The organism is Janibacter terrae NBRC 107853 (genome assembly GCF_001591405.1).
GTDB lineage: Bacteria > Actinomycetota > Actinomycetes > Actinomycetales > Dermatophilaceae > Janibacter > Janibacter terrae.
Window position 1 is genome coordinate 336,378 of the sequence record NZ_BCUV01000002.1, and the last position, 56,489, is coordinate 392,866.

Consider the following 56,489-nt stretch of genomic DNA (forward strand, 5'->3'; position numbering starts at 1 on the left):
GTCGTGGCCCCGCGGGCCTCCGAGCTGATCTTCCCGGTCGCCATCGCGGTGCACAACCGCCTGTCGGTCGACCAGGTCGCCTCGACCTTCACCGTCTACCCCTCGCTCACGGGGACGCTCGCGGAGGCCGCGCGTCGTCTGCACCCCCGTCGCGAGGACTGATCCGCCGCTAGGGTCGAAGGGGGCCGACCGGCGGCTCCGTGACGAAGGAGCCGACCATGGGCAACACCCCGCAGCAGTTCAACGGTGGCGAGTACGTCGACAAGGCGCGGGATGCGGCGCGTGACCACCCGGACCAGGCGCGCAGCGCGATCGACAAGGTCCAGGACGCCGTGGACCAGCGCACCGGTGGCAGGTTCACGTCGATCATCGACACGGCCGGCGACTTCCTCGAGGACAGGATCGGGCTGCCGACCGAGCAGGAGACCGGGCCCGAGGGTCAGACCGACCCCAAGGGTCAGACCGACCCCGAGGGTCAGTCCGACCCGACGGGCTGCGGCAAGCTGCCCGGCTGAGCCGCCGCGACCAGCTGCAGGTCGAGGGTGATGGAGCGTCCTCCGACGGCGATGAGCCGGCTCGCGGTGGCGCCCGACGCGCGGTCGACCGCGGTCAGGTCGTAGCCCCCTTCGCGCGGCAGGGGGAGCGCGTAGCTGCCGTCCGCGTCCGTGCGCACCCACGAGACCGAGCCACCCGTGCGACGGGTGATGACCACCGACGCGTCCGCGGCCGCGTGCCCCTGCTCGTCGGTGACCCGCCCGGAGACGGTGAGCCGTTCCCCGACGACGAAGGGGGCGAGCGTCCGGTCCTCGGAGAGGTCCGGGTACGCCGAGACGGGCGCCCACCCGATGGCCGAGACGACGAAGAGGTGGCGCATCCGGCCGCCGGTGGCGACGCTGAAGTCGCCCGCCGAGTCCGTGTGCGCCCAGTCCATGTGGCTGCCGCGCCCCCCGAGGACGGTGACGATCGCGCCGGGCACCCCACGGCCCTGCGGGTCCACGACCCGGCCCCGGACGACGTGGTCGACGGTGAGCCGCTCGGTCGACTGGGTCTCGCCCTCCGCGACCCGCCGGCGCAGGAAGGGGACGATGACGCCCGTCGAGACGGCCGCGGCGCTGGCGGCGAGGACGAACATCAGCTGCAGCGCGCCGAAGCTCGGGTGCCCCTGCGTCGCCGCCGAGACGCTCGCGGCGAGCACGGCGGCGGTGACCGCGCTGGCGCTCGAGGTGCCCACGGAGCGGAGCAGGGTGTTCAGGCCGTTGGCCGCCGCCGTCTCGGTGACGGGGACCGAGCGCATGATGAGCGTCGGCAGCGCCGAGTAGGCCAGGGCGGTGCCGATGGTCACCGTGATCGTGCCGAGGACGACGAGGGTGACCGTGCCGCTCAGCGGGATGCGGGCGAGGTAGGAGATCGTCATGATCGCGCCGCCGAGGCCGATGGCCAGCTCGGGGCCGAAGCGGCGGGTGACCCACCCCGACAGCGGCGCGAGGAGTCCGAAGGCCGCGGCCGACGGGGCCATCCACAGCCCGGCGTGGAGTGCGTCCAGGCCCAGGCCGTACCCGGTGCTCGTGGGGGTCTGCAGCAGCTGCGTCGAGACGAGCATGTTGACGAACATCGCGAACCCCATGAAGACCGAGATGGCGTTGGCCGCCATGACGACCGGCTGCGCGGCGGTGCGGATGTCGACGAGGGGGTTCGGGATGCGCAGCTCGAGCGGTACGAAGACCGCGAGCAGCGCGACCCCCGCGGCGACGGACGTGAGGGTTCGGGCGTCGGTCCAGCCCCAGTCCGAGCCCTTGGAGACCGCGAGGAGCAGCAGGACGAGGGCGAGGCTGAGCAGCACGGCGCCCCGGTGGTCGAAGGCGCCGGCGGTGCGCACGCTCGACTCCGTGACGGTGACGAGCACCAGCGCCAGCATGACGAGCGCGAGCACGCCCGGCAGCCACAGCACGACGTGCCAGTCGAAGGCCTCGGCGAGGTAGCCGCCGAGGGGCAGGCCGACGCCGGCACCGATGGCCAGGGTCGCGCTCATCAGGGCCACGGCCAGGGGCACGCGGTCGGGGTCGAGCTCGTCGCGCATCGTCGCGATCCCGACCGGCACGAGTGCCATGCCCATGCCCTGCAGGGCACGGGCGAGGAGCAGGAGCGGGAGGGTGGTGGCGAAGGCGCCCACGAGCGCCCCGAGGGCGACGATCGCCAGGGTCACGAGGATCATCCGCCGCTTGCCGTACATGTCGGCCATGCGGGAGATGACCGGGGTCGCGACGGCGCCGGCGACGAGGGTCGCGGTCACCATCCACGAGGCATTGCCGGTGCTGGTGCCGATGAGGGCGGGCAGCTCGGGGACGAGCGGCAGCACCATCGTCTGCTGGAGCGAGACGACGGTGCCGCACAGCGCGAGGACGGCGATGACGAGGCCGCCCCCGGTACGCCGCGAGGGCGTGCCGGGGGCGGCGTCGAGGCTCGTGGGGGAGGCGCTCATCAGTCCTTGATCTCGGCGATGACCGCGCCGTTGCTGACCGTGGCCCCGACCTCGGCGGCCAGGCCGGTGATGGTGCCGGCCCGGTGCGCGGTGATCGGCTGCTCCATCTTCATCGCCTCGAGGACGACGACCAGGTCGCCCTCGGCCACCTGCTGGCCCTCCTCGACGGCGATCTTGACGATGGTGCCCTGCATCGGCGCGGTGAGGCTGTCGCCGGAGGCCGCGGCGCCGCCGCCACCCCCGCCGGAGCGCTTCGGGGCCTTCTTCTTGGCCGCGGCACCTCCGCCACCACCGAGCGAGAGTCCACCGGGCAGGACGACCTCGAGGCGCTGGCCGCCGACCTCGACGGTGATCTTCTGGCGCTCGCCCTCGTCCGCTGCCTCGCCGACCTCGCCGCCGTAGGGGGCGATCTGGTTGTCGAACTCGGTCTCGATCCAGCGGGTGTGGACGCTGAAGGGGGCGTCACCCTCCGGCGCGAAGGCCGGGTCGGAGACGATCGCCCGGTGGAAGGGGACCACCGTCGGCATGCCGTCGACGACGAGCTCGGCCAGGGCGCGGCGCGAGCGCTCGAGGGCCTGCTGGCGCGTCGCGCCGGAGACGATGAGCTTGGCGATCATCGAGTCGAAGGCGCCGGCGACGGTGTCGCCCTCCTCGATGCCGGCGTCCCAGCGGACACCCGGGCCGTGGGGCACGCGCATCTTGGTGACGGTGCCGGGGGCCGGCATGAAGTTGCGGCCGGCGTCCTCGCCGTTGATGCGGAACTCGAAGGAGTGACCGCGGGCGACCGGGTCGTCGTAGCCGAGCTCCTCGCCGTCGGCGATGCGCAGCATCTCGCGGACGAGGTCGATGCCGGTGACCTCCTCGGTCACGGGGTGCTCGACCTGCAGGCGGGTGTTGACCTCGAGGAAGGAGATCGTGCCGTCCTGGGCGACGAGGTACTCGCAGGTGCCGGCGCCGACGTACCCGGCCTCCTTGAGGATCGCCTTGGACGCGCGGACGAGCTCGGCGTGCTGCTCCTCGGTGAGGAAGGGGGCGGGTGCCTCCTCGACGAGCTTTTGGTTGCGGCGCTGCAGGGAGCAGTCACGCGTGGAGACGACGACGACGTTGCCGTGCTGGTCGGCGAGGCACTGGGTCTCGACGTGGCGGGGCTTGTCGAGGAACTTCTCCACGAGGCACTCGCCGCGGCCGAAGGCCGTGACGGCCTCGCGGACGGCGGAGTCGTAGAGCTCGGGGATCTCCTCCATGGTGTGGGCAACCTTGAGGCCGCGGCCGCCGCCGCCGTAGACGGCCTTGATGGCGATCGGCAGGCCGAACTCCTGCGCCAGGGCGATGACCTCGTCGGCGTCCTTGACCGGGTCGTTGGTGCCGGGGGCCAGCGGGGCGTGGGCCTTGACGGCGATGTGCTTGGCCTTGGCCTTGTCGCCGAGCGCGTCGATGGCCTGCGGGCTCGGCCCGATCCAGACCAGCCCGGCGTCGAGGACGGCCTGGGCGAAGTCGGCGTTCTCCGCGAGGAAGCCGTAGCCCGGGTGGACCGCGTCGGCACCGGCGTCCTTGGCGACCTGGAGGAGCTTGTCCTGGAGCAGGTAGCTGTCGGCGGGGGTCTGCCCACCGAGGGCGTACGCCTCGTCGGCGACCTTGACGTGCAAGGCGTCACGGTCGGGCTCGGCGTAGACGGCGACGGAGCCGATGCCTGCGTCGGCGCAGGCACGGGCGATGCGGACGGCGATCTCGCCGCGGTTCGCGATGAGGACTTTGCTGATGGCCATGCGTCGCAGACTACTGCGTGCCCCAGCCCCTCGATGACCCGACCGCATCGTGGCCCGCGCCACCTTTTCCCTCCGCCGCGAGGCCGTGACGGAGGGTGCGTGGCTCACCTCGTCGACGAGCCGCGGCCCGGCGCGCAGGCGGTCGGCACGGGGTAGAGCGCCCGGATCTCCTCGGCGCGGGAGCGGGCGAGGTTCCAGCCCGGCAGGCTCTGCTCGTCGCCCGCGCCGTGGACCTGGTGCTGCGAGAGGATGCAGGTCTTCAGCTGCGCCGGGAGCGAGCTGGTGTGGATGGCCGGCACGGCGTCGCCCGGCAGGCTGCTCAGGTACTCGGTGTCGAGCCTGCCGGTCTCCTCCCACCGCTGGATGTTGTGCTCGGCCACCCGGGCACTGGTGTTGCCGACCGTGCCGACGATCGTCAGGGCCGCGGCCGTGACGAGCACCGCCCGACCGACCCATCGGCGGGACGGCGTGAAGAGCGAGACGAGGACCGCGAGCACGACGAGCCCGAGCCAGATCTCGAAGAGGTCGGCGTTGACGCGCAGCGTCGTGTACCCGTACGCGTCCTGGTAGAGCGCCATCCGGCGCAGGGCGGAGGCGACGACGAGCAGCGTGAGGACGCACAGCGCCGCGTTCATCGCCCGCATGACCGTGCGGTCGCGGTCTGTGCTCGTGCGTCCCAGGGTGCGCACCCCCGCGACGAGGAGCAGGACGAGCGCGGTGGCGAGCGTCAGCTGCCCGAAGCCCTGGCGGGCCGACTCGGCGTAGGTCACCCCTGCGGTTCGCAGGACGTAGTCGTGCCCGCCGACGACCGCGGCGGCCTGCGCGACGACGAAGGCGACGAAGATCGCGATGACGACACCGAGGGGGACCTGCCACTCGCGCTCTGGGATGCGCGGCGAGGGCCTCGCGCCGTCGACGACGGGCGGGTTGATCGCGAGGTAGAGGCCCGCGAGGGTCACCCCGGCGAAGAAGACGAGCACGAAGACGCGCAGGACGGCCATGTCGCTGATCTCGGGGACGAGCGCCGAGGTCCAGGACCCGAGGACGGCGTCGGCGGAGGCGAGCAGCCCACCGAAGACGAGGAGCAGGACGAGGCTCACGGCGCCGGTACGCAGGATCGACCACGCGCTGCCCCGGCGGGCCAGGATCCGAATCGTCCGGTCGAGCAGCGGCAGACCGCGCAGCGCGGAGAGCGGCCAGGCGATGACCGAGGCCGCGATGCCCGCGACGGTGCGTGCGTCGGTGCACGCGGTGGCGGCGAGCACGCCGGCGACGGCGACCGCGAAGAAGCTCGTCGCCGGGTCGTCGCGCAGCACCGTCGTGAGGCCGAGCGGCAGCGCGAGCGCCGCCGTGCACCACGACCAGGGCGCGGCGCGACGCGGCGAGGCGAACCACAGCGCCGCGCCGCCGGCGGTGAGCACGACGAGCAGGCCGAGCCCGATCGCGTTGCCCGGCAGGAGGACCGCGGCGAGCAGCCCGACGGCGAGCGCGGCGAGCAGCAGCCGGGGCCGACCCTCGCTCGTGCGCTCCGGCCACCACCGCGCCAGCGAGAGGGAAGGGGGTGCCGCACCCGCCCCCTGCCCTTCGAGACGCTCGCCCGCTGCGCGGACTCCCTCCTCAGGAACCGGAGGCGCGCTCGCGCCGTCTCGAAGGGGCGTGGTGGGCACGGGCTGGGCGGTCATGGCGGTCTCCTGGGTGGTGAGCGGGGCGGGCGAGGGGGAGGGACGTGGCGGGACGAGCGGGAGCGTCATCTGGATCCGCGCTCCGGCACCCGTGCCGACCGTGCGGATGCTGCCTCCGTGCATCGACGCGACCCACGCGGCGATGGCCAGGCCGAGGCCGGTGCCACCCCCTTCGTCCCCGCCGGGACCGAAGCGGTGGAAGAGGCGCTCGGCGCGCTCGGGCGAGAGCCCCGGACCCTCGTCGGCGACGGTGAGCTGCCAGCGCTCGGCGTCGGCGCGGGCGGTGAGGGTGACGGTGCCGCCGGCGGGGCTGTGCCGGACGGCGTTGTCGAGGAGGTTGGCGGTCACCTGGGCGAGCCGGGCACGGTCGCCGGTGACGGTGAGGTCGGAGGGCTCGACGTCGGCGACGAGCGTGAGCTCGCGGCCCTGGAGGCGGGCCTCGTCCATGGCCTCGTCGAGGAGCTCGAGGACGCGAATACGGCTGGGGGACAACGGGATCCCGCGGCCGTCGGGGCGGGAGAGGTCGAGCAGGTCGGTGACGAGGGCACCGAGCCGCTCGGACTGCGCGAGCGCTGCGCCGAGGGTCGTGTCGTCGGGGGCGACGACGCCGTCGACGAGGTTCTCCAGCAGGGCCTGCTGGGCGCTGAGGGGCGTGCGCAGCTCGTGGGCGACCGTCGCGACGAGGCGTCGCCGGTGCTCCTCGGCCTCGCGCAGCTCGCCCGCCATCGAGCTGAAGGCCCGCGCGAGGCTCCCCACCTCGTCCTGCCCGCTCGTCGTGATCTGTGCGTCGTAGTCGCCGCGCGCCATCCGCTGCGCGGCCTCGGTCATCTGGAGCAGCGGCGTCGTCATCCCGGTGGCGAGCCAGCGGGTGATGACGAGCGCCACGCCGATCGTCGCCGGCAGGCCGAGCCAGAGCGGGACCCCGGCGTCGGTCCCGATCGTGCCGACGACGGCCGCGACGACGATGCTGGCGCCGACGAGCACGGCGAGGCGGGTCCGGATCGAGGTCAGCTCCAGCAGGGGAGCGGAGCGGCTCATCGACCCGTCCCGTCGTCGAGGGCGTAGCCGACGCCGTGGACGGTACGGATGCGGTGGCTGCCGACCTTGGCGCGCAGCGACTTGACGTGGCTGTCCAGGCTGCCGCGACCCAGGCTCTCGTCCCAGCCCCACAGGTCGGCGACGATCCGCTCGCGGCGCGCGACCGAGCCGGGTTCGCGGGCGAGGAGGGCGAGGAGGTCGAATTCGGTCGGTGTCAGGTGCACGGCGAGCCCCTCGACGGTGCAGCGCCGGGTGCGTGCGTCGAGCACGAGGCCGTCGAGGGTCACCGGCCCGGCGTCGCGCGAGAGCTCCGCGGCACGCTCGATGCGGCGCAGCAGCGCGCGGACCCGGGCGACGACCTCGCGCATGCGGAAGGGCTTGGTGAGGTAGTCGTCGGCGCCGACACCGAGCCCGACGAGGATGTCGCTCTCGTCGTCGCGGGCGGTGAGCATCAGCACCGGCACCGGGCGCTCGGCCTGGATCCGGCGGCACACCTCCAGCCCGTCGAAGCCCGGCAGCATGAGGTCGAGGACGACCACCTCGGGGTGGTGCTCGGCGTGGGCCGCCACCGCCCCCGGCCCGTCGTGGGCCTGCGACACCTCGAAGCCCTCCGCGACGAACCGGTCGGTCAGCGCCTGGTTGATCGTCGGGTCGTCCTCGACGACGAGGACCCGTCGCGGCGCGTGGGTGGAGGTCATGGGTTCAGGCTAGGCAGCCCGATTGGTGGATCCCGGGGACGACGTGTGGAGATTGTCTGCAGATCCGGGAGTCCGCATTCCCCTAGGGCAATGCGGGTTCAGGGCGAAGGGGGGGGGGGAGGGTCAGGTCACCGGCAGACGGGAGATGAACTGCCGCAGCTGCTCGATGTTGCGCACCTCGTGCATGTCGACGACCTCGGCGTAGCGGCTCGCGACGGAGTCGCCGGTGTCCCACATGCGGGCCGGCTCGGGGTTGAGCCAGGCGGCGTGCTTGGCCTGCCGCACGAGGGTCCGCAGCGCCTCGACCCGTGGGTCGGTGCCGTTGGTGCGGGCGTCGCCGAGGACGAGCACCGTCGAGCGGGGACCGATGGCGTCGAGGTGGTGCTCGACCGCGTCCTCGAAGGCGGCACCGTAGTCGCTGGACCCGTGCCACCGCGTCATCTGCGCCTCGCGGGCCACGCGCTCGCTGATGTCCTCGCCGACCCGCGACTCGCGCACGAGGTCGGTGATGTCGTCGCAGGTGTTGACGAACCCGATGAACCGCACCCGGCGGAAGACGCCGGCGAGCGACTGGAGCAGCAGCATCGTGAAGCGGGAGAAGCCCGCGACCGAGCCCGACATGTCGCACAGCAGCACGATGTCGGCGCGGCTGCGGTGACGCCGCTTGTACTCCGGCCGCACCGGCACGCCACCCGTCGACATCGCCGAGCGGAGGGTGCGTCGGATGTCGATGCTGCCGCGCGCATGGCGCCGCTGGCGGGCGGCGAGCTTGGCCGCGAGCTTGCGCGACAGCGGGCCGATGACGGCCTGCAGCTCGGCCGCCTCGGTCGTGCCGGTGAGCAGGAAGTCCTTGCGCTCCAAGGGGTCCCGCACGCCGAAGCACGAGATGCGCTCGCGGCCGCGGACCTCCGCGTTGCGCCGCGCGGCCTCGGTCTCGACGGCCCGGCGGAAGGCGGCGACGCGCCCGCGGATCTCGTCGCGGTCGTAGCGGTTGCTGAGCCGCTCGGGCCGCCACGGGCTCCCGGCGCCGCCACCGCCCGAGGCGCCGGACCCCGAGCCGGTGCCCCCACCCCCTTCGCCCGCTCCGCCCGGCACGTCGCCGGCGTCCCGGGCGCGTTGCAGCGCAGCGGCGATCGCCGTCTGCGGCGCGAGCCGGTCGAGCGTCTGGCTCGCGGACCACCCGCCCGTCGTCGCCTCGTTGGCCAGGCGGCCGAGCTCGCTGAGCGCCCGCGCGGCGAGCTCCTCGAGGCCGCGCTCGTCGTCCCGGGCGAGGGCGTCCACGAGGTCCTCGCGGATGGCGGCGGCACGCGCGCGGGCGCCGGCGGTGTCGGTCGGCACCGGGTCGCCGGCCGCCCCCGTGCGACCGCCGACGGCCGGCGGGAAGTGGATGTCGAAGAGCTGGTCGAAGACGGCGCGGTCGGCCGAGCGGCGCATCATCGCCGCGGCCGTGCCGGCCCGCAGCCGTTCGCGGTCGTCGAGCCCGAGGACGGTGGCGACCGCGGCCGCGTCGGCGACCTCGGACGTCCCGACGGTCACGCCGTGCAGCCGCAGCGAGCGCGCGAGGTCGACGAGGCGCTCGCCGAGCGGGTCACGCGAGGGCACGGTCCAGGTCCAGCTGCGCGATCGCCATGTCGATGTCCTCGCGGTGCTTGAGCACGACACCGAGGGTGGCGCGCAGGAGCTGCGGGTCGGGCTCGTCGCCGGCTCCGAGGCTGACGAGGGTGCGGGCCCAGTCGATCGTCTCGGCGACCGAGGGCGACTTGCGCAGCCGCATCCGGCGCAGCGCACCCACGAGCCGCACGATCGAGTCGGCGAGGGCGTCCTCGAGGCCGGGCACGGAGAGCGCGACGATCCGGCGCTCGAGCTCGGCCTCCGGGTAGTCGATGTGCAGGTAGAGGCAGCGGCGGCGCAGGGCCTCCGAGAGCTCCCTCGTGGCATTGGAGGTCAGGACGACGAAGGGGGTCTGGCTCGCCCGGATCGTCCCGAGCTCGGGGACCGTGACCTGGAAGTCCGAGAGCACCTCGAGCAGCAGCCCCTCGATCTCGACGTCGGCCTTGTCGAGCTCGTCGATGAGCAGCACGGTCGGGTGCTCGTTGCGGATCGCGGTGAGCAGCGGGCGGGAGAGGAGGAACTCGTCGGTGAAGATGTCCTCCTTGACCGACGTCCAGTCGGCCTCGTCGGCGCCCCGGGAGTCGTGGTGGGCACCGGCGGCGGTGATGCGCAGCAGCTGCTTGGCGTGGTTCCACTCGTAGAGGGCGCGGGCCTCGTCGACGCCCTCGTAGCACTGGAGGCGCACGAGCTCGCCGTCCGTCGCGGCCGAGACGGCAGCCGAGAGGGCGGTCTTGCCCACACCGGCCGGCCCCTCGATGAGCAGCGGCTTGCCGAGCTGGTCGGCGAGGTAGACCGTCGTCGCGATCGCGTCGGAGGCGAGGTAGCCGTGGGCCGCGAGCCGCTCACGGACGTCGTCGACGGAGGCGAAGCGGGGGGTGTGCGTCATGGGCGCCAGTCTGCCGGAGGGCTCGGGGCGCGTCCGCTCCGGTCCGCGGGGTCGATGGGTACGGTGGGCGCCACGCCCTTCGCCACCTCCCAGGACGGACCCCACGTGAGCGACGACCAGATCCGGCGCCTGAAGAGCCGGAACCAGGCCCTGACCGCGGAGCTCGACCTGCTGCGCGGCTTCAGCAGGCACCCCTTCGACGACATCGACCTGCCCCCGCGGGTCGCGGACGTGGTGACGGGCGTGCGCGAGGAGTCCCTGACCTACCTCAAGGAGGCGGACCTGCGCCTGCTCGCCGAGCTCGTCGCCGAGGCCGACCGCGCCGGTCGCGAGGGCCTGGTCCTCGAGTGCGGCACCGCGCTCGGCGGGTCCGCGATCGTCATGGGTGCGGCCAAGGCCGCAGGTCGCCCCATGCGGGTCTTCGACGTCTTCGGGATGATCCCGCCACCCACCGAGGAGGACGGGGCCGACGTCCACGAGCGGTACGAGACGATCCGGCGCGGTGAGTCCGGGGGTCTCGGCGGCCAGACGTACTACGGCTACCGCGAGGACCTGCTCGGCGAGGTGACCGCCTCCTTCGCCCGCCACGGGGTCCCGGTGGCGGACAACGACATCGAGCTGGTGCGCGGACTCTTCGAGGACACCGTGCACGTCGACGGCCCGGTCGCCCTGGCGCACCTCGACGGCGACTGGTACGCATCGACGAAGGTCTGCCTCGAGCGGATCGCCCCACATGTCGTGCCGGGCGGCCGCATCGTCCTCGACGACTACTACCACTGGTCCGGGGCGCGCACGGCGACCGACGAGTACTTCGACGGGCGGCCGGGCTGGCGCGTCGAGCACCGGGCCAAGGTGCACGTGGTGCGGGAGGGCTGAGGTGGCGCCCCGCGTCATCCACACCGCCCAGGCGCTCGTCGACGTCGTCGTCGAGGTGCCCGGCCTGCCGCGTCGCGGCGGCAACGCCATGGCGACGGACGCCACCCGGTACGCCGGGGGAGCGGTGACGACCCTCCTCGCGGCGGCCCGCTCGGGCGCCGAGGCGGTCCACGCCGGTGCCCACGGTCGGGGACCCAACGGCGACCTCGTGCGCGAGACCCTTGCGGCAGAAGGGGTCTCGTTGTCCGCGCCTGTCGTCGAGGAGCTCGACACCGGCATCTGCGTCGTCATGGTCGAGCCGTCCGCGGAGCGCACCTTCGTCACGACCCAGGACGCCGAGCGGCGGATCAGCGTCGAGTCCCTGCAGACGAGCGCACCCGTCGCGGGCGACCTCGTGTGCGTCAGCGGCTACAGCCTCGTGGGTCGCACCAGGGACCCGATCGTCGCCTGGCTCGAGTTACTTCCCGCCGGGGTCCTCGTCGTGCTCGACCCAGGTGCCGTCTTCGCCGAGCTGGACCCCTCCCTTCGCTCCCGGGTCGTCGCGCTCACCGACGTCTGGACGGGCAATGCGGAGGAGTCCGAGGACTTCGGCGGGGCGCCGGGGATGGGTCCGGCCGCCGAGGCCGTCGCCGCCCACCTCCGCCACGGGGCCGTGGCGGTCGTCCGGGACGGCGACCGGGGGTGCGCGGTGCACGCCGACGGTAAGACCTTCGTCGTGCCCGGGTTCCCCGAGACCCCGGTCGACACCAACGGCGCGGGCGACACGCACACCGGCGTCCTCCTCGCCGAGCGGGCGAAGGGGGCCACCTGGCCGGATGCCTGCCGCCGGGCCAACGCCGCCGGCGCGATCAAGGTGACCCGCAAGGGGCCGACGAGCGCGCCCACCGCCGCGGAGATCGACGCCTACCTGGCGGCTGCCCGCTCGTCGACCAGCTCGGCGTAGACCACCACGTTGTCGACGTGGTGCCCCGTCTCCCCGTCGAAGTGGCCACCGCAGGTGATCAGCCGCAGCGCGGCGTGGTCGACCTCGCCGTAGACGTCGTCGGTGGGGAACTTCGTCTTGGGGTACTGCCCGATGTCGCTCACCTCGAACACGGCGGTCGAGCCGTCCGCCCGCTCGACCTCGACCCGCTGGCCCTCGCGCATCGAGCCGAGCTCGAAGAAGACGGCAGGCTCCTTGTCCCAGGTGACGTGCGCGGCCAGGACGGATGGTCCGAGCTCGCCCGGGGTGGGGCTCCCGGTGAACCAGCCCGTGCTCGTGCCGTCCTGCGGGACCTCCATCGTCCGGTCGGCCTGCAGGCCGAGGTCGGTGATCGAGCTGCTCACCCCGAGCGACGGGATCGAGATCGACGTGGGGCGCGACCGAGACATCCGCTGGGCGGTGGGCTCGGGCGCGGGATCGGACGACGGGGACGGGCTCGTCGGGGCCGGGTCCATGTGGTGACCGGCGTGCCCGCCCTCCGACACCGCCGCGGGGGGCGGCGTCCGGGTCTCCTGCTGCGAGAGGCCGTAGGCGGTCAGGCCGCTGCCGGCGACGGCGAGGGCGAGGACCGCGACCGCCACGCCCTTCGCGCGGCGGTCGCGGCCCTGGGTGTCGTGCGGCACGACCTGCTCAGCTCTCCTGCGTCAGGCGACGACGCATGACGAGCAGGCCGGCCGCGCCCGCCATGGCGAGGGCGCCGGCGCCCAGCGCACCCTTGGCCTCGAGGCCCTCGGTCGTGCCGCCACCGGTCTGGACGCCACCGGTGGGTGCCGCTGCGACCGCGGCCCCCGTCACGGTGCCGCAGGTCGCCGGGTTGGTGGCCTCCTCCGGGATGCCCTTGACGCCGAGGGACTTCGCCAGGCTGGACTCGCCGAGCGCGTCCATGTCGTACTTGCCGTTGCCGTTGGCGTCGAGGCCGTGCTGGACGACGTGCAGGTTCTTCAGCTTGGGCCCGGCCCCCTCGGGGAGGGTGATCGTCCGCGAGTACTTCAGGTTGCCGTCGGCGTCCGCGACGGGCATGCGGTCCACGGCCAGGCCGCTCTTCGGGCTCGTGTCCCCCTTCGTCGTCAGCGAGATCATGATGTCGCCGTAGGTCGGCAGGCCCTCCTCGGTGTCGACCTGGCCGTCGCCGTCCTTGTCGGCCGCGGGCGTGGGGCACGTGAAGTCCTTGTTCTCGTCGAACGAGCCGTGGAAGTGCTGGGCGTGCGGCGAGCTCGGGGTGAACCCGGTGCCCGTGATGTCGACCGTCATCTGGTCGCCCGCCACGGTGACCGTGGCGGTGGACGTCGACCCGCTGTCGTTGCCCATCGTGTCGGTGAGGTTCATCGTCCACGTCTCGTCGGCGCTCGCGCCGGTGGCTCCCGCGAAGAGGATCGCGCACGCGGCCGGGGTGGCGAGAGCGGCCTTGGTGAAGGTGTGCATACCTGACTCCTGTGTCGTTGGCCGGGCCGATCTCGGGTGACCGGTGGGGCCTCGTGCCGGGACTTCGGAGCGAAGGGGGAGGACGGATTGGTCAGCGGGCGTCGAGCTCGTCGCGGCAGCGCTGCTCGAAGGTGTCGAGCTCGGCGAGGGCGTCGTCGATGTCGCGCCGCCGGCGCTGCAGGTCCTCGCGCCGCTCGTCGATCTGCCCGAGCACGTACTCGAGCTGGCTGGCATGCCCCCGGGGCGCGTCGTAGAGGTCGATGATCGTGGCGATCTCGTCGAGGGGGAAGCCCAGGCGCCGCCCCCGCAGCACGAGGGCCAGGCGGGTGCGGTCGCGGCGGTGGAAGATCCGGGTCGTCCCTCGCCGCTCCGGGGAGATCAGGCCGAGGGCCTCGTAGTGGCGGATCGTGCGCGTCGTCACGCCGAACTCGTCCGCCATCTCGCGGATCGTCCAGGTCGCGCTTGTCATGGACGGGAGCATGCTTTACGTTGACGTCAACGTCAAGCGCCCTTCGTCTCGGAAGACACGACATGTTCGAGCTCTCGCAGGACCACGAGGACTTCCGCGCCAGCGTGCGCGACTTCGCCGACAAGGAGGTCGAGCCGCACGTCGCCCGGTGGGACAAGGACCACCACCTGCCCCTCGAGGTCGTGCGCCGGATGGGCGACCTGGGGCTCTTCGGCCTCGTCGTCCCCGAGCGCTGGGGCGGCTCCGCCGAGACCGTCGACGGCGTGGTGCAGTCCGACTTCACCGCCCTGTGCGTCGCGATCGAGGAGCTCGGCCGGGTCGACCAGTCGATCGGCATCACCCTGTCGGCGGGCGTCGGCCTGGGCATCAACCCGATCCTCACCTACGGCACGGACGAGCAGCGCGACACCTGGCTGCCCGACCTCGTCGCCGGGCGCGCGCTCGCCGGCTTCGGCCTCACCGAGCCCGATGCCGGCTCCGACGCCGGTGGCACCCGGACGACCGCCCGGCGCGACGGCGACGAGTGGGTCATCGACGGCGCCAAGTCCTTCATCACCAACTCGGGCACCGACATCACCTCGCTCGTCACCGTGACGGTCCGCACCGGCACGAGCGCCGAGGGCCGCCCGCAGATCTCGGCGATCATCGTGCCGAGCGGCACCCCCGGCTTCACCGTCGAGGAGCCCTACGACAAGCTCGGCTGGCACATCTCCGACACCCACGGGCTGTCCTTCGCCGGCTGCCGCGTGCCCGCCGACCACCTCGTCGGCGAGGAGGGGCAGGGCTTCCGTCAGTTCCTCAAGACCCTCGACGACGGGCGGATCGCGATCTCCGCGCTCGCCACCGGCCTGACCCAGCGGATGCTCGAGCTGTCGACGGAGTATGCCCAGACGCGCACCTCCTTCGGGCGCCCGATCGGGGCCAACCAGGGCGTGAGCTTCCAGGTCTCCGACCTCGCGGTCATGGCCGAGACCTCCCGCGTGCTCACCTACAAGGCCGCGTGGCTCAAGGACGAGGCCGACCGCGGCCGCCGCTCCGCCAAGGAGGTCGCCAGGGCGGCCTCGATCGCCAAGCTCTACACCTCCGAGGCGGCCGTGAGCGCCACCCGCATCGCGACCCAGGTCTTCGGGGGCAACGGCTTCATGGAGGAGTACCCGGTCGCACGCTTCTACCGCGACGCCAAGATCCTCGAGATCGGCGAGGGCACCTCCGAGGTCCAGCGCATGGTCATCGCCCGCCACCTCGGCCTGCCGGTCTGAGCGAGCGACGAGCGAAGGGAGCACCACCCGTGAGCACCTACCCTCTCGATCCCAAGGTCGAGGACGTCCGTCGCCGCATCCGCGAGGCCCACGAGGCCTCCGAGCGCCCGAGCGAGCAGGCCGCCGCCAAGCTCGAGGCGCAGGGCAAGCTCTACGTCCGCGACCGGATCGCCCTGCTCGTCGACGAGGGCTCCTTCGTCGAGGACGGCCGCTACGCCAACGCCCTCGCCCCGGGGCTCCCGGCCGACGGCGTCGTCACCGGCCGTGGCCTCGTCGACGACCGGCCGGTCATCGTCATCGCCAACGACCCGACGGTCAAGGCCGGCTCGTGGGGCGCCCGCACGGTGGAGAAGATCGTGCGCGCCACCGAGACCGCGCTGCGCGAGGAGCTGCCGGTCTTCTGGCTGGTCGACTCCGCCGGTGCGCGGATCACCGACCAGGTCGAGATGTTCCCCGGCCGCCGCGGCGCCGGCCACATCTTCCACAACCAGGTCGCGCTGTCGGGCCGGGTCCCGCAGATCTGCTGCCTCTTCGGCCCGAGCGCCGCGGGCGGCGCGTACATCCCCTCCTTCACCGACCTCGTGATCATGGTCGAGGGCAACGCGTCGATGTACCTCGGTAGCCCGCGCATGGCCGAGATGGTCGTGGGGGAGCGGGTCTCCCTGGAGGAGATGGGTGGCGCCCGCATGCACTGCACCGTGAGCGGCGTCGGTGACGTGCTCGTCGGTGACGACGCCGAGGCGATCGAGACGGCGCGGCTGTGGCTGAGCTATCTCCCGCTCAGCTGGCGGAGCGACCTGCCCACCTACCTCCCGGAGGAGCCGGCGGTACCCCTCACGGCCGCGACGATCCCGGAGCGCGAGTCGCAGCCCTTCGACGTCCACGACGTCATCGACGGCCTCGTCGACGACGACTCCTTCTTCGAGGTCAAGCAGCTCTTCGCGCCCGAGCTCGTCGTGGGCCTGGGCCGGATGGCGGGCGAGACCGTCGGCATCGTCGCCAACAACTCGATGGCCAAGGGTGGCGTGCTCTTCACCGACAGTGCCGACAAGGCCGCGCGCTTCATCTGGCTCTGCGACGCCTACTCGATCCCGCTCGTCTACCTCGCGGACGTCCCCGGGTTCATGATCGGCGCCGAGGTCGAGCGGGGTGGCATCATCCGCCACGGCGCCAAGATGGTCTCCGCGGTGGCCTCGGCGACGGTGCCGCAGTTCTGCGTCATCGTCCGCAAGGCCTACGGTGCCGGGCTCTACGCGATGGGCGGGCCGGGCTTCGCGCCCGACGCGACGATCGCGCTGCCGACCGCCCGCATCGCCGTCATGGGCCCCGAGGCCGCGGTCAACGCGGTCTACGCCAACAAGATCGCCCAGGTCGAGGCCGACGAAGGGGAGGCCGCCCGCGACGATTTCATCGCCGCCCGTCGCGCCGAGTACGAGGAGGACGTCGACCTCGAGCGCCTCGCCGCCGACCTCGTCCTCGACCAGGTCATCGAGCCGGAGGAGCTGCGGGGCGAGCTGCTCGCCCGACTGCGACACGCGCGGGGTCGCGACCGCCGGTTCACCGAGCGCCGTCGGGGGATCCCGCCCGTCTGACCTGGGGCGGCGACCGGGGTCCTGCCGTTCGCGCTGCGAGATCGCTCGCTCTTCCTTACCGTTGGGTAGCCACGTCCCCTGACGAAGGAAACACCCTGATGACGCGCTGGACAGCCCCCTTCGCCGCCGCAGCCTGTGCGATCGGCCTCGTCGCCACCGCCGGCTCCGCCGGCGCCGCCACCAACGACCCGCTCCGCCCCGACCTGTGGGGGCTCGACCAGGTGCACGCCGAGCAGGCCTGGTCCTCCGGCCGCGGTGCGGGCGTCGTCGTCGCCGTCGTCGACACCGGCGTCGACCTCGGTCACCCGGACCTGCAGGGTCGTCTCGTGCCCGGGGCCGACTTCGTCTGCGGCGAGGCCACCGGGTCCTGCGGCGACGGCAGCTGGCAGGGGCAGGACGGTGTGGGCCAGGACCCCGACGTCCACGGCACCCACGTGGCCGGCACGATCGTCGGCACGGCGGACAACGGCATCGGCGTCGCCGGCGTCGCGCCCGACGCCCAGGTCATGCCGATCAAGGTCCTCGAGGACGGCTCCGGCACCAACGAGGACATCGCCGAGGGCATCCGCTACGCGGCCGACCACGATGCCGACGTCGTCAACCTCAGCCTCGGCGGCCTGCCCGGCACGCAGATCTTCTCCATCCTCGGTCTCGACACGACGATGATGGACGCGATCCAGTACGCCCGCGACAAGGGCACGTTGACCGTCGCCGCGGCCGGCAACTCCTCGACCCTCGTCTGCAACGACCCGGCCTTCAGCAGCGACTCGATCTGCGTGGGCGCGACCGACCGCGACGAGCAGAAGTCCTACTTCTCCGAGCTCCCGGTGAAGCTCAGCGGCAAGGGCGTCGCCGCCCCCGGCGGGTCCGGCCGCCTCCTCGGCGGGGAGTGCTCCGACGACATCCTCTCCACCGTCCCCCGCGGCACCGGCACGGACGAGTGCGGCGAGGGCACGGACTACGCCGCCTTCGCCGGGACCTCGATGGCGACCCCGCACGTCGCCGGCGTCGCGGCGATCCTCTACGGACAGGGTCGTGACCTGGCCGACGTCGAGCAGGCCATCCTCGCCACCTCGCGCGACCCGCTGCTCGGCACCCGCGGCGGCTTCAGCCCGCTCTACGGCCGCGGCATCGTCGACGCCGAGGCGGCCGTCGCCTACCCGCGCGGCTGAGCCGATCAGGCCTGCGGCGCCGCTGACACCGTCCACCACGCCACGTCGAGGTCGGTGAGCAGGCGCCGCAGCAGCGGCAGGCACAGGCCGATGACGGTGCTCGGGTGGCCCTCGATCCGCTCCACGAAGGGGGCGCCCAGCCCGTCGATCGTGAAGCCCCCGGCCACGTGCAGCGGCTCCCCGGTGGCGACGTAGCCGTCGACCTCCGCATCCGACGCCCCGGTGAAGTGCACGCGTGCACTCGCCGGGGCGCCGGCCGTCCGGCCGGTGCGCAGGTCGATCACGTGGTGCCCGGTGTGCAGCTCGCCGGAGCGCCCGCGCATCGTGCGCCAGCGCTCCCGCGCCACCTCGGCCGTCCCCGGTTTCCCGTGGACCCGACCGTCCATCTCGAGGACGGAGTCGCAGGCGATGACCAGGTCGGTCCCGGGGGGCAGGCGATCGGCGACGGAGGCCCCCTTCGCCTCCGCCAGGACCTGGGCCAGCGCGGCCGGGGACAGGTGCGGGTCACGCTGCCGGGCCGCCGCCTCGAGCCTCGGCTCGTCGACGTGGCTCACCACGACCTGCGGATCGATGCCGGCGGCACGCAGCAGGGCCAGACGTGCGGGGGATGCGGAGGCGAGGACGACTGAGGTCATGGCCACATCATCACCCAGTTGCCGAGAGATGACTGACGGGTAACATAGGGCCCACCACCACACCGACGATGTCGTCCGCAGGGAGCCACCACACCTGTCCGGGGGACCTCGACCCCTCCCTCGACGACAGGATGCGCATGTTCTCGACGACGAAGCGTGCCGTGGCCGCCTCCGCGGTGGCCCTGGCCCTCGGTCTGCCCCTCGCCGGCCAGGCCGGCGCCGACCACCGCGACGTCCCCGGTACCGCCGGTGCCCGGACGTTGACCGACACCCCCGAGCCACCCCGCCCGGCCTTCTACGAGCCGCCGGCGAGGATCCCGAGCACCCCCGGCACGATCATCCGCAGCGAGCCGGCCCCCTTCCTGCTCGACCCCTTCGGCCTGTCCTCGTCGGTGGTCACCGCGACGCGGGTCATGTACTCGTCCACGGACGGCAGCGGCACCCCGATCGCGGTGACCGGCACGGTCTTCGTGCCGAGGACGACCTACGTCGGTGCCTCGCGGCGTCCGCTGATCTCGTACGCCCCCGGCACCCAGGGCATGGGCGACCGGTGCGCCCCGTCCCGGCAGATGGAGAGCTTCGTCGAGTACGAAGGGATCGGTGTCGCTCGTGCGGTGGGACGCGGCTACGCGGTGGGCATCACCGACCTCCAGGGCCTCGGCACGCCGGGGTCGCACACCTACATGGCCCGCGAGCCGCAGGGACGGGCGACGCTCGACATGGCCCGCGCCGCGCAGGACCTGCAGGGCAGCGGCCTCGACGCCAGGACCCCGGTCGGCCTCATGGGCTACTCCCAGGGCGGCGGGGCGGCGGCCGCGGCCGCCGAGCTGGCGTCCACGTACGCACCCGAGCTGGACATCAAGGGCTCGGCCATCGGGGCGCCGCCGGCCGACCTGGCCGAGGCGGGGACCAACATCGACGGCACGACCTACACCCTCTTCGCGCTCTTCGCCACGCTCGGCGTGGCGGCGGCGGAGCACATCGACGTCACCGATCACCTCAACCCGGCGGGGCAGCAGCTGGCGAGCGAGGTCGAGGGTGCCTGCGTATTCGACCTCCTCTCCTACGCCCACCTGGACACCTCGAGGTACACGACGAGCGGGCACAAGCTCACGGAGCTGCTCGAGGAGGAGCCCTTCGCCTCGGCGGTCGCGAAGCAGCGGATCGGGACGCTCGAGCCCAACGCCCCGGTGCAGATCAACCACGCGCTCGGCGACGACGTCATCCCGTACGCGGTCGGCAGGCAGCTCGGCAGTGACTGGTGCGACCAGGGCACGCGCGTCTCCTTCAACGCCGGCTTGACCCCGACGCACGTCGGCGGCATGGTCCCGCACGTCGAGAAGTCGATGCTCTTCTTCGAGGCACGCTTCGCCGGTCTCAACCAGGCGAGCAGCTGCTGGCGCCTCTGACCGAGCGACGAGCGGTGCTCGGGCGAGACCTCCTCAGTCCCGCCCGAGCACCGCCGTACGCAGGGTGTCGAGCCCGACGCCGCCGATGTCGAGGGCGCGACGGTGGAAGGCCCTGAGGTCGAAGGCGTCCCCCTCCCTCCGCGCCGTCTCCGCGCGCAGCTGCAGCCACAGGCGCTCGCCGATCTTGTAGCTCGGGGCCTGCCCGGGCCAGCCGAGGTAGCGGTCGAGCTCGAAGCGCAGGAAGCCCTCGTCCATGTTGGCGTGGGCCGAGAGGAAGTCCCAGGCCTTGTCGTAGGTCCACGCGCCACCACCGACCTCCGGCGGGGCCTCGAAGCCGCAGTGGACCCCGATGTCGAGCACGACGCGCGCGGCCCGCAGCGACTGCCCGTCGAGCAGCCCCATCCGGTTGCCGGGGTCGTCCATGTGGCCGAGCTCGGCCATCAGCCACTCGGCGTAGAGCGCCCAGCCCTCGCCGTGGCCGGAGGTCCACGACGCCAGCCGGCGCCAGCGGTTGAGCAGCTCCTTGCGGAAGATCGTCTGGCCCACCTGGAGGTGGTGGCCCGGGACGCCCTCGTGGTAGACGGTCGTCAGCTCGCGCCACGTGCCGAACTGCGTGACGCCCTTGGGCACCGACCACCACATGCGGCCGGGCCGGGAGAAGTCGTCGCTCGGCCCGGTGTAGTAGATCCCGCCGGTCTCGGTCGGGGCGATGCGGCACTCGATGGTGCGCACCGGCTCGGGGATGTCCAGGTGCGGGTCGAGCAGCTCGATCGCCTCGTCGGCGGTGCGCTGCATCCACGCGCGCAGGGCGTCGGTGCCGTGCAGCTGGTAGCGCGGGTCGGCGTCGAGCGCCTCGATCGCCTCCTTGACCGTGGCCCCGGGGCGGATCCGCTCGGCGACCGCCCCCATCTCGGCGCTGATGCGAGCCAGCTCCTCCTGACCCCAGGCGTACGTCTCCTCGAGGTCGACCTCCGCGCCGAGGAAGGTCCGCGAGTACAGCTGGTAGGCCTCGCGCCCGCAGGCGTCCGCCCGGGGCGCCAGGTCACGCAGGGGCTGCAGGCGCTCGGCGAGCTCCGCGAAGCCTGCTGCGGCGGCGTCCACCGAGCGTCGCAGGTCGGTGGCGAGCGTCCCGGGTAGGGGGTCACCCCCTTCGAGCGTGGCGCCGGCCAGCAGGCCGACGAAGTACCCGTCGTCCGCGACGAGGTCCGCGCACTGCTCGATGCACCGGTCGTACTGACGACGGGGGGCGATGTTGCCCTGCGACGCGGCGGCGGCGAGCGAGTCGGTCCACTGCTCGAGGGCGGTGGGGACAGCGGCCATGCGGGTGGCGATCGTCGCCCAGTCGTCCGCGGTGGCCGTCGGCATGAGGTCGAAGACGTCACGCACCGACTGCATCGGCGAGGCGATGACGTTGATCTCCTGCAGGTCCAGACCGGCGGCGTGGATCTCCTCGGCGAGCCCCAGACGCTCGCGCATCGCCTCGACGGTCACCCGGTCCACGTCGTCGACCGGGGCCGCGGCGTCGAGCGCGCCGAGGGTGCGTCGGCGCAGCCGAGCGGCAGCCTCGAAGCCGGCCGGTGAGAGGTCGTCGAGCTCGCCGTCGCGCCCCGGCAGACCGAGGTAGGTCGCGGTGATGGGGGACAGGTCGACCTCGGCGTCGAGGTGGGCCTCGGCGATGCGGTCGATCTCGGTCTGCGGGCGACGCTGCTCGGTGGTCACCCGCGCGAGGCTACTCGTCAACCCGGTCATCGTGGTCCTGCGAGGATCGGGCGTGCACACGTTCCCCCCTACGTCCCCCGGAGTGACCTCATGACCCTCACCGCTGCCGCCGACGGCTCCGCCCTCGGCAACCCCGGACCCGCAGGCTGGGGCTGGTACGTCGACGAGGAGCGCTGGGACCTCGGCGGCTGGGCGCACGGGACCAACAACATGGGTGAGCTGACCGCGGTCCTCGACCTGCTGCAGCAGACCGCGCACCTCGACGAGGACCTGCACGTCATCTGCGACAGCAAGTACGTCATCAACTCGATCACCTCCTGGATGCCGGGGTGGAAGGCCAAGGGCTGGCGCAAGAAGGACGGCAAGCCGGTCCTCAACCTCGAGATCATGCAGGCGCTCGACGCCGCGATGGCGGGACGTTCGGTGACCTTCGAGTGGGTCAAGGGGCACGCCGGCCACGAGCTCAACGAGCATGCCGACCGGCTCGCCACGACCGCCGCAGCCGCGTGGGCGAAGGGGGCCGCCCCCGTCCCCGGACCCGGCATCCCGGGTGCCCGCTCCGGGACGGCCGAGACGGTGGTGGAGCGGGCGGTGCAGGACGAGCCGCTCTCGCTCTTCTGATCAGGGGCGGCGCAGGAGGGTGCGCAGGAGGGTCGGCAGGTCCAGGCCGGACCCGGAGAGGGTCACCGTGATCGGGTCGCCGGGACGGATCTCACCCGGCTGGACGACGCGGAGGTAGGCGCCGCTGCGTCCGTGCGCAGCGAAGCGCGTGACCCACCCGCGCTCGCCCATCCGCTCGGCGAAGGTCCCGCACGGCACGCGTGGCCCGCGCACCTCGAGGACGGCTGTGCCGACCTGCCAGCGGTCCCCGACCTCGGCGGCGTCGACGTCGATGCCCGCCGTCGTGAGGTTCTCCCCGAACATCCCGGGCGGCAGCTCCTTGCCGAGCTCCCGCTCCCAGGCGTCGAGCTCCTCCCGGGCGAAGGCGTACACGGCCTGGTCCGAACCGCCGTGGTGCCGACCGTCGCCGACGTGGTCGCCGCCGACGCCGGAGACACCTGCACCGTCCTCGACGCGCTTGGGCCCCGGGTCGCTCACGCTGATGACCTCCACGGGCTGCTTGCCGATCCCGGTGGGACGGCCGCGGGGGATGCGCTGCACCATCGGTCGGCCGACGTTGACGGACAGGACCTGCGGCTGCGGTGAGGACACCGCGACAGGCTACGCGCCCCCTTCGCCCCGGACGTGACTCGCGGGTACGACACCCACTCGTGCGAGCCCGATGCTGCGTGGGCCCCGATTTCCGGGGGTGCAGTCGTCGGCGCCCCGACGAGTGGGCGTCGTACCCGCGGGTAACTGGGTCGTTCTTTCGATCTGGCCCTCAGCGGGGGAGGCCGGAGGCCACCCACCCTGCTCGCGAGGGGTACACCGGCGGGCGGACGAGCCGCTCCGGGGAGGACCAGGCCGAAGGGGGGCCCGCCGGGGCCTCCTCGGCGCCGCCGCCCAGGCCGGACAGGACCGCGACGAGGGCCGCGACCTGCTCGGGCGAGGCATCGCCGAGGACCTCGATCCGCGGACCCGTCGGAGCCGTCGCATCGGTCTCGGGCTGCTCGGGTGCGCCCGTCACAGCGTGGAGCCGATCAGACGTCTGAGCCTGCGACGACGTCACAGCGGGATGTTCCCGTGCTTCTTGGGCGGCAGGGTCTCGCGCTTGGTGCGCAGGGCCCGCAGCGCGCGGCTGACGTTCATCCGGGTGTTGCTCGGCGTGATGACGGTGTCGATGTAGCCACGCTCGGCGGCGACGTACGGGTTGGCCAGGGCGTCCTCGTAGGCGGTGATGAACTCGGCGCGGGCGGTCTCGACGTCGCGTCCCTCGGCCTCGGCAGCGGCGAGCTGCTTGCGGTAGAGGATGTTGACCGCGCCCTGGGCGCCCATGACGGCGATCTGGGCGGTCGGCCACGCGAGGTTGATGTCGGCGCCGAGGTGCTTGGAGCCCATGACGTCGTACGCGCCGCCGTAGGCCTTGCGGGTGATGACCGTGACGAGCGGGACGGTGGCCTCGGCGTAGGCGTAGATGAGCTTGGCGCCGCGGCGGATGATGCCGTTCCACTCCTGGTCGGTGCCGGGCAGGAAGCCCGGCACGTCGACGAAGGTCAGGACCGGGACGTTGAAGGCGTCGCAGGTGCGCACGAAGCGCGCGGCCTTCTCCGAGGCGTCGATGTCGAGCGTCCCGGCGAACTGCATCGGGTTGTTGGCGACGACACCGACCGACTGGCCCTCGATGCGGGCGAAGCCGCAGATGATGTTGGGCGCGAAGAGCGGGTGCACCTCGAGGAACTCGCCGTCGTCGACGACCGACTCGATGACGGCCTTCATGTCGTACGGCATGTTGGCCGAGTCCGGGATGATCGTGTCGAGCGCGAGGTCGGTGTCGTTGACCGTCAGGTCGAGCTCGCCGCCGAAGGTCGGCGCCTGCTCGAGGTTGTTGCTCGGCAGGTAGGACAGGAGCGCCTTGACGTAGTCGATGGCGTCCTCCTCGTCGGTGCCCATGTAGTGCGCGACACCGGACTTGGTGTTGTGCGAGCGGGCGCCGCCCAGGTCCTCGAACTCCACGTCCTCACCGGTGACGGTCTTGATGACGTCGGGGCCGGTGATGAACATGTGCGAGGTCTGGTCGACCATGACGGTGAAGTCGGTGACGGCGGGGGAGTAGACGGCACCGCCGGCGCAGGGGCCCATGATGAGCGAGATCTGCGGGATGACGCCGGACGCGTGGACATTGCGCTTGAAGATCTCGCCGTAGAGACCGAGGGAGACGACACCCTCCTGGATGCGCGCGCCGCCGGAGTCGTTGAGGCCGATCACCGGGCAGCCGATCTTCATCGCGAAGTCCATGACCTTGGTGATCTTCTCGCCGAAGACCTCGCCGAGGGACCCGCCGAAGACGGTGAAGTCCTGCGCGAAGACCGCGACCTGACGCCCGTCGACCGTGCCGTAGCCGGTGACGACTCCGTCGCCGTAGGGCCGGGTGGCCTCCTGGCCGAAGGCGGTCGACCGGTGGCGCGCGTACTTGTCCATCTCGACGAAGCTCCCCTCGTCGAGCAGGAGGGCGAGACGCTCGCGCGCGGTCTTCTTGCCGCGTGCGTGCTGCTTGTCGACGGCTCGCTCGGACCCGGCGTGCGCGACCTCGGCCACCCGGCGCTTGAGGTCGGCGAGCTTGCCCGCGGTCGTGTGGATGTCGATGCCGCTGGGGACGTCGGTGCCACCGATCGCCTGCGCGTCAGTGGTCTCGGTGCTCTGGGACATGGGCGGCAGCCTAGCCTTGCCGACATGCCGGATCCGATCGACGTCCATCGTCTGACCGCGTCGTTGCGAAGGTCACACGAGTGGCCCGACGTGGTGCACCTGCACGAGACCGGGTCGACCAACGTCGTCGCCCTGGAGCGGGCCGAGCCGTGGGCCCCCGTGCTCGCCGAGCTGCAGACCGCGGGGCGCGGGCGGCTCGGCCGCCCGTGGCAGGAGGCGCGCGGCGCCGGGCTCGCGTTGTCGGTCCTCGTGCCGGTCGTCCCCGACCCCGGGTGGCTGCCGCTGGCCGCGGGCCTCGCCGTGCGCGCCGCCGTCGCCGAGGTCGGGGTCCGCGCCGACCTCAAGTGGCCCAACGACGTCCTCCTGCCGGACGAGGACGAGCGCAAGGTCTGCGGCGTCCTGTGCCAGATGCGGCCCGCCGGTGACGGGATCGTCGTCGGCATCGGGATCAACGTGCACCACACCCGCGAGCAGCTGCCCGTGGCGACGGCGACCTCCCTTCGCCTCGCCGGCGTCGACGCGGACCGCACCGCGCTCGCCGCCTCCGTGCTGCTCCACCTGCGCCGCCTCCACGCCGACCTCACCGCCTCCGGCGACCGGGCGAAGGGGGTCCACGACGCCTACCGTCGCGCCTGCGCCACCATCGGCCGGGCCATCGAGGTGCACCGCCCGGACGGCACCGTGGAGCCGGTGACGGCCACCGGCGTCGACGACCACGGGCGCCTCGTCGTGAGCGGCGCGAGCGGCTCGGATACCGTGGCCGCGGGTGACGTGCAGCACATCCGCCCCGCGGGCACGTCCACCTCACCCTGATCCCGCCCGAGGCGACCCGTGGAGGTGCCGTTGTCGCACGACCCGCGCCACGCCGGCGCCCCCGACGCCGAGGACGAAGGGAGCGGCCGCGCCGCCCTCGAGGGCTTCGAGCGCTCGCTGCTCGGGCGCCCCGCCTCCATGGGGCGCCGCGAGGTCTCCCGCATCGCCGGCGTGTCGATCCGCTCGGCCCGCAAGTTCTGGCACGCCATGGGCTTCCCCGTCGTCCAGGAGGGCGACGCGATGTTCACCGAGGCCGACCTCGAGGCGCTGTCCCGGGTCGCGACGATGGTGCGCCAGGACGACCTGCCCGAGGAGCTCGCCCTCAACATGACCCGTGCCATCGCGCGGACCATGGACCGGCTCGCGGCGTGGCAGGCCCAGCTCGCCACCGAGGAGGTCGCCCGTCAGCGCCACGGTGACGAGGACGCCGGCCCGGAGCCCGACCGGGCCCGTGACGCCGAGGCGGCCGCTGCCTGGATCACCGAGCTGGCCGACGAGCTGGAGCCGCTCGTGGTGTACGTGTGGCGCCGCCAGCTCACGGCGACGATCCAGCGCCTGCTCACGGTCGAGGAGGACGGCTCCCGGCCGTCGGTCATCGGCTTCGCCGACCTCGTGAACTTCACCTCGGTGGTGCGCCGGCTCACCGAGCGCGACCTCGCGCGGATGGTCCAGCGCTTCGAGGACCTGTGCACCGACATCGTCACCGCGCACGGCGGACGGGTCGTCAAGACGGTGGGCGACGAGGTGCTCTTCCAGACCTTCGACGTCGCGCCCGCTGCCGCCATCGCCCTCGACCTCGTCGAGGCGATGAGCGAGGACGACCTCCTGCCCTCCGCCCGGGTCGGCATGGCGCACGGCCCGGTCGTGCGGCGCCTCGGCGACGTCTTCGGCACGACGGTCAACCGCGCCAGCCGGCTCACCGCGGTCGCCCCGCCCGGGGGTGTGTACGTCGACGACGCCCTCACCCGGCTGCTCGAGCCGCTCAGCGGGTTCTCGACCCTGCCGACCCGTCGGCGCTCGCTCCGCGGCATCGGCGAGGTCGCGCCCAGCCGGCTCGTCCGCGTCACGGGTGTGCGACGCGCCGCCGATGTCACCGCGCACGTCCGCGGATGAGTTCCTATGATCCAGCCATGACACGAGTGCTGCTGGCCGAGGACGACACCGCCATCTCCGAACCCTTGGCCCGGGCCCTCATCCGCGAGGGGTACGAGGTCACGGTGCACGCCGACGGGCGTGACGCGCTCGATGCCGCGCTCAACCTGCCGCCCGACCTGCTGGTCCTGGACCTCGGCCTGCCGACCCTCGACGGTCTCGAGGTCTGCCGACGGCTGCGGGCGACGAGCTCCGACGTGCCGGTCCTCATCCTCACCGCCCGCGCCGACGAGGTGGACACCGTCGTCGGGCTCGACGCGGGTGCCGACGACTACGTCACCAAGCCCTTCCGCGTCGCCGAGCTCATGGCTCGCGTGCGCGCGCTGCTGCGCCGGCGCGGCGACGAGGTCGTCGAGGCGACCGGCCCGCTGCGCATCGACCTCGACAGCCGCCGCGTGTGGTTCCACGGCGAGGAGCTCGCCCTCACGGCCAAGGAGTTCTCCGTGCTGAGCGTGCTCGTGCGCGAGAGCGGTCGCGTCGTCACCCGCGAGCAGCTCATGGCCGAGGTCTGGGAGACCGAGTGGTACGGCTCGACCAAGGCCCTCGACATGCACATCTCCGTCCTGCGCCGCAAGCTCGGTGACGACGTCACCGACCCTCGGCACATCGCCACGGTCCGTGGCGTCGGCTTCAGATTCGACGCGTGACCTCCACGGGGCGGATCTGGCGGATCGTCCTCGCGGCGGTCGTGGCCGCGGCGGTCCTCACCGCGGTGGTCCTCGTCGCCGTCGCCGTGGCAGCAGCTGGCTTCGACGGCGTCACCGTCCTCGGCCTCGACCTCGTCGCGTGGGCCCTCGTCGCACCGGCCCTCGGGGCCGGGATCGCCGCGGGGATCACCATCCCCGTCGTGAGGTCCGTCGAGCGCCGCCGTGAGCGCGGCCTGCACTACATCCGCGAGCAGATCGCGGCGATCCGCGACGGCGAGGGGGCCCTGCCGCGCTCGGTCCACGGACTCCCCGAGGTGGACGCCACCACGGGAGACTTGGCGCGCCTCGCCGGGGAGCTGGCCCAGCAGCGCGCGCTCGATCGTGACTACGCCGCCGACGCCTCCCACCAGCTGCGTACCCCGCTCACCGCGCTGCTCATGCGCCTGGAGGAGATCAGCCAGATCGACGACCTGGAGGCCATCCGGGACGAGGCGGAGGTCGCGGTCACCCAGGTCGAGCGCCTCACGGGCGTCGTCGACACGATGCGCGACCGCTCGAAGGGGGACGAGGCCCTCCCGCAGATCTCCCTCGACTCCGTCCTCGCGGGCCTGCAGCGCGAGTACCAGCCGGCCTTCACCGCGGCCCGCCGCACGATGCGGGTCGTCGGGCCGCCCGGTCTGGCCGTGCGCAGTTCCCCGGTCGACCTGTCGCAGATCCTGCAGACCCTCATCGAGAACTCGCTCAACCACGGTGCCGGACGCGTGGAGATCGAGATGCGCGGCTCGAGCGGCTCGGTCGTCATCGAGGTGCGCGACGAGGGGGAGGGCATCCCGGCAGCGATCGCCCCGCACATCTTCGAGCGCTCGGTCACGTCGCACGGCTCCGGCCTCGGGCTCGGCCTGGCCCGCCAGCTCGCCGAGCGCAACGGCGGGCGGCTCGAGCTCGTGCAGGCCCACCCGGCGGTCTTCGCCGTCTTCCTCTCGGCGCCCGGCAGCCGCTGACCCGCGGGTCCGGCCCCCTTCGTCAGGCGATGTGGCGGCCGCCGCCCTCGAGCGGGGAGGTGTCCTCGTCCATCGGCTCGTTGGCGAAGACGAAGCGACGGTAGGTCCAGAAGCGGAAGATCGTGCCCACCCCGATGCCGATGACGGTGGCGACGTTGTCGGCGAGGCGCGAGGTGAAGTCGAACCCGTAGTGCGAGATGACGAGGCACAGCGTCGAGATGACGAGCGCGAGCCCGTTGACGACGAAGAAGAGGGAGACCTCGTGGTGCACCGGCCGGGACCGCCGGTGGGCGAAGGTCCAGCTGCGGTTGCCGAACCACGCGAAGAGCGTCGCCGCGACACCGCTGATGAGGCGGGCCGTCGTCACCTTGTCGCCGAGGACGGTGTGGGTCAGCAGGTTCATCCCGCCGAGGTCGATGACGAAGGACAGGGCGCCGATGACGCCGAACTTCGCCACCTCGTGCCAGACGGTGTCGACGAGGCCCGCCAGACCGCTCTTCCGCTGGGTCGGCGAGGGCGCGCCGGACGCGTCAGGGGAGGTGTCGGTGGGTTCGGACATCTCGAGCAGCGTAATCGGGGCACGGGCCAAAAAGGCGCACCGTATCCTTGCGCACGTGTCGATCCCCCCACGCGCCCCCGGAGGTTTTCCCGTCGTCGGCATCATCGGCGGTGGCCAGCTCGCCAGGATGTGCGCCGGTCCCGCCGCGGAGCTCGGCATCACCCTGGCCGTCCTCGCCGAGGCCGAGGACTCGTCGGCGGCGCTCGTCGCCCCCTTCGCGCCGGTGGGTGAGGCGAGCGACGTCGAGACGGTGCGCGAGTTCGCCCGGCACTGCGACGTCGTCACCTTCGACCACGAGCACGTGCCCGCGCCGGTCATCGAGGCCCTGCTCGCCGACGGCGTCGCCGTCCACCCCGGGCCCGCCGCGCTGCTGCACGCCCAGGACAAGATCGTCATGCGGGAGGCCCTGACGGCAGCCGGCGTCCCGTGCCCCCCGTGGGCGACCGCGTCGGACGAAGGGGAGGTCCTCGCCTTCGCCGCGCAGGTCGGGTGGCCCGTCGTCGTCAAGACGCCGCGGGGCGGCTACGACGGGAAGGGGGTGCTCGTCGCCGACGGGATCGACGACGTGCGCGAGTGGCTCGCCGCCGCTGCGGAGCGTGGTGACCGGCTGCTGCTCGAGGCGCGCGTCCCCTTCGTCCGGGAGCTCGCGGTGCTCCTGGCCCGCAGCCCCTCCGGGCAGGCCGCGGTCTGGCCGGTCGTCGAGACCGTGCAGACCGACGGGATCTGCACCGAGGTCATCGCGCCGGCGCCCGACCTGGACCCCCGGACGGCCGCGTCGGCCACGGCCATCGGGCTGGACATCGCCGCCGCGCTCGACGTGACGGGGGTGATGGCGGTCGAGCTCTTCCAGCTGGCCGACGGCAGCGTCGTCGTCAACGAGCTCGCGATGCGCCCGCACAACTCGGGCCACTGGAGCATGGACGGCGCGGTGACCGGGCAGTTCGAGCAGCACCTGCGGGCCGTGCTCGACCTGCCGCTCGGCTCACCGAGGCCGCGTGCCGAGTGGACCGTCATGGGCAATGTCCTCGGCGGGGAGCCGACCGACCTGTACCCGACCTACCGGCACCTCATGGCCCGCGACCCGGAGCTCAAGGTCCACCTCTACGGCAAGGGCGTGCGCCCCGGCCGCAAGATCGGGCACGTCAACGTCAGCGGCAGCGACCTGGCCGACCTGCGCGAGCGGGCCCGGCACGCGGCCGACTACATCCAGGGAGTGATCAGCGAATGACCGGTGACGACGCCTCGACCCCCCGCGTGGGTCTGGTCATGGGCAGCGACAGCGACTGGCCGACGATGGAGGCCGCGGCGCAGGTCCTCGAGGACCTCGGCATCGCCTACGAGGCCGACGTCGTCTCGGCGCACCGCATGCCGACCGAGATGATCGCCTACGGGCAGCAGGCCGCGGACCGCGGCCTGCAGGTCATCATTGCCGGCGCCGGCGGCGCCGCCCACCTGCCCGGCATGCTGGCGTCCGTGACGACCCTGCCCGTCGTCGGCGTGCCCGTCCCGCTGGCGCACCTCGACGGCATGGACTCGCTGCTGTCGATCGTGCAGATGCCGGCCGGCATCCCCGTGGCGACCATGGCGGTCGGAGGAGCGCGCAACGCCGGGCTCATGGCGGCACGGATCCTCGCCGCGGGTGAGGGCGAGGAGGCGGCCCGGCTGCGTTCCGCCCTGGAGACCTTCGCCGCGGACCTGTCCGCGCAGGCGCACGCGAAGGGGGAGCGCCTGCGCCGGCGGGTCGCCGCCGGCGGCTGAGCGCACCCCCTGCATTCCCCTAGGGCAATGCAGACCTGAACCTGCATTGCCCTAGGGGAATGCAGGTTCAGCGGGTCAGCGCGAGGCGCCCTCGTTGCGCAGCTGCCGCCACTCGATCTTGGGGCAGGTGTCCATGACGACGAGCAGGCCCGCCTCGCGGGCCCGGTCCGCCGCGGCCGGGTCGACGACCCCGAGCTGCATCCAGATCGCGTCGATCTGCAGCCGGTCCTTGTGGGCGATCGCCTCGTCGACGACGGCACCGACGTGCTCGGAGCTGACGAAGAGGTCGATGACCTTGACGTCGCCGTCCGGGATGTCGCTGATCGTCGCGTAGCCCTGGTCCCCGTCGACGGTCTCGGCGTCGGGGTGCACGGGGATGATCGCCTTGTGCATCTCGCGCTTGAGCCACCGGGCGACCCGGTGCGCGTCACGCTCGGTGTTGTTGCTCAGTCCCACGACGACCCAGGTCCCGGGGTCGGCGATGAGGCGCCGCATCGTCTCGGTGTCGTTCTTGTGCGTCAGGCTCATGGGGCCATCCAACGCTTCCCCGCCGCGGGAATCAACGGACCACGCCATCGGGTCGCCACGAGGTGTTGACCCGCGTGGGCCATAATGCGGCGGGGCGTCCTTCCCCGGAACCAAGTGCAGTGAGGAACCACGTGACTACCAAGATCGCCGTCGTCGGCACGGGCTATGTCGGCCTGTCCATGGCCGTCCTGCTGGCGCAGCACAACGAGGTCGTCGGCTTCGACATCGACGAGCGCCGGGTCGAGAAGCTGAACTCCGGTCAGAGCCCGATCCACGACGAGGAGATCATCGACTTCCTCGCCCACCGCGACCTGGACCTGCGGTTCACGCTGGACAACACCGACGCCTACACCGGCGCCGACTTCGTGGTCATCGCCACCCCCACGGACTACGACCCGGACACCAACTACTTCAACACCAGCACGGTGGAGGGCGTCGTCGCCGACGTCATGCGCATCAACCCCGACGCCGTCATGGTCATCAAGTCCACGATCCCCGTCGGCTTCACCGAGGGCCTGCGCACGTCGGTCGGCACGGACAACCTGATCTTCAGCCCCGAGTTCCTGCGCGAGGGCAAGGCGCTGCAGGACAACCTGCACCCCAGCCGCATCGTCGTCGGCGAGGTGAGCGAGCGCGCGCGGCGCTTCGCCGACCTGCTCGTCCAGGGCGCCGAGGACACCGACACCCCGGTGCTGCTCACCGACTCCACCGAGGCCGAGGCGATCAAGCTCTTCGCCAACACCTACCTCGCGATGCGCGTCGCCTACTTCAACGAGCTCGACACCTTCGCCGCCCGCCACGGGCTCAACACCCGCCAGATCATCGACGGCGTCGGGCTCGACCCGCGGATCGGCACGCACTACAACAACCCCTCCTTCGGCTACGGCGGCTACTGCCTGCCGAAGGACACCAAGCAGCTCCTCGCCAACTACGAGGACGTCCCGCAGAACCTCATGCAGGCCGTCGTCGACTCCAACCGCACCCGCAAGGACTTCGTCGCCGAGGACATCCTGCGCCGCAACCCGCGGGTCGTCGGCGTGCACCGCCTCATCATGAAGGCCGGCTCGGACAACTTCCGCGCCTCCTCCATCCAAGGGATCATGAAGCGCCTGAAGGGCAAGGGCGTCGAGGTCGTCATCTTCGAGCCGGCCATGGAGGAGGACGTCTTCTTCGGCTCCCGCGTGCTGCGCGACCTCGAGGAGTTCAAGGCCACGGCGGACGTCATCATCGCCAACCGCCGCACCGCCGACCTGGAGGACGTGGCCGACAAGGTCTACACGCGCGACCTCTTCGGGACCGACTCCTGACCGCGTTGAACACCTGTGCAACCGCCGACGGGGCGCGGGTACGATCACGGACGTGAGCGCGAACCCAGACTTCGACCTGTTCCGTACGTCCGAGGACCACGAGGCGATCCGTGACGCCGTGAGGGCTGTCGCGGAGGCGAAGATCAAGCCCTTCGCCGCCGAGGTCGACGAGGAGTCGCGCTTCCCGCGCGAGGCCAACGAGGCCCTCGTCGCGGCCGACTTCCACGCCGCGCACGTCGCGGAGGAGCACGGTGGGGTGGGCGCGGACGCGCTCGCGGTCTGCATCATCATCGAGGAGATCGCGCGCGTCTGCGCGTCCTCCTCGCTCATCCCCGCCGTCAACAAGCTCGGCTCCATGCCGGTGATCCTCGGTGGCTCCGAGGAGCTCAAGGCGCGCTACCTGCCGCGTCTGGCGAAGGGGGAGGGGTTCAGCTACGGCCTCTCCGAGCGCGAGGCCGGGTCGGACACCGCCGGCATGCGGTGCAAGGCCACCCGTGACGGCGACGACTGGGTCCTGAGCGGGCAGAAGGCGTGGATCACCAACGCCGGCGAGTCCGAGCTCTACACCGTGCTCGCGGTCACCGACCCCGACGGCCCGCGCGGCAACAACATCTCGGCCTTCGTCGTCGAGAAGTCCGACGAGGGCTTCGGGTTCTCCGAGAAGGAGCGCAAGCTCGGCATCAAGGGCAGCCCGACCCGCGAGCTGCACTTCGACCGGTGCCGCGTCCCCGGCGACCGCATCATCGGCGCCGAGGGCGAGGGGCTGAAGATCGCCCTGCGCACGCTCGACCACACCCGCGTCACCATCGGTGCTCAGGCCGTCGGCATCGCCCAGGGCGCCCTCGACGAGGCCCTGGCCTACGTCAAGGAGCGCAAGCAGTTCGGCAAGCACATCGCCGACTTCCAAGGCATCCAGTTCATGCTCGCCGACATGGCGATGGAGCTCGAGGCCGCCCGCCAGATGGTCTACGTCGCCGCCGCCAAGTCCGAGCGCCACGACGCCGACCTGTCCTTCTTCGGCGCCGCGGCCAAGTGCTTCGCCTCGGACGTCGCCATGAAGGTCACCACCGACGCCGTCCAGCTCCTCGGCGGCGCGGGCTACACCCGCGACTTCCCGCTCGAGCGGATGATGCGCGACGCCAAGATCACCCAGATCTACGAGGGCACCAACCAGGTCCAGCGGGTCGTGATGGCACGTGAGCTCCTCAAGGGCCTGCCGACCTCACGCTGACCGCGGCCCCGGGCGTCAGGTCTCGTAGGTGTAGAACCCGCGCCCGACCTTGCGGCCGAGCAGGTTGGCGTCGACCATGCGCTGGAGCAGCGGCGGGGGAGCGTAGAGCGGCTCCTTGAACTCGTGGTAGAGCGACTCCGCGACGGCCATGGTCGTGTCGAGGCCGATGAGGTCGGCGAGGGCCAGCGGGCCCTGGGGGTGGGCCGCGCCGAGCACGAAGCCCTGGTCGATGTCCTCGGCGGTGGCGAAGCCGGACTCGTACATGCGGATCGCGCTGAGGATGAAGGGGATCAGCAGGCTGTTGACGACGAAGCCCGCGCGGTCCTGGCAGGTGATGGCGCGCTTGCCCAGCTCGCCGTCGACGTAGGTCCGCGCCCGCTCGAGCGTCTCGTCGGCGGTCATGAGCGAGGGGACGAGCTCGACGAGCTTGAGCACCGGCACCGGGTTGAAGAAGTGCACGCCGAGGACCTGCTCCGGGCGCTTGGTGACGGTCGCGAGCTTCATGATCGGGATCGAGCTGGTGTTGGACGCGAGGATCGCGTCGGGGCTCTCGACGATCTCGTCGAGCTGCTTGAAGAGGTCGACCTTGGCGCCCTCGTCCTCGATGATCGCCTCGATGACCATGTCGCGGTCGGCGAGCTCACCGAGCTCGGTGACGACCCGGACGCGCTCGAGCACCGCGTCCGCGTTGTCGAGCCGGCCGCGTTCCTGCGCGCGGCGCAGCGACTTCTCGATCCGACCACGGCCCGCGTCGGCGCGTTCCCGGCTCGACTCGACGACGACGACGTCGGAGCCGGCGCGCGCGCAGACCTCCGCGATGCCGGCGCCCATGAGGCCGCATCCCACGACCCCGATCCTGTGCAGCGTGTTGTCCATGGAGGGCACGCTACCGGCGTGTGAGCGCACTCACGCACGCAGGTCCAGGTCCCGGAGGGTCAGGAGTCGTCCGGCTCCACGGTGATCGGCCGGTCCTGCCGCAGGTCCTCGAAGAGCTGCTTGGACTTCGCGTCGTCCCACTGCACGGCGGACCCGGCCGCAGTCGGCAGGTTGTTGTCGGAGACCGGGACGGTCACGGAGTTGCCCTCGCCCTTGGCGATGCTGCGGAGGGCCCAGAAGGAGCGCGCCGTCTCGAGCATCGAGTCATCCTCGCCGACGGTCAGCGCACCGTCGCTCTCCTTGCCGAGCGAGTGGACCCGCCACGGCTGGACCAGGTTGCCCGGGGTCGCGACCTTGCCCATGAGCGCGCCGAGGAACTGCCTCTGGCGCTTGGCCCGGCCGAGGTCGCCCTCGGGGTCGGAGTAGCGGGCCCGCACGTAGCCCAACGCGGTCGGGCCGTCCATGTCCTGGCAGCCCTTCTTGAGGTTGATGTGCGCCTTCGGGTCGTCCATGTCGTTCTTCACGCAGATGTTGACGCCGCCGACGGCGTCGACCACCTGGGCGAACCCGCCGAAGCCGATCTCCATGTAGCCGTCGAGCTCGAGGCCGGTGTTGTGCTCGATGGTCTGCCCGAGGAGCTTCGGCCCACCGATGCTGAAGGCGGCGTTGATCTTGTTCATCCCGTGCCCGGGGATCTCGACGTAGGAGTCGCGCGGGATCGACAGCAGGGTCGAGCGGTCGCCGCCGGTGTGCAGCACGAGGATCGAGTCGGTGCGGGCCCCGCCGGTGTCCTGGCCGGTGCCGAGGCGGTTGCGCTCCTTCGCGCTCAGCCCCTCCCGCGAGTCGCTGCCGACGAGGAGGACATTGCGTCCCTCGCCCCCGCTCGGACGCTCTCCGGCGGGGGTCGCGTCGACCTTGGCGACGTGGGACCACGCGGAGTTGACCGCCCAGACCATCGCGCCGCCCCAGACGAGGACCAGCACGAGCACGCACGCGAGGAAGGTCCGCATCGGACGCCGGCGACGCGTGCCGCCCGTCGGTCCGTCGCCCGCCGGCCGGGGGGCGGGTCGCCGCGGACCGCCGCCACCGGGGGGCGGACCCTGACGACGTGGGGTCTCACGGTCCTCACGGACGGGGCGCGAAGGGGGAGTCCCCGCGGGCATGACCCGCGTCCGGGGCTCCTCGGCCGGCCGGCGAGACGAGGCCGCCGCGGGGCGCGACGACGCCGCGCCCCGCGGGCGCGGGCGGCCGCTCGTCGGGACGTCGCCCCCCTTCGTCCCCTGGGGGCGTGGACGCGACCGCTTGCCGGTCGGGATGGCGCGCGCGGTCTCGTCGTCGCGACGACCCCTGCGGACGTCGAAGACCATCGGGTCGTCCTCGCCGCGCCGTCGAGGAGATCGGTCGCCGGGGGACCGACCGGGGCGGGAGGGGCGCTCAGACATGACGACGAGGATAGGAGCAATGACTGGGAGAGCGCAGGACGGTGGCGGCGAGTCCGCGGCACCGTCCGCGTGACCTTGTCCATACTGGAGCGCGTGCCTCCCCGCGTCAGTGTCGTCATGCCCGTCCTCAACGAGGAGCGCCACCTCGCCGACGCGGTCCGGATGGTCCTGCGCCAGGACTGGCCCGGCGAGCTCGAGCTGGTCCTGGCGCTCGGCCCGTCGACGGACGCGACCGACGAGGTGGCGGCCGGCCTCGCGGCCACCGACCCGCGGGTGCGCACCGTCGCCAACCCCTCCGGGCGCACCCCCGACGCGCTCAACGCGGCGATCGAGGCCTCGACCGGCGACGTCGTCGCCCGCGTCGATGCCCACGCGGAGATCCCGGTCGACTACCTGAGCCGGGCCGTCGCGGTCCTCGAGGAGACCGGCGCGGACAACGTCGGCGGGATCATGGACGCGGTCGGCACGACCCCGATGGAGAGCGCCATCGCCTGCGCGATGAAGAGCCCCCTCGGCGTCGGTGGGGCCCGATTCCACACGGGCGGGGGTGCCGGCGAGGCGGACACGGTCTACCTCGGGGTCTTCCGCCGGTCCGCGCTCGAGCGGGTGGGTGGGTACGACCCGCACTTCGAGCGGGCGCAGGACTGGGAGATGAACCACCGCCTCCGCAGCTCCGGCGGCCGGGTCTGGTTCACCCCCGAGCTCGTCGTCACCTACCGCCCGCGGCCGAGCCTGGCCCGGCTCGCCGACCAGTACCGCGGCTACGGCCGGTGGCGGCGGGTCGTCGCCCGGCGTCACCCGGGCACCGCCAACGCCCGCTACCTCGCCCCGCCGACGATGGTCGCGGGCACCCTCGCGGCGAGTGCGCTCGGTCTCGTCTGGCGGCCCGCGTGGGCCGTGCCGCTCGGCTACGCGGCGGCCGTCACGGTCGGCGGGTGGCTCATCTCGAAGGGGGAGGACCCCGCCGTGCGCGTCCGGGTCCCGGCCGCGATCGCCACGATGCACTGGGCCTGGGGTCTCGGTTTCCTCACGAGTCCTGCCGAACTTGGTCAAGCCCTTCCGGATCGGGGCTGAGAGGCGGACAATACGCCTCATGCCCCCCCTCTCGTCCGTGCGGTTCCGACGTGCCCTCGTCGCGGCCCTCGGCTCCCTCGCCCTGCTGCTCACCGCAGCACCCTCCGCCGCGCCCGCCGTGACCGGCACGACCGGCACGACCGCCAGCAGCGGCGCGGCCGCGGTGCCGTCGTCGTGGACCTTCTCCGGACGCGGCTTCGGCCACGGGGTCGGGATGAGCCAGTACGGCGCCTACGCCCAGGCCAAGGCCGGGTGGACGGCCAGGGAGATCCTCGCCTTCTACTACCAGGGCACGACCTACGACGCGGTGGTCGACACCCAGACGATCCGGGTCAACGTCGTGCGCGGCGCGAGCACGGCGAGCATCGCCGGCCTCGCGACGGGGACGAGCGGCGGCAGGCTGACGATCACCGCCGGCGGGCGCACGATGACCTCTGCCGCGGGCCAGACCGTCAGCCTGCGCCGCTCCTCGGGCAGTGTCGTGGCGACCTGCTCCGCCTGCTCACCGACCTCGGTGACCGGCACCTCCGTCTCGGTGACCTGGGACGAGTCCCGGACCGACCTGTCCGTGGGCGGGCGTCGCTACCGTCATGCCCCCTTCGTCGTGACGCCGACGCCGGGCGCGGCGACGCTCGAGGGGGTGCTGCACCTGCAGCTCTCCAGCGAGTACCTCGACCAGATCCGTGAGGTCCCGTGGTCCTGGCCCGACGCGGTGCTGCAGGCGCAGGCCGCCGCCGCACGCAGCTACGCGCTGCGCAAGGTCGCCGCCGGCGTCCGCTCCTCGTGCGCCTGCCACGTGACCGACGGCCAGGGCGACCAGGTGTACGGATCGGTGCCGACCGGGGCCGAGGCGGCCGCCTGGCCGCGCTGGCGTGCCGCGGTGGCCGTGGGGGGCGACCCGAGCACGGGGTTCGTCCCGCGGTACGGCGGCCAGGTCATCGAGGCGCTGTACTCCTCGTCCTCCGGCGGCCGCACGGTCGCCAACGAGGACGTGTGGCTCGGCGGCGCCCCCGTGCCCTACCTGCGCAGCGTCGCGGACCCGTGGAGCCTGACCGCGGACAACCCCCGGCGCTCGTGGACGACGACCGTGACGGGCAGCCGGGTCGCTGCGGCCTTCGGCCTGCCGGACGTCGTCTCGCTGCGGCTGTCCGACCGCTCGAGCGCGGAGACGGTGCGACAGGCCACCGCGACCTCCTCCTCGGGGGCGACGAGCACCCGCAGCGGCAACGCGATGCGGAGCGCGCTCGGGCTGTCGTCCGCGTCGATCCACCGGCCGATCTCCCGCGTCGCGGGCAGTGCACCGGCCGACCTGGTCGCGGCCTCGGCGCAGAGCGCCCCGAGCACCGCCGGCACGGTGGTCATCGCCAGCAGCTACGAGGCGGACGTCCCGCACCTGCTGATGGCCCGGCCGCTCGCCGGCTCGCTGCGCGCCCCGCTGCTGCTCAGCGGTCGCTCGTCGCTCACCTCGTCCGCCGTGCGCGAGCTCGACCGCCGCGGGGGCACCATCACCCGTGCCTACCTCGTCGCCGGCTCACCCATGGTCGGCAGCTCGGTCGTCTCCCAGCTGGAGCGACGCGGCATCACCGTCACGCGGGTCGGCCTGTCCGACCGGGACGCCACGGCCGCGGCCGTCGTCGACCTCATGGAGGCCACGGTCGGGGTGTCCACGGCCGCCGCCTCGACCCGTGACACGGCGCCCGAGGCCGGCGCCTTCTCGGCCGTGGCCGGCGTGCGCCGAGAGCCGATCGTCTGGGCCGGCGCGACGAAGGTCGGCTGGCGGGCGCGGGCCGCGCTCCAGCGCGCGGGCGTCCGCACGGTCCGGCTGCTGGGCCCGACGAGCCGCATCTCCGCCGACGTCGCCACGGACCTCACCGGCCGCGGGTTCCGGGTGACCCGGTTCTCCGGGTCGAGCGCCTCGCTCGTCTCCGCGCAGATCGCGGAGTACTTCCGCAACAGCTACCGGGGCGACACCGTCGTCCTCGCCCGCTCGACGAGCACGCGCACCTCGGACCCGGTCGCTGCCGCCGGCTACGGCCTGCCGGTCCTCGTCCTCACGGGCACCTCGGCGCCGGGGTCGGTGACCTCGCTCGTGCAGCGCAGCCCGCAGTGGCCGCAGGTGCGGGCGATGGGGTCGACGTCGAGGGTGACCTCCGCAGCCCTGGTCAAGGTGCGCGACGCCTGAGGCGACGCAGCGGGGACGACGAAGGGGGCCCGGGTCACGTGACCCGGGCCCCCTTCGTCGTGGTCGTGCTCAGTCGAGGTCGATGACGAGATCGGTGCCCGTCTTGTCGACGACCTCCTCCTGGGTCACTCCCGGCGCGAGCTCGCGCAGGACGAGGCCCTCGGGGGTGACGTCGATGACGGCGAGGTCGGTGATGATCCGCTGGACGACACCCTTGCCGGTGAGGGGCAGGGAGCAGTCCTGGACGATCTTGTGGGAGCCGTCCTTGGCGACGTGCTCCATCAGGACGATGACCTTCTTGGCGCCGTGGACGAGGTCCATCGCACCGCCCATGCCCTTGACCATCTTGCCCGGGATCATCCAGTTGGCGATGTCGCCGTTGGCGGCGACCTGCATCGCGCCGAGGATGGCCGCGTCGACCTTGCCGCCGCGGATCATGCCGAAGCTCGTCGCCGAGTCGAAGATCGAGGCGCCCTTGCGCAGGGTGACCGTCTCCTTGCCGGCGTTGATGAGGTCGGCGTCGACGGCGTCGTCGGTGGGGTAGGGGCCGACGCCGAGGATGCCGTTCTCCGACTGCAGGACGATCTCGACGTCGTCGGGCACGTAGTTGGGCACGAGCGTGGGCAGCCCGATGCCGAGGTTGACGTAGTCGCCGTCGGCGAGCTCGGCGGCCGCGCGCGCGGCCATGTCCTCACGGGTGAGTGCCATGGTCAGGCCCCTTCCTTCGTCGACGTGACGGTCCGCTTCTCGATGCGCTTGTCCGCGGCCTGCTCGGGCGTGAGCGGCAGGACCCGCTGCACGTAGATCCCGGGGAGGTGGACGGAGTCGGGGTCGAGCTCACCGGGCTCGACGAGCTCCTCGACCTCGGCGATCGTCACGCGGCCGGCCTGGGCGCACAGGGGGTTGAAGTTGCGCGAGGTGGTGCGGAAGACGAGGTTGCCGTGCCGGTCGCCCTTCCAGGCGCGCACGAGTGCGAAGTCGGTGGCGATGGCCTCCTCTAGGACGAACTCGTGGTCCTCGCTCGTCGTGCTCCCGTCGGCCTGGCGGCTCTTGACGGCGAAGGTGCGCGTCTCCTTGGCCGGCGAGGCAACCGAGATGTTGCCCTCGGCGTCGTAGCGCCACGGCAGACCGCCGTCGGCGATCTGGGTGCCGACGCCGGTGCGCGTCCAGAACCCGGCGATGCCGGCGCCGCCCGCCCGCAGCTTCTCGGCGAGGGTGCCCTGCGGGGTGAGCTCGACCTCGAGCTCGCCCGAGAGGTACTGGCGGGCGAACTCCTTGTTCTCCCCGACGTAGCTGGAGACCATCCGCCGGATCTGGCCGCCGGCGAGCAGGACGCCCAGGCCCCAGTCATCGACCCCGCAGTTGTTGGAGACGCACTCCAGGTCGCGCACCCCCTTCGCCTGCAGCTCGGCGATGAGCACGCTCGGGATCCCGCAGAGCCCGAACCCGCCGACCGCCAGTGTGGCGCCGTCACGGATGTCCGCGACGGCCTCGGTAGCAGTGGAGATGACCTTGTCCATGGGCGTCACCCTAGAGGTCCGGGGAGGCGGCGCGGGTGTGCTCGGCACACACCGTCCCGGGCGAAGGGGGTGCGCCCCACCCGTGCGTCGCCGCCGGTCACGGCGGTGAACCACAGGGACGTAATTCCACCAGTGGGTCTGGCGTGTCTGGTGTGACTCGTGGAATAAGAGTGACTGGCCTGATGTCTGTGAGCGCTGTGACGCGTGTGATCGGACGAGGGTCGCCACCGCCCTGATCGGGTTCCCCTGCCCGCTTCCACCAAGGAGCACCTGCGTGTCACGTTCCGTCCGCCTGGTTGGCGCCGCTCTCATCCCGGCCTTCACCCTCCCCATCGCCACGTCCGCCGTCGCACGCTCCGCCGACGTCCCGCCGCCGCCGGTCAACCGCAACCTGCCGAAAGAGCTGGACGTCGCCTCGCCGTACATCCCGCAGTCGGTGTGCGACCCCGATCCCAAGCCCGGTGTGACCGCCTTCGCGCGGCTCATGGCCAACCACTACGACGAGTTCAACTACGGCATCTCGCGGGCGTGCAACTACGGGCTCACCGAGCACTCCGAGGGCCGCGCGCTCGACTGGATGCTCAACGCCTACGACCCGCACGAGCGCGCCGTGGCCGACGGCGTGATCGCCTGGCTGCTCGCGCCCGACTCCGAGGGACGGCCGGCGGCGATGGCCCGCCGCTTCGGTGTCATGTACATCATCTGGAACCGCCAGATCTGGGGGACCTACCAGATGAGCACGGGCTGGCGGGCGTACAACGGCGTCAGTCCGCACACCGACCACATCCACTTCAGCTTCAGCTGGGACGGCGCCATGCAGCGCACGTCCTGGTGGACCGGCAAGGCGTGGACCGGTGTCACGACGACCCCCGGCGGCCCCTCGATGCCGATCCCGGACCCGACGGAGTACCCGACCCTGCGCGTCGGCTCGTCCGGCCCCGACGTCAAGCTCGCCCAGGAGGTCATCGGCGTGACCGCCGACGGTGCCTTCGGCCCGGCGACCCAGACGGCCCTGAAGACCTGGCAGCGCACCAACGGCGTCAAGGTCACCGGCGTCCTGGACGACGCCACGTGGAACCGGATGGTCCTCCTCGGCAAGATCCCCGCCCGCGGCTCCGACCAGGGCGGCGACCTCGCCCCGCACATGAAGACCTCGATCCGCCTGGGCTCCACCGGCGAGGCCGTCAAGGCCCTCCAGCGGGTCCTCGGCCTCAAGGTCGACGGCACCTTCGGCCCCGCGACCAACACTGCGGTGCGCAACTTCCAGAAGGACCGGCAGCTGCGGGTCGACGGCTTCGTCACGCAGAACGTGTGGAAGGCCCTGGCCGGCGTGCCCTACGTCAAGAACGGCACCGTGCCGAAGCCGAAGCCGGAGCCCGAGAAGGACCACGTCCACCACCCGACCGTCGCCTCCCCCAAGGCGCCGGCCGCCCCCACGGGCGCGGTCGTCGTCACCAAGACCCAGTTCGCTGCGGTGAAGTCGACCGTGCTGGCCAGCGGTGCACGCGGCGGCTCGGTCAAGGTGCTGCAGCGCGCGCTCGGCGGCGTCGCCGTCGACGGTGCCTTCGGCAGCGGCACGGCCCGCGCGGTCCGCAGCTTCCAGCGCGCGGCCGGCCTGTCCGCGACCGGCGTGGTCGACGGGAAGACCTGGGACGCGCTCGAGGCCCGGGAGTACCCCTTCCTCCAGTACCGCAGGACGGTCCTGAAGCCGGGGTCGACGGGCTACCCGGTCAAGGTGCTGCAGACCTACCTCGGCGTCCGGGCCGACGGAGCCTTCGGCACCTCGACGCGGGACGCCGTGCGCGCGCTGCAGGGGCGCCACGGCCTGGCCCGCACCGGCTACGTGGGCGGCGTGACCTGGCAGGCCCTCGAGCGCGAGGTCCGCGCCCGACGCGCCGGCTGACCCGCATGCCCGACGAGGGCGTCGCCGCCGATCAGGCGGTGACGCCCTCGCTGCGTGCCCGGCGGGCGAGGGTCGCCTCGTCATCCTGGCCGAGGTGCACGACGAGCGAACCGTGCTCGGACCACACGGCGAGGGCGGTGCGCAGCAGCGCCTCGGGAGAGGGGTCGACGAGCTGGACGCGCGCCCCCTTCGACCCGGTGCTCCCGACCGTGCTGCCGCCGGTGCTCACGACGCGTGCGTAGGTGGCCTGCTCGCCGCCCACCCGCAGCGCGACGTCGTCGCCCTCGGGCTCGGCCCAGGGCGTGAAGTGGTCGCCGTGCGAGGCGAGCTCCGCCGCCTCGTCCATGACACCGTCACGGACCTCGACCGCGGCCCAGCGGGCGAGGGCGGCCCGGGTCACGAGGACGGCGGGGCCGTCGTCCGGGAGCCGCTCCGGGTCGTCGGTGACGACGAGGTCGGCGGCGGCCGGGTCCTCGAGGTCGAGGACGGCGCCGACGGACCACACCGCCCAGGCCCAGTAGAGCAGCCGCCAGTGCGGCCGCATCGCGACGTGCACGACGGAGCCGGGCTCGATGTCCCACTCCTCCTGCAGGGCGTTGGCCGCCTTGCTCACCCAGGTGCCCAGGACGCGCCCGGACAGCTCCACGCGTTCGCCGGCGGTCGGGCCGGGCAGGTCGTCGTAGCAGGTGATCCGCGGGGCGGCGGAGTCGGCGGCGTTGATCGCGGCGAGGACGTCGGCGGGGGTCGGCATGGACCCAGCCTACGAAGGGAGGTCACCCGCGCCGGATACCGTGGCGGCCGTGACGACCCCGACCCCACGCCGTGACCTCGCCCCGGCGCTCGAGCGGGTCGTCGTCGGCGCCGGGCTCTGGCTCGTGCTCCTGGGGTTCCTCGGGGCGGTCCTCGCCCGGCTCGGGGTGTGGGTCCCGGTGATCGGGTGGGCGGCGGCGGTCGTCACCGCCGCGGTCGCCGTGCGCCTGTCCCGCGCCGTGCCCCGGCCGGCTGGTGCCGGCCTCGGTCCCGTCCCGGCTGCCGCGCTCGTCGTCGGCGTGCTCGCCGTGACCGTGTGGACCGGCGTGACCCACTCCGAGCAGGTGCTCCCACGGCGTGACTCGGCGAGCTACCTGCAGGCGACGATCTACCTCGCCGAGACCGGCAGCCGACCCGTCGCGATCGATCCCGAGAGCATCGGTGGCCCCGAGACGCTGAGGGAGGAGGGGCTGACGCTCGAGGCTCCGGCCTTCTACGGGACGGGGTCGCCCGAGGACCCCACGGTCCAGCCGCAGTTCATGCCCGGCCCCGCCGTGGCGTACTCCCTGCCGTGGTGGGCCGGGGGAGCCACCGCCACGCTGTGGGCCCCGGCCGTCGCCGGTGGCCTCGCCCTCCTCGCGCTCGGGCTGCTCGTCGCGCGGACCGTCTCACCGCTCGCCGCCGCGCCGGCCGCAGTGCTCGTCGGCGCCTGCTTCCCGTGGCTGCACACCGCCCGGTCCACCTACTCCGAGCCGCTCGCCGCGCTGACCCTCGGGGCGGGGTTCCTCGCCCTGACCCTGCTCGTCCGCGCGGCCGAGGACGCTCCCGTCGGCGACGTGCCGCCGGCCTGGACCCGCTCGGCCGCCCTCCTCGCCGGTGCCCTCGTCGGGGGCACCTCGATCGTGCGCATCGATGCCCTCCGGGAGACGATGCTCCTCATCCCCGTCGCCGCCCTGCTCCTGGCCCGCGGGCGCGGCTGGGCCCGGCCGCTGCTCGTCGGCGCCGTCGGCACGACGCTCGGGGGGTTCGCGGTCGCCGGCGTCATGAGCTGGCGCTACCTGGGCGAGATCGGCAGCTCGCTCGTCCCGCTCGTCGGGCTCGTCGTGCTCATGTCCCTCGGCTGCTGGGGGCTGCTGCGGCTCTCCCGCCGCGGGTGGTCCGTGCCCCTGTGGTTGTCCACCCGCCTCCCGGTGCTCCTCGCCGCGGGCGTGGTCCTCGTCGGGGTGCTGCTCTCCCTCCGCCCGCTCGTGCAGGTCACCCGTCAGGACCCGCGCGACCCCGGCGCGATGTACGTCGCGCGGATGCAGGCCGAGCTCGGCCTGCCCGTCGACGGCGGGCGCACCTACGCCGAGCACTCCGTCGACTGGCTGGCCTGGTGGGTCGGGCCGGGCACCCTCGTCGTCGCCCTCGTGACCCTCGCCGCGCTCGCCCACGTGCTCGGTCGCTGGTGGACCGGGGGAGGGCGCCTGCCCGCCTGGGGCGCCGCCCTCGTCGTCGCCACCGGCTCGACCCTGCTCACCCTCGTCCGTCCCGGGATCACCCCCGACCACCCGTGGGCCGACCGTCGCCTGCTCGTCGCGCTCCCGCTCGCGCTCGTGCTCGCGGTCGCCGGGGCGTCCTGGGCGGCCCGGCAGGCGCGGCACCGTCGTGGCTCCGTCATCGGGGGAGCGGTCCTCGTCGCCCTCCTCGCCGTCACCGCCGTGCCGACCGCCCTCGCGACGTGGCCGCACCGCTCCGAGCGCGTGGAGCAGGGAGGGCTCGCCGCGGCGGCGACCTACTGCGCGGCGCTCGAGCCCGGCGACGTCGTCCTCGCCGTCGACGACTGGGCCGTGAACCACTGGACGCAGGTGACCCGCGGCATGTGCGGCGTCCCGGCGATCGCCACCACCGGCCGCCTGCGGGACGACCCCGACCGGGTGCTCGCCGCGGCGCAGCGGCTCGACGAGCGGGTCCGGGCCCGCGGCGGACGGGTGCTGCTCGTCGCGCACCGAGAGCCGCAGACCCTGCAGCGGCTCGGCGCGACCGACGTGCGCACCGTCCTCGACACCACGCTCATGGAGGACCCGCACGTGCTGACCGAGCGCCCCGAGCGCCTCGACCCGCTGCGCCTCACCGTGTGGACGGGACGCGTCCCGCGATGACCCCGGCAGGTCGCATAGGCTGCCCGCGATGAGCGCGCACCTCGCCCCCGATCCCGGCGACCGTCCCGGTGACGCCTCGCTGAAGATCGCCGTCGTCGGTCCCACCCACCCCTACAAGGGCGGCGTGGCCTCGCACACGACGACCCTCGCCCACGAGCTCGAGGCCGCCGGCCACGACGTGACGCTCGTGTCGTGGAGCCACCTCTACCCGAGCTTCTTCTACCCGGGCGAGCAGTCGGTCCCGAGCCAGGGGGACCCGGACGTGCCCCCCTTCCCCCGCACCGTCCGCGCCCTGTCGTGGGCCCGGCCGGACACGCTCCTGAGCGCGGGCCGGCGGTTGCGGGACGTCGACCTCGTCATCGTCGTCCACGTCATCCCGCCGGTCGTGCCGCTGCACCTCATGCTGCTGCGGGCCGCCGGCGTCGGGCGCACCGCGATGTCCGGACGGGGCCCGCGCAGCGTCGTCATCGCGCACAACGTCCTGCCGCACGAGCCGCACCCGGGTGACGCGGCGCTCATGCGGACCCTCTTCCGGCGCGTGGACGCCGTGCTCGTCCACTCCGCCGAGCAGTCGCGCCTCGCTCGCGAGCTCGACGCCGACCACGTCGTCGTCACCGACCTGCCGCCGCACCTGCCCGGTGGTGACCCCGCCCCGCGCCCCGCGCACCGCGGCCCCGCCCGGCTCCTCGCGCTCGGCCTGGTGCGGGGGTACAAGGGCATCGACGTGCTGATGCGGGCCATGCTGCGCGTGCCGGACGTGACCCTGACCGTCGCCGGCGAGATCTGGGGCGACGCGGGCGAGGAGCTGCGGACCCTCGCCGAGCACCGTTCCCTCCGCGACCGCGTGCGCATCCACAGCGGCTACGTCCCGGCCGACCGGATCGCCGCCCTCCTCGCGCAGCACGACGTGCTCGGCCTGACCTACCGCAGCGCGACCGCGAGCCAGAACGTCCTGCTCGCCCACCAGCACGGCCTCGCGGTACTCGCGTCCGACGTGGGGACCTTCGGCGACCAGGTCACCGACGAGGTCGACGGCTACCTCGTGCCCCCGGCGGACGAGGACGCGGTCGTCGCCGTCCTCGAGCGGCTGCGCGAGCCCGCCGAGGTCGAGCGCATCCGCGCCGGCATCACCCCTCCCGACCTGCACGCCCCGTGGGCCCGCTACGTCGGCTCGCTCGAGGCGCTCGCCGCCGCGGACCTGCAGGCCGACCCCACGGCCCGCCCGGTCGTGCGCCGGCGCTCGCGCCTGGGTCGGGTCGCCGACCGCGCCGAGGACCTCGTGACGCTCGCCAGGCTCGCCCGTGACCGTCGCCGACCGCGGCTCGACCTCGGTCGGGCCGACTTCCCGTCCTGGCTGCGCGCCACCGACGTGCTCGCGCACGACGAGGAGGCCGTCCGCGCCCGTGAGCTCGCCCGCGAGCTCGGCCTGCCCCGTGGCGGCGACGCGATCGCGGAGTGGGCCGCCCTCGGGGCCCTCGGGGTGCTCGTCGGCATGCGTGACGACCGGCGGCGCGAGGCCCTGATCATCGACGCCTCCGGCGCGGGGTCCCCCTTCGGGCGGTGGGCCCGGGCCGCCGGCTACGTGCCCGTCGAGGTCGAGCTGCGGGGCTCCCGGTCGTCGATGACGCTCCTCGACGTCGACACCGCCACCCTCGACCTCATCACGCGTCTGCACCCCGACGACGCGTCCGCCGCAGACATCGACGAGACGCTGACCCAGGCGGGCTGGGCGCTGCGCGCCGGCGGCCTGCTCTGCCTCACCCTGCCCGTCGGCGGCACCGGGAGCGACGTCGTCGGCGGGGCGGCCGACCTGCGGGCGGTCGTCGCCCGGGCCGCCGACGCGGGCTTCACCCTCGTCGGCGACGTGGACGGGGACCTCACCGCCCGGCTGCGCCACGCGTCCAGGGTGAGCACCGAGCCCGAGGCCGCCCACGCCCTCGTGCGCCTCACCTTCGCGCGGCGATGAGCGCCCCCGCGCGCCGCCCGCGCAAGCGGGTCCTCGACGTGCTGCGCATCGGCTTCCTGCTGCTCGTCCTCGTGGTGGTGGCGATCGCGCTGCGCTCCAACTGGGAGGAGGTGCGCGGCGACCTGCGCCGGATCGGTCCGGTCACGCTCCTCGCGGCGACGGCGCTGTCGCTGCTCTCGCCCTTCTTCACCGTGCTCGGCTGGCGCGTCCTCATGGCCGACCTCGGATCGCGGCTGCACATCGCCCCCGCGAGCGGGGTCTTCTTCGTCGGGCAGCTCGGCAAGTACCTGCCGGGGTCGGTGTGGTCGGTCGTCGTCCAGACCGACATGGCCGCGCGGCTCGGCGTCCCCCGACGGCGGACGGCGGTCGTCGGTCTGCTGTGCATCGCGCTGTCCGCGCTCACCGGCATGATCGCGGGCCTGCCCGCGCTGCCCGTCCTGCTCACCCGGGGCGAAGCCGTCATCCCGTGGTGGTCGCTGCTGCTCATCATCGGCGTGCTGGGGGCGCTGCTGTGGCCGCCGGTGCTCAACCGGGGCATCCGCACCCTCCTGCGACTGCTGCGGCGCGAGCCCCTCGAGCACGACCTCACGCACGCCGCCGTCGGCCTGTCCAGCCTGTGGTTCACCTCGTCCTGGCTCACCGGCGGACTGGCCGTGTGGGTCATGGCCCGCAACGTCGCGCCCGACGACGCCGACGCCTCGCGGTTGCTGCTCGTCGCGGTCTCCGGGTACCTCCTCGCCGCCGGCATCGGGATGTTCAGCATCGTCGTGCCGGCCGGCGTCGGCGTGCGCGACGGCGTGCTCGCCCTGCTCCTCGCGACCCAGATGCCCTTCTCCGCGGCGACGGCAGTCGTCGTCGTCGCGCGCTTCCTCACCGTCCTCGCCGACGTCGTCTGGGCCGCCGTCGGCTGGCTCTGGGCGAAGTCGCACCACCTGCTCCCCTCGCCCCCCGGCTCGGCCCCGACGGGGCCTGACCCCGCCCCGTAAGGTGATCTCCCATGTCTGACTCCACCTCCTCCGGCCAGGTCGCCGCACCCCCGGGTGGTCGCCTCCTGGCGCTCGCCAAGCGCGCCGCCGAGCACGCCCTCTGGGGCCGCGTCGCGGTCCAGCGGCGCCTCGAGGCCAGGGCGAAGGGGGATCGTCCCGCGCCGACGACCGTCGCCCCGACCGGTGTGCTCACCGACGCCGCGGCGTGGCGGCGTGCGGCCGACGAGGCCAAGCGCCTGCGCCTGCCGCTCCACCGGGACCTGCCCAAGAACTGGGACGCCCTCGGTGCCGTCGGCGCCGTCCTCGACCTCGTCGACGACGGGACGCGCAGCGCGCGGGTCATGGACGCCGGCTCGGCGCGCTACTCGCCGGTCCTGCCGTGGCTGCGGCTCTACGGCTTCGGCTCCACGCCGGGCTCGCTCATCGGGATCAACCTCGAGTTCGGCTCGCAGGTCACCCGCGACGGCGTCGTCTTCCGCTACGGAGACGTGACCGACACCGGGTTGCCGAGTGGCCACCTCGACGCCATCACGTGCATGTCGGTCATCGAGCACGGCGTGCCCCTCGAGGGGTTCATCGCCGAGTCGGCGCGGCTGCTGCGCCCCGGCGGGGTCCTCGCGGTCTCGACCGACTACGACCAGGACCCGCCGGACACGACCGGCAAGGAGATCTACGGGTCGCAGGTCCACATCTTCTCCCCGGCGGAGATCCGCGACCTCGTGGCGCTGGCCGAGCGGCACGACCTCGAGCTCGTCGGCACCCTGGACGACGCGGCCCTGGCGCACACCGAGCGACCCGTGCACTGGACCAGGGTCGACCTCGACTACACCTTCATCCTGCTGACCTTCCGCCGCCGCTGACCGGCACCGGATGAGCACGCACCCGGGAGCGACGGTCCGGCGGCACCGCCCGCCCGCGCCGGTCGACCTCGCCCTGGTACTGCCCCCCTTCGTCCGCGGGTCGGGTGACCCGACGAGCCTCAGGGGCCGCGACGGCTGGTGGTTCGGCTGGACGACGCCCGACGGCCCGGTCACCCTCCACCTGCGCGACGCCGGGGCCGAGGTCCTCGCCTCGGCCTGGGGTGCCGGCGCGGCGTGGATGCTCGATCGCCTGCCGGACCTCGTGGGGGGCCGGGACGACCCGATGGGGTTCACGCCCCACCACGACCTCGTCGCCCGCGGGTGGCCGCGGATGCGGACCTGGCGGGTGCCGGCCAACGGGCTCGTCGCCCAGATGCTCGTGTGCTCGGTGCTCGAGCAGAAGGTCACCGGCCGCGAGGCCTTCAGCAGCCAGCGCCAGCTCGTGCGCCGCTTCGGGTCGCCGGCGCCCGGGCCGGGGGAGGAGCTGGGGCTCGTCTGCCCGCCGAGTGCCGCGGACTGGGCCCGCATCCCGTCCTGGGAGTGGCTGCGGGCGGGGGTCGACGGGGCCCGCTCGCGCGTCGTCGTGCGGGCCATGGGCGTCGCCGGACGCCTCGACGAGTGCGCGGACCTGCCGCTGACGCAGGCGCACGCCCGGATGCGCTCGTTGCCGGGGATCGGCGTCTGGACGGCCGCCGAGGTGGCCCAGCGGGCGCTCGGGGACGCGGACTCGCCGAGCTTCGGCGACTACCACGTGGCCAAGGACGTGACGCTCGCGCTCGACGGCCGGGTGGGCGACGACGACCGCATGGCCGAGCTCCTCGCCCCCTACGCCGGCCACCGGTACCGCGCGCAGCGGGTCGTCACCGCCACCGCCGGCCCCCGGCCGCGTCGTGGGCCGCGCCGCTCGCTGCCCACGCACCTGCCGACGCGGTTCTAGCCGCGCACCCACGACGCACCGGGTCAGGGACGCAGTCCGAGCGCGAGGTCGAGGGCGTCGGCGGCCACCTGCTCGGCAGGCCGGCCGAGGTCGACGTGCCGCGTCGTCCAACGGGACCCGCGCGCCGGGGCCTCGTCCGCGGGCGCGAGCCAGCCGGCGAGGAGGTCCTGGTAGAGGCCGGCGACGCCGGCGGACGTGGGCTCGATGCCGACCGCGGCGAGCGAGGGGCCGAGGGACGCGAGGTCGGGGCTCACGCCGACGACGGGCGCCGACGTCCCGCGCAGCGCGTCCCGCACACCGGGGACGCCGAGGACGATGCCGACGGACAGCACCGGGTCGCTCGGCGGGAGCAGGACGACGTCCGCGGAGCGGAGGGCGTCGAGCACGCCCGGGGCGGCGGCCGCGCGGTCCATGCCGGCGACGACGAAGCGCACGGCCGCCGGCGCGCCGAGCTCGTGCCGCCACCGCTGGACGTGGACCGCCTGCTGGCCCTCGGCGCCGTCCAGGACCGCGTGGGTCTCGACCGGGACGTCGCTCATCGGCAGGACCCGCACGTGGTCGGGCAGCCCGGCGCGCACCGCGAGGCGCGCGGTGACCTCGGTCGGTGTCGCGCCCTGACCGAGCCACGCGGTCCGGGCGAGGTGGGTGGCGACCTCGCGGTCGGTGACCGGGTACCACTGGGGGTGGACGTCAAGCGCGACGAGCTCGTCGGCGACGACCGAGGACGGGTCGGCGGGGGAGCCGCCGAGCTCGGCCAGCAGGGCATCGACGTCCGGCTGGACGCGCAGTCCCCACAGCGTGAGGTCGTCCCCGGTGTTGGCGATGACGGTCACCTCGTCGTCGCCGGCCCGATGACGGAGGTGGTCCAGGAGACCGCGGACGAATCGGGCGCCGGCCGGCCCGCCGGAGATCACGGTGATGCGCATGGGGCACATGGTCTCAGCCGCCGCCGGGGAGGGCGAAGGGGAGGGGAGACGGGGCGACCGTTCGCCGCTCCATACCGTGCTCGGCTTGACGACGCACGCATGACACGCATGTAATTACAGACGTGTCGTCACCCCGTCGTCCGGGAGCGGCATGGGACCAAGGGTCGAGGTCGAGGAGGGACCATGCACGAACTTCAGCTGATCACCGGTGACGCCACCGACGACACGGAGCTGTCCTGGCAGGAGCGATCGCTCTGCGCCCAGACGGATCCCGAGGCGTTCTTCCCCGAGAAGGGCGGATCCACCCGCGAGGCGAAGAAGGTCTGTGTCGGGTGTGACGTCCGCCAGGAGTGCCTCGAGTACGCCCTGGCGCACGACGAGCGCTTCGGCATCTGGGGCGGGCTGTCCGAGCGCGAGCGGCGCAAGCTCAAGAAGCGCGCGGTCTGACCGTCGGCGAGGTCGTGACGCAGCCCAGTCCCACGCCCTCCGCCACCCCTTCCCGGCGGACGACGGCGCCACCGGTGACCGTGACCGCGGTCGTGGTGGCGCGCACCAGGGAAGGAGCCGGACAGGTCCTCAGCGCCCTCCTCGCGCAGGACCGCCTCCCTGACCGCCTGCTCCTCGTCGACGGCGCGATCGGCGGTCTGGACGACCCGAGCGACCTCCTGGCCCCGGTCGACCGCGCCGGCATCGACGTCCTGACGACCACCCTCGGACCCCGGCGAGGGCTGCGCCGGATCCTGCCGGCGATGATCGACAGCCTGCCGCGGGCGGACGTCGGCCGGGACCTCGTCTGGATCCTCACCTCGCGGACCCGCCCGCACCCCGAGGCGCTGCGCCGCCTCGTCGCCGCGACGGGGCGGGGCGTCGGCATGGCCACCCCCAAGCTCGTCGACGAGGCGGACCCGAGCCGCCTCGTCCGCTTCGGCCTCCAGGTGACGCGGTCGGGACGCATCGTCCCCGATCCCGTCGCCGGGACGACCGACCAGGGCCAGTACGACGCCGATGTCGACGCGGTCGCGGCCCCGCTCGAGGGCCTGCTCGTCGACCGGGCCACCTACGAGCTCCTCGACGGCCACGACCCGGCCCTGGGCGACTTCGGCGGCGACCTCGACCTCGGCTGGCGCTCGCAGCGCGCCGGGCGGCGCGTCGTCCTCGTGCCCGGAGCCGCCGTCGCGGTCCGCCCGACCGCAGCCGAGCGCCGCCCGGGCGCGCAGCACCGCCGTCAGGCGAGACGCGCCGCCCTCACCCGCGCGCACGTCGTCACCGCACCCTTCCTCGCCCTGTGGATCGCCGTGTCCAGCCTGCTCGTCGGCCTCGGGCTGGTCGTCCTGAAGCGGCCCGGGCTGGGGGCGGAGGAGCTCGCGAGCATCCCCGCCACGCTCGACCCGCGTCGGTTGCGCTCCCGCCTGCGTGGCCACGCGCCCCGCGAGGTGGCCAGGGGCGACCTCGACTCCCTCTTCGTCACCTCCGCCGATGCCCGTCGCCGACTGGTGGACGACGCGCGGGGGAGCGCCCGGCGGCACACGGGCGTCGAGGCCCGCTCGCTCGAGGTCGAGCGCGGTGGGCGCTGGCTCACCCACCCGCTGCCCTGGCTCGTCATCGGGGTCACCGCCTTCTCGGCGTGGTCGGCCCGGCACATCACCGGTGAGCTGCGGCACCGACCGGACGCCGGTCTCGTCGGGGGCGAGCTCGCGGGCGGTCGGGCCACGGCCGGGCAGCTCTGGGACTCGTGGTGGATGGCCTGGCACGGCCAGGGCTGGGGTGACGGGGCCGAGCAGAGCCCGGCGCTCGTCGTCCTCGCCGCGCTCGCCCGGGTCGTCGGCTGGATCCCCGGCCTCGGCTCCGGGCAGTCGCCGGCGGGTCTCGTCCTCGCGCTCCTCGTCATCCTGGCGCTCCCGGTCGCGGCCGTCGTCGCGTGGTCGGCCACAGCCACCTTCACCGACCGCAGGTGGCTGCGGGCTGCCGCGGCGCTCGCGTGGGTGACGACCGTCCCCGCCGCGCTCGCCGTGGGCGAAGGGCGGGTCGGTGCCCTCCTCCTGCTGGTCCTGCTGCCGCGTGTCGTCGCCGGCGTCGCCCGCGCCGCCCGGGGGTGCTCGTCCTTCAGCGACGGCGTGCGGACAGCCCTGTGGGCCACCCTGCTGGCGACGGTCGCTCCCTTCGTCCTGCCGGTGCTCGTCGTCGTCGGGGTCGCGCTGCTCCTCGTCGGCGACGCGCGCCGACGGGTGCGGGGCATCGTCCTCGCGGTCACCCCCGTGCTCCTCCTCGGGCCCTGGTTGCTCACCCTGCGTGACCACCCGCGGCGCCTGCTCGCCGGATGGGGCCTCACCGACGCCCCGGTGACCACTCCCGCGCCGCAGCTCGCCCTCGGGCAGCTCGACGGCGGCGCCGCGACGACGTGGTGGACCGCCGCGATCCTCGCCCTGGGGCTCCTCGCGCTGCTCGTCCCGGGCCGCCGACCGGGTACCTGGGTCGCGGCCGTCGTCGCGCTCGTCGGCCTCGCCGCGGCCGTGGCCGCGCCCCGCGTCGTCATCGGCTACCGCCCCTCCGGGTCCGTCGACGCGGGCAGCGAGATCACGCCCTGGGCCGGCACCGGGCAGATCCTGCTCGTCGGGTCGGCGCTCGTCGCGGTGCTCCTGGCCGCCGACGTCCTGCCCGCGCGACTGCGCTCGGGTGGGCACCGGCGTTGGCTCGTCCTGCCGGCGCTCGCCCTGCCGGTCGCGGCCATCGGCAGCGCGGTCGTCGTCGGCCAGCACTCCTACGGCGACGACCTGACGACCTGGCGCGACCCGCGGCCGCTCGTCGCCGTCGCCGCCGCGGAGGGCCCCTCGGCCTCCCGCACCCTCGTCGTGGAGCCCGCTCCCGCCGGCGTCCGCTACCGGCTCGTCGGTGCGGAGCCGGGAGAGCTCGTGCGCGACCTGCCCCCCGCCACGCGTCCCGTCCCCGGCGAGGAGCAGGTGGCCTCCGCCGTGGCCCAGCTCCTCGGGGTCGGCGAGGGCGAGGGCTCCCCGGGCGACGTCCTCGCGCGGCACGCCGTCTCGCACGTCGTCGTCGTCGACCCCAGCGAGTCCCAGCGCCGCCTCGTCGACGCCGCGCCCGGTCTGGCGCGCCTCGGCTCGAGCGCGGGCTCGATCACCTGGGCGGTCCGCGCCGAGGAGACCGACGGCGCCCTCCCCTCCCGGCTGCGGGTCACCTCGCAGGACGGCAGCCACCCCGTCCTCGCCTCGGGGGCCCACGCCGACACCGACGGCCCCGTCGAGGTCCCGAGCGGGGAGGAGCTCGTCATCGCCGAGTCCCTTGACTGGAGCGACCGCGTCGAGGTGCGCGCCGACGGGCGCCGGCTGCAGCCGCAGACCCACAGCGCCGTCCCGACCTACGAGCTGCCCGAGCGCACCGACGAGGTGAGCGTCGCCGTCGGCGCCGGCCACCCGTGGTGGAAGGTCGGTCAGGGCGCCGCGCTGCTGCTCGCCCTCTACCTCGCCCTGCCGACCGAACGGCGCGTCGAGCCCGACGAGGAGGAGCAGCGATGAGCCCGCGCCCCGCCCGCTCGGCCTGGCTGCCGGCCGCCGCACGCGTCGTCGTGGTGGGCGCCGCGGCGACCGGCGTTGTCCTCGGGGCCGACCGGCTCGGCGCGGTGGCCCCCCAGGCGTCCCCGCCGGTGGGGGCGCCCTCGATCGCGACGAGCCTCACGAGCACGTACTGCCCGGGTGACCCCTTCGCCGGTGTCGAGGGCGCGCCCGACGTCGACCTCACGGGGGGCGTCGTGGCCCACGCCGCACCTGCGCAGGTGCTCGACGGGGTCATCACCCCGCCCGGCGAGCCGGGCACGATCACGGTCGAGGACCTGCGGGGCGAGCCGGCCCCGACCCCTGACGCCGAGCCGCGCAGCGGACCGACGAGCGAGTCGACCCGCGACCTGGGGTCGCGCCCGGTGCGGGTGCGCGCCACGCAGGAGCGGGCCCCGGGGCTCGTGGCGACCGAGGGCTTCGTTGCCTCGGGCGAGAGCGTCCAGGGCCTGGCCGCGCAGCCCTGCGGCACCGCGACCGCCGACGCGTGGCTCGTCGGCGGCGGTGGCGACAAGGGCCGCCAGGAGCGGCTCGTCCTCACCAACCCCGGGGCCAATCCCGTCACGACCCGCATCGAGCCCGTCGGGGCGAAGGGGGAGGACCGCGGCCGCTCCGTCGTCGTCCCCGCGCACGGCCGCAGCGTCGTCCTCCTCGACGCGGTCGGCGGTACGGACGCCCCGCAGGCGGTCCACGTGAGTGCCACCGATGGCCTCGTCGTCCCGACCCTCGTCGACCACCACACCGACGGGCTGACGCCCGCCGGGGTCGAGCTCGTCGGGCCGACTGCTGCCCCCGCGCGACGACTCGTCGTCCCGGGCAACGCCAACGGCGCACGGCGGGGCATCGTCCTCGCGGCGCCGGGTGACCAGGACGCGGTCGTCGAGGTGCGCGCCGTCGGCGAGGAGCGGGCCCGCAGCGCCGGCGTGCGCACCATCCCCGCGGGCCGGGCCGTCGACGTCGCGCTGCCCGAGTCGCCGGGCGTGCACTCCTGGGTCGTCGAGTCCGACGAGCCGGTCGTGGCCGCCGCCCACGTCTCCACCGAGGACTCCGGCGGGCGCAGGGACATGGCGTGGTCGGTCGCCACCCCCGCCATCGGCACGCTCGGGGGAGCGGCCCTGCCGACCTCCCCCTCGAGCGACGTGCGGCGCTTCGTCGAGGTGACCGCCGACGAGGAGGCGGCCACCGCCGACCTGCTCGTCCTGCGCGACGGCGAGATCACGACCCGCGAGGTCGACCTCGAGGCCGGCCGCAGCAAGGCCCTGTCGATCGGTCGGGCGAGCGCCGTCTGGGTGCGTCCGACGGACGGTCGTGTGCACGCGGCGGTCCTGCTCATCGGCAGGGAGCAGGGCGCCCGGGCCGAGAC

At 73.5% G+C, this 56,489-nt stretch carries 50 protein-coding genes (2 of these 50 cut by a window edge); 28 read left to right on the forward strand and 22 right to left on the reverse strand.

The window, feature by feature from the left end; all coding sequences use genetic code 11:
* Nucleotides 1-162 carry the 3' end of an NAD(P)H-quinone dehydrogenase gene (locus JT1_RS01705; RefSeq protein WP_068321979.1) on the forward strand. It extends 1,251 nt beyond the left edge of the window, so the window shows 162 of its 1,413 coding nt (coding positions 1,252-1,413); its start codon lies beyond the left edge, outside the window; its stop codon occupies nucleotides 160-162.
* Between the two features lie 56 nt (nucleotides 163-218).
* Nucleotides 219-515, forward strand: a complete 297-nt coding sequence (locus JT1_RS01710) for an antitoxin (protein ID WP_068321982.1) — start codon at nucleotides 219-221, stop codon at nucleotides 513-515.
* Here JT1_RS01710 and JT1_RS01715 read toward each other — a convergent pair.
* From JT1_RS01715 to JT1_RS01740, 6 genes are all read right to left on the reverse strand, one after another.
* On the reverse strand, nucleotides 476-2,479 hold the full coding sequence (locus JT1_RS01715) for an MFS transporter (protein WP_082807394.1): 2,004 nt from the start codon (nucleotides 2,477-2,479) through the stop codon (nucleotides 476-478). The two genes, JT1_RS01710 and JT1_RS01715, sit on opposite strands and share 40 nt — an antisense overlap.
* Nucleotides 2,479-4,245, reverse strand: coding sequence for an acetyl/propionyl/methylcrotonyl-CoA carboxylase subunit alpha (locus JT1_RS01720; RefSeq protein ID WP_068321985.1), 1,767 nt, complete (start codon nucleotides 4,243-4,245; stop codon nucleotides 2,479-2,481). Before JT1_RS01720 ends, JT1_RS01715 begins: the two co-directional genes overlap by 1 nt.
* 104 nt (nucleotides 4,246-4,349) lie before the next feature.
* Nucleotides 4,350-6,965, reverse strand: coding sequence for a DUF4153 domain-containing protein (locus tag JT1_RS01725; RefSeq protein ID WP_068321991.1), 2,616 nt, complete (start codon nucleotides 6,963-6,965; stop codon nucleotides 4,350-4,352).
* Complete coding sequence (locus JT1_RS01730) at nucleotides 6,962-7,663, reverse strand: response regulator transcription factor (protein ID WP_068321994.1); 702 nt, start codon at nucleotides 7,661-7,663, stop codon at nucleotides 6,962-6,964. Before JT1_RS01730 ends, JT1_RS01725 begins: the two co-directional genes overlap by 4 nt.
* Before the next feature lie 123 nt (nucleotides 7,664-7,786).
* Nucleotides 7,787-9,265: a VWA domain-containing protein gene (locus JT1_RS01735; protein ID WP_068321997.1), complete on the reverse strand. Its 1,479-nt coding sequence runs from the start codon at nucleotides 9,263-9,265 to the stop codon at nucleotides 7,787-7,789.
* Nucleotides 9,252-10,160 carry an AAA family ATPase gene (locus JT1_RS01740; protein ID WP_068322002.1) on the reverse strand — a complete coding sequence of 303 codons (909 nt, stop codon included), beginning with the start codon at nucleotides 10,158-10,160 and terminating at the stop codon, nucleotides 9,252-9,254. Before JT1_RS01740 ends, JT1_RS01735 begins: the two co-directional genes overlap by 14 nt.
* Before the next feature lie 105 nt (nucleotides 10,161-10,265).
* Between JT1_RS01740 and JT1_RS18800 the strand changes: the two genes are divergently transcribed.
* Nucleotides 10,266-11,036 (forward strand): TylF/MycF/NovP-related O-methyltransferase, encoded by a 771-nt coding sequence (locus tag JT1_RS18800; protein ID WP_255218223.1) that lies wholly within the window; start codon nucleotides 10,266-10,268, stop codon nucleotides 11,034-11,036.
* A 1-nt stretch (nucleotide 11,037) separates the two neighbouring features.
* Nucleotides 11,038-11,979 (forward strand): PfkB family carbohydrate kinase, encoded by a 942-nt coding sequence (locus tag JT1_RS01750; protein WP_068322010.1) that lies wholly within the window; start codon nucleotides 11,038-11,040, stop codon nucleotides 11,977-11,979.
* Here the strand turns inward: JT1_RS01750 and JT1_RS01755 are convergent.
* The 3 genes from JT1_RS01755 to JT1_RS01765 all read right to left on the reverse strand — a co-directional run bounded on the left by JT1_RS01755 (nucleotide 11,940) and on the right by JT1_RS01765 (nucleotide 13,909).
* On the reverse strand, nucleotides 11,940-12,641 hold the full coding sequence (locus JT1_RS01755) for a class F sortase (protein WP_068322012.1): 702 nt from the start codon (nucleotides 12,639-12,641) through the stop codon (nucleotides 11,940-11,942). The genes JT1_RS01750 and JT1_RS01755 overlap by 40 nt on opposite strands.
* A 7-nt stretch (nucleotides 12,642-12,648) precedes the next feature.
* Entirely contained in the window at nucleotides 12,649-13,440 is a 792-nt protein-coding gene (locus JT1_RS01760; RefSeq protein ID WP_068322013.1) for a hypothetical protein, read from the reverse strand.
* A gap of 91 nt (nucleotides 13,441-13,531) precedes the next feature.
* Nucleotides 13,532-13,909 (reverse strand): MerR family transcriptional regulator, encoded by a 378-nt coding sequence (locus JT1_RS01765; RefSeq protein WP_068322510.1) that lies wholly within the window; start codon nucleotides 13,907-13,909, stop codon nucleotides 13,532-13,534.
* Between the two features lie 62 nt (nucleotides 13,910-13,971).
* Here JT1_RS01765 and JT1_RS01770 point away from each other — a divergent pair, with 62 nt between their 5' ends.
* The 3 genes from JT1_RS01770 to JT1_RS01780 all read left to right on the forward strand — a co-directional run bounded on the left by JT1_RS01770 (nucleotide 13,972) and on the right by JT1_RS01780 (nucleotide 17,932).
* Nucleotides 13,972-15,168 carry an acyl-CoA dehydrogenase family protein gene (locus JT1_RS01770; RefSeq protein ID WP_068322018.1) on the forward strand — a complete coding sequence of 399 codons (1,197 nt, stop codon included), beginning with the start codon at nucleotides 13,972-13,974 and terminating at the stop codon, nucleotides 15,166-15,168.
* Nucleotides 15,169-15,197: 29 nt separating this feature from the next.
* Nucleotides 15,198-16,760 (forward strand): acyl-CoA carboxylase subunit beta, encoded by a 1,563-nt coding sequence (locus tag JT1_RS01775; protein WP_068322022.1) that lies wholly within the window; start codon nucleotides 15,198-15,200, stop codon nucleotides 16,758-16,760.
* Nucleotides 16,761-16,858: 98 nt separating this feature from the next.
* On the forward strand, nucleotides 16,859-17,932 hold the full coding sequence (locus JT1_RS01780; protein WP_068322028.1) for a S8 family serine peptidase: 1,074 nt from the start codon (nucleotides 16,859-16,861) through the stop codon (nucleotides 17,930-17,932).
* A 5-nt stretch (nucleotides 17,933-17,937) separates the two neighbouring features.
* Here JT1_RS01780 and JT1_RS01785 read toward each other — a convergent pair whose 3' ends face one another.
* Nucleotides 17,938-18,567, reverse strand: a complete 630-nt coding sequence (locus JT1_RS01785; protein WP_068322030.1) for a Maf family protein — start codon at nucleotides 18,565-18,567, stop codon at nucleotides 17,938-17,940.
* Nucleotides 18,568-18,704: 137 nt separating this feature from the next.
* Between JT1_RS01785 and JT1_RS01790 the strand changes: the two genes are divergently transcribed.
* Nucleotides 18,705-19,976, forward strand: a complete 1,272-nt coding sequence (locus tag JT1_RS01790; RefSeq protein WP_068322032.1) for a lipase family protein — start codon at nucleotides 18,705-18,707, stop codon at nucleotides 19,974-19,976.
* 33 nt (nucleotides 19,977-20,009) lie between these two features.
* Here the strand turns inward: JT1_RS01790 and JT1_RS01795 are convergent, their stop codons facing one another.
* The gene (locus tag JT1_RS01795) at nucleotides 20,010-21,725 is read right to left on the reverse strand and encodes a DUF885 domain-containing protein (RefSeq protein WP_068322033.1); all 1,716 of its coding nucleotides are present in this window, start codon (nucleotides 21,723-21,725) and stop codon (nucleotides 20,010-20,012) included.
* 60 nt (nucleotides 21,726-21,785) lie between these two features.
* Here JT1_RS01795 and JT1_RS01800 point away from each other — a divergent pair, with 60 nt between their 5' ends.
* Nucleotides 21,786-22,316, forward strand: coding sequence for a ribonuclease H family protein (locus tag JT1_RS01800; RefSeq protein WP_068322034.1), 531 nt, complete (start codon nucleotides 21,786-21,788; stop codon nucleotides 22,314-22,316).
* On the opposite strand, the gene JT1_RS01805 is transcribed toward JT1_RS01800, so the two are convergent.
* From JT1_RS01805 to JT1_RS01815, 3 genes are all read right to left on the reverse strand, one after another.
* A complete protein-coding gene (locus JT1_RS01805; protein WP_068322035.1) occupies nucleotides 22,317-22,907 on the reverse strand; it encodes an MOSC domain-containing protein in 591 nt (196 codons plus the stop codon).
* A gap of 169 nt (nucleotides 22,908-23,076) precedes the next feature.
* Nucleotides 23,077-23,322 carry an acyl-CoA carboxylase subunit epsilon gene (locus JT1_RS01810; RefSeq protein WP_068322041.1) on the reverse strand — a complete coding sequence of 82 codons (246 nt, stop codon included), beginning with the start codon at nucleotides 23,320-23,322 and terminating at the stop codon, nucleotides 23,077-23,079.
* Nucleotides 23,323-23,360: 38 nt separating this feature from the next.
* Entirely contained in the window at nucleotides 23,361-25,001 is a 1,641-nt protein-coding gene (locus JT1_RS01815) for an acyl-CoA carboxylase subunit beta (protein ID WP_068322513.1), read from the reverse strand.
* Nucleotides 25,002-25,025: 24 nt separating this feature from the next.
* On the opposite strand from JT1_RS01815, the gene JT1_RS01820 reads away from it, so the two are divergent.
* From JT1_RS01820 to JT1_RS01835, 4 genes are read left to right on the forward strand one after another with little or no spacing between them, the layout of a single operon-like run.
* A complete protein-coding gene (locus JT1_RS01820) occupies nucleotides 25,026-25,814 on the forward strand; it encodes a biotin--[acetyl-CoA-carboxylase] ligase (RefSeq protein WP_082807396.1) in 789 nt (262 codons plus the stop codon).
* A 24-nt stretch (nucleotides 25,815-25,838) separates the two neighbouring features.
* The gene (locus tag JT1_RS01825; protein ID WP_371836286.1) at nucleotides 25,839-26,927 is read left to right on the forward strand and encodes an adenylate/guanylate cyclase domain-containing protein; all 1,089 of its coding nucleotides are present in this window, start codon (nucleotides 25,839-25,841) and stop codon (nucleotides 26,925-26,927) included.
* Nucleotides 26,928-26,944: 17 nt separating this feature from the next.
* The gene (locus JT1_RS01830) at nucleotides 26,945-27,613 is read left to right on the forward strand and encodes a response regulator transcription factor (RefSeq protein WP_068322051.1); all 669 of its coding nucleotides are present in this window, start codon (nucleotides 26,945-26,947) and stop codon (nucleotides 27,611-27,613) included.
* On the forward strand, nucleotides 27,610-28,614 hold the full coding sequence (locus JT1_RS01835) for a sensor histidine kinase (protein ID WP_255218225.1): 1,005 nt from the start codon (nucleotides 27,610-27,612) through the stop codon (nucleotides 28,612-28,614). Before JT1_RS01830 ends, JT1_RS01835 begins: the two co-directional genes overlap by 4 nt.
* 22 nt (nucleotides 28,615-28,636) lie before the next feature.
* On the opposite strand, the gene JT1_RS01840 is transcribed toward JT1_RS01835, so the two are convergent.
* Nucleotides 28,637-29,173, reverse strand: a complete 537-nt coding sequence (locus tag JT1_RS01840) for a GtrA family protein (protein ID WP_068322057.1) — start codon at nucleotides 29,171-29,173, stop codon at nucleotides 28,637-28,639.
* Between the two features lie 55 nt (nucleotides 29,174-29,228).
* Between JT1_RS01840 and JT1_RS01845 the strand changes: the two genes are divergently transcribed.
* Together JT1_RS01845 and purE are read left to right on the forward strand one after the other, a co-directional pair.
* The gene (locus JT1_RS01845) at nucleotides 29,229-30,401 is read left to right on the forward strand and encodes a 5-(carboxyamino)imidazole ribonucleotide synthase (RefSeq protein WP_068322060.1); all 1,173 of its coding nucleotides are present in this window, start codon (nucleotides 29,229-29,231) and stop codon (nucleotides 30,399-30,401) included.
* Nucleotides 30,398-30,931, forward strand: a complete 534-nt coding sequence (gene purE, locus JT1_RS01850) for a 5-(carboxyamino)imidazole ribonucleotide mutase (RefSeq protein WP_068322065.1) — start codon at nucleotides 30,398-30,400, stop codon at nucleotides 30,929-30,931. The genes JT1_RS01845 and purE overlap by 4 nt, the downstream gene beginning before the upstream one ends.
* A gap of 75 nt (nucleotides 30,932-31,006) precedes the next feature.
* Here purE and JT1_RS01855 read toward each other — a convergent pair whose 3' ends face one another.
* Nucleotides 31,007-31,459: a CoA-binding protein gene (locus JT1_RS01855; protein ID WP_068322068.1), complete on the reverse strand. Its 453-nt coding sequence runs from the start codon at nucleotides 31,457-31,459 to the stop codon at nucleotides 31,007-31,009.
* Between the two features lie 131 nt (nucleotides 31,460-31,590).
* Here JT1_RS01855 and JT1_RS01860 point away from each other — a divergent pair, with 131 nt between their 5' ends.
* Both JT1_RS01860 and JT1_RS01865 read left to right on the forward strand, forming a co-directional pair.
* Nucleotides 31,591-32,766 (forward strand): nucleotide sugar dehydrogenase, encoded by a 1,176-nt coding sequence (locus JT1_RS01860; protein ID WP_218005544.1) that lies wholly within the window; start codon nucleotides 31,591-31,593, stop codon nucleotides 32,764-32,766.
* A 52-nt stretch (nucleotides 32,767-32,818) separates the two neighbouring features.
* Nucleotides 32,819-33,997 carry an acyl-CoA dehydrogenase family protein gene (locus tag JT1_RS01865; RefSeq protein WP_068322071.1) on the forward strand — a complete coding sequence of 393 codons (1,179 nt, stop codon included), beginning with the start codon at nucleotides 32,819-32,821 and terminating at the stop codon, nucleotides 33,995-33,997.
* A 15-nt stretch (nucleotides 33,998-34,012) separates the two neighbouring features.
* Here JT1_RS01865 and JT1_RS01870 read toward each other — a convergent pair whose 3' ends face one another.
* A complete protein-coding gene (locus JT1_RS01870; RefSeq protein WP_068322074.1) occupies nucleotides 34,013-34,873 on the reverse strand; it encodes a 3-hydroxybutyryl-CoA dehydrogenase in 861 nt (286 codons plus the stop codon).
* A gap of 59 nt (nucleotides 34,874-34,932) precedes the next feature.
* Nucleotides 34,933-36,315 (reverse strand): LCP family protein, encoded by a 1,383-nt coding sequence (locus JT1_RS18805; protein WP_255218226.1) that lies wholly within the window; start codon nucleotides 36,313-36,315, stop codon nucleotides 34,933-34,935.
* A gap of 93 nt (nucleotides 36,316-36,408) precedes the next feature.
* Here JT1_RS18805 and JT1_RS01880 point away from each other — a divergent pair, with 93 nt between their 5' ends.
* Entirely contained in the window at nucleotides 36,409-37,389 is a 981-nt protein-coding gene (locus JT1_RS01880) for a glycosyltransferase family 2 protein (RefSeq protein WP_428832176.1), read from the forward strand.
* 19 nt (nucleotides 37,390-37,408) lie between these two features.
* Nucleotides 37,409-39,571: a SpoIID/LytB domain-containing protein gene (locus tag JT1_RS01885; protein WP_068322080.1), complete on the forward strand. Its 2,163-nt coding sequence runs from the start codon at nucleotides 37,409-37,411 to the stop codon at nucleotides 39,569-39,571.
* A gap of 69 nt (nucleotides 39,572-39,640) precedes the next feature.
* Here the strand turns inward: JT1_RS01885 and JT1_RS01890 are convergent, their stop codons facing one another.
* Entirely contained in the window at nucleotides 39,641-40,279 is a 639-nt protein-coding gene (locus JT1_RS01890; protein ID WP_068322083.1) for a 3-oxoacid CoA-transferase subunit B, read from the reverse strand.
* 2 nt (nucleotides 40,280-40,281) lie between these two features.
* The gene (locus JT1_RS01895; RefSeq protein WP_068322086.1) at nucleotides 40,282-41,091 is read right to left on the reverse strand and encodes a CoA transferase subunit A; all 810 of its coding nucleotides are present in this window, start codon (nucleotides 41,089-41,091) and stop codon (nucleotides 40,282-40,284) included.
* A 274-nt stretch (nucleotides 41,092-41,365) separates the two neighbouring features.
* On the opposite strand from JT1_RS01895, the gene JT1_RS01900 reads away from it, so the two are divergent.
* Entirely contained in the window at nucleotides 41,366-42,994 is a 1,629-nt protein-coding gene (locus JT1_RS01900; protein ID WP_068322094.1) for a peptidoglycan-binding domain-containing protein, read from the forward strand.
* Nucleotides 42,995-43,025: 31 nt separating this feature from the next.
* On the opposite strand, the gene JT1_RS01905 is transcribed toward JT1_RS01900, so the two are convergent.
* Nucleotides 43,026-43,745 carry a TIGR03089 family protein gene (locus JT1_RS01905; RefSeq protein ID WP_068322100.1) on the reverse strand — a complete coding sequence of 240 codons (720 nt, stop codon included), beginning with the start codon at nucleotides 43,743-43,745 and terminating at the stop codon, nucleotides 43,026-43,028.
* A gap of 49 nt (nucleotides 43,746-43,794) precedes the next feature.
* Here JT1_RS01905 and JT1_RS01910 point away from each other — a divergent pair, with 49 nt between their 5' ends.
* From JT1_RS01910 to JT1_RS01930, 5 genes are read left to right on the forward strand one after another with little or no spacing between them, the layout of a single operon-like run.
* Nucleotides 43,795-45,885 (forward strand): hypothetical protein, encoded by a 2,091-nt coding sequence (locus JT1_RS01910; RefSeq protein WP_169701793.1) that lies wholly within the window; start codon nucleotides 43,795-43,797, stop codon nucleotides 45,883-45,885.
* A 28-nt stretch (nucleotides 45,886-45,913) separates the two neighbouring features.
* Complete coding sequence (locus JT1_RS01915) at nucleotides 45,914-47,851, forward strand: glycosyltransferase family 4 protein (RefSeq protein WP_068322104.1); 1,938 nt, start codon at nucleotides 45,914-45,916, stop codon at nucleotides 47,849-47,851.
* A complete protein-coding gene (locus JT1_RS01920) occupies nucleotides 47,848-48,837 on the forward strand; it encodes a lysylphosphatidylglycerol synthase domain-containing protein (RefSeq protein WP_068322107.1) in 990 nt (329 codons plus the stop codon). The genes JT1_RS01915 and JT1_RS01920 overlap by 4 nt, the downstream gene beginning before the upstream one ends.
* A gap of 11 nt (nucleotides 48,838-48,848) precedes the next feature.
* Nucleotides 48,849-49,697, forward strand: coding sequence for a class I SAM-dependent methyltransferase (locus JT1_RS01925; protein ID WP_068322110.1), 849 nt, complete (start codon nucleotides 48,849-48,851; stop codon nucleotides 49,695-49,697).
* 10 nt (nucleotides 49,698-49,707) lie between these two features.
* The gene (locus tag JT1_RS01930) at nucleotides 49,708-50,634 is read left to right on the forward strand and encodes a DNA-3-methyladenine glycosylase family protein (protein WP_068322113.1); all 927 of its coding nucleotides are present in this window, start codon (nucleotides 49,708-49,710) and stop codon (nucleotides 50,632-50,634) included.
* 23 nt (nucleotides 50,635-50,657) lie between these two features.
* Here JT1_RS01930 and JT1_RS01935 read toward each other — a convergent pair whose 3' ends face one another.
* A complete protein-coding gene (locus tag JT1_RS01935; RefSeq protein WP_082807399.1) occupies nucleotides 50,658-51,560 on the reverse strand; it encodes a 2-phospho-L-lactate transferase CofD family protein in 903 nt (300 codons plus the stop codon).
* A gap of 183 nt (nucleotides 51,561-51,743) precedes the next feature.
* On the opposite strand from JT1_RS01935, the gene JT1_RS01940 reads away from it, so the two are divergent.
* The 3 genes in view from JT1_RS01940 to JT1_RS01950 are tightly spaced (at most 14 nt apart) and all read left to right on the forward strand, a layout consistent with a single transcriptional unit that may run on beyond the window.
* Complete coding sequence (locus JT1_RS01940; protein WP_068322119.1) at nucleotides 51,744-52,007, forward strand: WhiB family transcriptional regulator; 264 nt, start codon at nucleotides 51,744-51,746, stop codon at nucleotides 52,005-52,007.
* A 14-nt stretch (nucleotides 52,008-52,021) separates the two neighbouring features.
* Complete coding sequence (locus JT1_RS01945) at nucleotides 52,022-55,090, forward strand: glycosyltransferase (protein ID WP_169701794.1); 3,069 nt, start codon at nucleotides 52,022-52,024, stop codon at nucleotides 55,088-55,090.
* Nucleotides 55,087-56,489 carry the 5' portion of a DUF5719 family protein gene (locus JT1_RS01950; protein ID WP_068322129.1) on the forward strand. Its footprint extends 67 nt past the window's final position, so only the first 1,403 of its 1,470 coding nucleotides appear in the window; the start codon lies at nucleotides 55,087-55,089; its stop codon lies off the right edge, out of view. Before JT1_RS01945 ends, JT1_RS01950 begins: the two co-directional genes overlap by 4 nt.

What these genes read in the sequence shown, in the direction of transcription:
- JT1_RS01710 (WP_068321982.1), top strand. Translation starts at nt 219, where the DNA reads ATGGGCAACACCCCGCAGCAGTTCAACGGTGGCGAGTACGTCGACAAG.
- JT1_RS01715 (WP_082807394.1), bottom strand. Translation starts at nt 2,479, where the DNA reads ATGAGCGCCTCCCCCACGAGCCTCGACGCCGCCCCCGGCACGCCCTCG.
- JT1_RS01720 (WP_068321985.1), bottom strand. Translation starts at nt 4,245, where the DNA reads ATGGCCATCAGCAAAGTCCTCATCGCGAACCGCGGCGAGATCGCCGTC.
- JT1_RS01725 (WP_068321991.1), bottom strand. Translation starts at nt 6,965, where the DNA reads ATGAGCCGCTCCGCTCCCCTGCTGGAGCTGACCTCGATCCGGACCCGC.
- JT1_RS01730 (WP_068321994.1), bottom strand. Translation starts at nt 7,663, where the DNA reads ATGACCTCCACCCACGCGCCGCGACGGGTCCTCGTCGTCGAGGACGAC.
- JT1_RS01740 (WP_068322002.1), bottom strand. Translation starts at nt 10,160, where the DNA reads ATGACGCACACCCCCCGCTTCGCCTCCGTCGACGACGTCCGTGAGCGG.
- JT1_RS01760 (WP_068322013.1), bottom strand. Translation starts at nt 13,440, where the DNA reads ATGCACACCTTCACCAAGGCCGCTCTCGCCACCCCGGCCGCGTGCGCG.
- JT1_RS01765 (WP_068322510.1), bottom strand. Translation starts at nt 13,909, where the DNA reads ATGACAAGCGCGACCTGGACGATCCGCGAGATGGCGGACGAGTTCGGC.
- JT1_RS01770 (WP_068322018.1), top strand. Translation starts at nt 13,972, where the DNA reads ATGTTCGAGCTCTCGCAGGACCACGAGGACTTCCGCGCCAGCGTGCGC.
- JT1_RS01780 (WP_068322028.1), top strand. Translation starts at nt 16,859, where the DNA reads ATGACGCGCTGGACAGCCCCCTTCGCCGCCGCAGCCTGTGCGATCGGC.
- JT1_RS01785 (WP_068322030.1), bottom strand. Translation starts at nt 18,567, where the DNA reads ATGACCTCAGTCGTCCTCGCCTCCGCATCCCCCGCACGTCTGGCCCTG.
- JT1_RS01790 (WP_068322032.1), top strand. Translation starts at nt 18,705, where the DNA reads ATGTTCTCGACGACGAAGCGTGCCGTGGCCGCCTCCGCGGTGGCCCTG.
- JT1_RS01795 (WP_068322033.1), bottom strand. Translation starts at nt 21,725, where the DNA reads ATGACCGGGTTGACGAGTAGCCTCGCGCGGGTGACCACCGAGCAGCGT.
- JT1_RS01800 (WP_068322034.1), top strand. Translation starts at nt 21,786, where the DNA reads ATGACCCTCACCGCTGCCGCCGACGGCTCCGCCCTCGGCAACCCCGGA.
- JT1_RS01815 (WP_068322513.1), bottom strand. Translation starts at nt 25,001, where the DNA reads ATGTCCCAGAGCACCGAGACCACTGACGCGCAGGCGATCGGTGGCACC.
- JT1_RS01820 (WP_082807396.1), top strand. Translation starts at nt 25,026, where the DNA reads ATGCCGGATCCGATCGACGTCCATCGTCTGACCGCGTCGTTGCGAAGG.
- JT1_RS01830 (WP_068322051.1), top strand. Translation starts at nt 26,945, where the DNA reads ATGACACGAGTGCTGCTGGCCGAGGACGACACCGCCATCTCCGAACCC.
- JT1_RS01840 (WP_068322057.1), bottom strand. Translation starts at nt 29,173, where the DNA reads ATGTCCGAACCCACCGACACCTCCCCTGACGCGTCCGGCGCGCCCTCG.
- purE (WP_068322065.1), top strand. Translation starts at nt 30,398, where the DNA reads ATGACCGGTGACGACGCCTCGACCCCCCGCGTGGGTCTGGTCATGGGC.
- JT1_RS01855 (WP_068322068.1), bottom strand. Translation starts at nt 31,459, where the DNA reads ATGAGCCTGACGCACAAGAACGACACCGAGACGATGCGGCGCCTCATC.
- JT1_RS01870 (WP_068322074.1), bottom strand. Translation starts at nt 34,873, where the DNA reads ATGGACAACACGCTGCACAGGATCGGGGTCGTGGGATGCGGCCTCATG.
- JT1_RS18805 (WP_255218226.1), bottom strand. Translation starts at nt 36,315, where the DNA reads ATGTCTGAGCGCCCCTCCCGCCCCGGTCGGTCCCCCGGCGACCGATCT.
- JT1_RS01885 (WP_068322080.1), top strand. Translation starts at nt 37,409, where the DNA reads ATGCCCCCCCTCTCGTCCGTGCGGTTCCGACGTGCCCTCGTCGCGGCC.
- JT1_RS01890 (WP_068322083.1), bottom strand. Translation starts at nt 40,279, where the DNA reads ATGGCACTCACCCGTGAGGACATGGCCGCGCGCGCGGCCGCCGAGCTC.
- JT1_RS01895 (WP_068322086.1), bottom strand. Translation starts at nt 41,091, where the DNA reads ATGGACAAGGTCATCTCCACTGCTACCGAGGCCGTCGCGGACATCCGT.
- JT1_RS01905 (WP_068322100.1), bottom strand. Translation starts at nt 43,745, where the DNA reads ATGCCGACCCCCGCCGACGTCCTCGCCGCGATCAACGCCGCCGACTCC.
- JT1_RS01915 (WP_068322104.1), top strand. Translation starts at nt 45,914, where the DNA reads ATGAGCGCGCACCTCGCCCCCGATCCCGGCGACCGTCCCGGTGACGCC.
- JT1_RS01920 (WP_068322107.1), top strand. Translation starts at nt 47,848, where the DNA reads ATGAGCGCCCCCGCGCGCCGCCCGCGCAAGCGGGTCCTCGACGTGCTG.
- JT1_RS01925 (WP_068322110.1), top strand. Translation starts at nt 48,849, where the DNA reads ATGTCTGACTCCACCTCCTCCGGCCAGGTCGCCGCACCCCCGGGTGGT.
- JT1_RS01930 (WP_068322113.1), top strand. Translation starts at nt 49,708, where the DNA reads ATGAGCACGCACCCGGGAGCGACGGTCCGGCGGCACCGCCCGCCCGCG.
- JT1_RS01935 (WP_082807399.1), bottom strand. Translation starts at nt 51,560, where the DNA reads ATGCGCATCACCGTGATCTCCGGCGGGCCGGCCGGCGCCCGATTCGTC.
- JT1_RS01940 (WP_068322119.1), top strand. Translation starts at nt 51,744, where the DNA reads ATGCACGAACTTCAGCTGATCACCGGTGACGCCACCGACGACACGGAG.